This window comes from Undibacterium sp. GW821-FHT11H02 (assembly GCF_058808015.1).
The window spans coordinates 57672-115342 of sequence record NZ_JBXARG010000014.1 but is presented as its reverse complement, the minus strand read 5'-3'; the positions used below and the strand labels follow the sequence as shown (position 1 = coordinate 115342).

33 protein-coding genes (2 of these 33 cut by a window edge) are annotated in these 57671 nt (G+C 46.3%); 23 read left to right on the top strand and 10 right to left on the bottom strand.

All coding sequences use genetic code 11. The features are described 5' to 3' along the window. A protein-coding gene (locus AC1RR2_RS14690; RefSeq protein WP_493223014.1) for a DUF4347 domain-containing protein crosses the window boundary here: on the bottom strand, window positions 1-9100 show its 5' portion. The gene continues 1400 nt to the left of window position 1, outside the view; 9100 of the gene's 10500 nt are visible here — the first part of the coding sequence; it begins with the start codon at window positions 9098-9100; its stop codon lies off the left edge, out of view. A 397-nt stretch (window positions 9101-9497) separates the two neighbouring features. On the opposite strand from AC1RR2_RS14690, the gene AC1RR2_RS14685 reads away from it, so the two are divergent. After that, window positions 9498-10853 (top strand): hypothetical protein, encoded by a 1356-nt coding sequence (locus AC1RR2_RS14685; protein WP_493223013.1) that lies wholly within the window; start codon window positions 9498-9500, stop codon window positions 10851-10853. Window positions 10854-11335: 482 nt separating this feature from the next. Continuing rightward, window positions 11336-11881 (top strand): c-type cytochrome, encoded by a 546-nt coding sequence (locus tag AC1RR2_RS14680; RefSeq protein WP_493223012.1) that lies wholly within the window; start codon window positions 11336-11338, stop codon window positions 11879-11881. Between the two features lie 145 nt (window positions 11882-12026). On the opposite strand, the gene AC1RR2_RS14675 is transcribed toward AC1RR2_RS14680, so the two are convergent. From AC1RR2_RS14675 to AC1RR2_RS14665, 3 genes are all read right to left on the bottom strand, one after another. Continuing rightward, a complete protein-coding gene (locus AC1RR2_RS14675) occupies window positions 12027-14060 on the bottom strand; it encodes an oxidoreductase (protein ID WP_493223011.1) in 2034 nt (677 codons plus the stop codon). A gap of 295 nt (window positions 14061-14355) precedes the next feature. Next, window positions 14356-14757, bottom strand: coding sequence for a BLUF domain-containing protein (locus AC1RR2_RS14670; RefSeq protein ID WP_493223010.1), 402 nt, complete (start codon window positions 14755-14757; stop codon window positions 14356-14358). A gap of 197 nt (window positions 14758-14954) precedes the next feature. Continuing rightward, the gene (locus AC1RR2_RS14665; RefSeq protein ID WP_493223009.1) at window positions 14955-17465 is read right to left on the bottom strand and encodes a zinc-dependent metalloprotease; all 2511 of its coding nucleotides are present in this window, start codon (window positions 17463-17465) and stop codon (window positions 14955-14957) included. A 391-nt stretch (window positions 17466-17856) separates the two neighbouring features. On the opposite strand from AC1RR2_RS14665, the gene AC1RR2_RS14660 reads away from it, so the two are divergent. After that, window positions 17857-18645, top strand: coding sequence for a substrate-binding periplasmic protein (locus AC1RR2_RS14660; protein ID WP_493223008.1), 789 nt, complete (start codon window positions 17857-17859; stop codon window positions 18643-18645). A 54-nt stretch (window positions 18646-18699) separates the two neighbouring features. Further along, window positions 18700-20070, top strand: coding sequence for an MATE family efflux transporter (locus tag AC1RR2_RS14655; protein ID WP_493223007.1), 1371 nt, complete (start codon window positions 18700-18702; stop codon window positions 20068-20070). A 6-nt stretch (window positions 20071-20076) separates the two neighbouring features. Here AC1RR2_RS14655 and AC1RR2_RS14650 read toward each other — a convergent pair whose 3' ends face one another. Next, a complete protein-coding gene (locus tag AC1RR2_RS14650) occupies window positions 20077-22107 on the bottom strand; it encodes a UvrD-helicase domain-containing protein (protein ID WP_493223006.1) in 2031 nt (676 codons plus the stop codon). 175 nt (window positions 22108-22282) lie between these two features. Here AC1RR2_RS14650 and AC1RR2_RS14645 point away from each other — a divergent pair, with 175 nt between their 5' ends. The 18 genes from AC1RR2_RS14645 (at window position 22283) to AC1RR2_RS14560 (ending at window position 52064) form a co-directional block, all read left to right on the top strand. Then, window positions 22283-22879, top strand: a complete 597-nt coding sequence (locus AC1RR2_RS14645) for a class I SAM-dependent methyltransferase (RefSeq protein ID WP_493223005.1) — start codon at window positions 22283-22285, stop codon at window positions 22877-22879. An 814-nt stretch (window positions 22880-23693) separates the two neighbouring features. Then, a complete protein-coding gene (locus AC1RR2_RS14640) occupies window positions 23694-24269 on the top strand; it encodes a Pvc16 family protein (RefSeq protein ID WP_493223004.1) in 576 nt (191 codons plus the stop codon). 8 nt (window positions 24270-24277) lie between these two features. Further along, window positions 24278-25132, top strand: a complete 855-nt coding sequence (locus AC1RR2_RS14635; RefSeq protein WP_493223003.1) for a hypothetical protein — start codon at window positions 24278-24280, stop codon at window positions 25130-25132. A gap of 17 nt (window positions 25133-25149) precedes the next feature. Continuing rightward, the gene (locus AC1RR2_RS14630; RefSeq protein WP_493223002.1) at window positions 25150-26700 is read left to right on the top strand and encodes a phage tail sheath family protein; all 1551 of its coding nucleotides are present in this window, start codon (window positions 25150-25152) and stop codon (window positions 26698-26700) included. Between the two features lie 86 nt (window positions 26701-26786). Continuing rightward, on the top strand, window positions 26787-27245 hold the full coding sequence (locus AC1RR2_RS14625) for a phage tail protein (protein ID WP_390213954.1): 459 nt from the start codon (window positions 26787-26789) through the stop codon (window positions 27243-27245). An 8-nt stretch (window positions 27246-27253) separates the two neighbouring features. Beyond that, window positions 27254-27721, top strand: a complete 468-nt coding sequence (locus AC1RR2_RS14620; RefSeq protein WP_493223001.1) for a phage tail protein — start codon at window positions 27254-27256, stop codon at window positions 27719-27721. 284 nt (window positions 27722-28005) lie between these two features. Next, complete coding sequence (locus AC1RR2_RS14615; RefSeq protein WP_493223000.1) at window positions 28006-28170, top strand: DUF5908 family protein; 165 nt, start codon at window positions 28006-28008, stop codon at window positions 28168-28170. Window positions 28171-28172: 2 nt separating this feature from the next. Further along, a complete protein-coding gene (locus AC1RR2_RS14610) occupies window positions 28173-28850 on the top strand; it encodes a CIS tube protein (RefSeq protein ID WP_493222999.1) in 678 nt (225 codons plus the stop codon). Window positions 28851-28911: 61 nt separating this feature from the next. Next, a complete protein-coding gene (gene vgrG / locus AC1RR2_RS14605) occupies window positions 28912-30702 on the top strand; it encodes a type VI secretion system tip protein VgrG (RefSeq protein ID WP_493222998.1) in 1791 nt (596 codons plus the stop codon). A gap of 45 nt (window positions 30703-30747) precedes the next feature. Continuing rightward, window positions 30748-31047, top strand: a complete 300-nt coding sequence (locus tag AC1RR2_RS14600) for a PAAR domain-containing protein (RefSeq protein ID WP_493222997.1) — start codon at window positions 30748-30750, stop codon at window positions 31045-31047. A 42-nt stretch (window positions 31048-31089) separates the two neighbouring features. After that, complete coding sequence (locus tag AC1RR2_RS14595) at window positions 31090-31503, top strand: GPW/gp25 family protein (RefSeq protein WP_493222996.1); 414 nt, start codon at window positions 31090-31092, stop codon at window positions 31501-31503. A gap of 15 nt (window positions 31504-31518) precedes the next feature. Then, entirely contained in the window at window positions 31519-35289 is a 3771-nt protein-coding gene (locus tag AC1RR2_RS14590; protein ID WP_493222995.1) for a baseplate J/gp47 family protein, read from the top strand. Continuing rightward, complete coding sequence (locus AC1RR2_RS14585) at window positions 35286-36104, top strand: hypothetical protein (RefSeq protein WP_493222994.1); 819 nt, start codon at window positions 35286-35288, stop codon at window positions 36102-36104. The genes AC1RR2_RS14590 and AC1RR2_RS14585 overlap by 4 nt, the downstream gene beginning before the upstream one ends. 4 nt (window positions 36105-36108) lie before the next feature. Further along, on the top strand, window positions 36109-36402 hold the full coding sequence (locus tag AC1RR2_RS14580) for a hypothetical protein (RefSeq protein ID WP_493222993.1): 294 nt from the start codon (window positions 36109-36111) through the stop codon (window positions 36400-36402). Window positions 36403-36415: 13 nt separating this feature from the next. Beyond that, window positions 36416-38950: a baseplate wedge protein gene (locus tag AC1RR2_RS14575; RefSeq protein WP_493222992.1), complete on the top strand. Its 2535-nt coding sequence runs from the start codon at window positions 36416-36418 to the stop codon at window positions 38948-38950. Window positions 38951-38955: 5 nt separating this feature from the next. Further along, window positions 38956-47283, top strand: coding sequence for a contractile injection system tape measure protein (locus AC1RR2_RS14570; RefSeq protein WP_493222991.1), 8328 nt, complete (start codon window positions 38956-38958; stop codon window positions 47281-47283). 57 nt (window positions 47284-47340) lie between these two features. After that, the gene (locus tag AC1RR2_RS14565; protein ID WP_493222990.1) at window positions 47341-48696 is read left to right on the top strand and encodes an ATP-binding protein; all 1356 of its coding nucleotides are present in this window, start codon (window positions 47341-47343) and stop codon (window positions 48694-48696) included. Then, entirely contained in the window at window positions 48693-52064 is a 3372-nt protein-coding gene (locus tag AC1RR2_RS14560) for a hypothetical protein (protein ID WP_493222989.1), read from the top strand. The genes AC1RR2_RS14565 and AC1RR2_RS14560 overlap by 4 nt, the downstream gene beginning before the upstream one ends. 865 nt (window positions 52065-52929) lie before the next feature. On the opposite strand, the gene AC1RR2_RS14555 is transcribed toward AC1RR2_RS14560, so the two are convergent. Together AC1RR2_RS14555 and AC1RR2_RS14550 are read right to left on the bottom strand one after the other, a co-directional pair. Next, a complete protein-coding gene (locus AC1RR2_RS14555) occupies window positions 52930-53310 on the bottom strand; it encodes a hypothetical protein (RefSeq protein ID WP_493222988.1) in 381 nt (126 codons plus the stop codon). Window positions 53311-53367: 57 nt separating this feature from the next. Beyond that, window positions 53368-53577: a hypothetical protein gene (locus AC1RR2_RS14550; protein WP_493222987.1), complete on the bottom strand. Its 210-nt coding sequence runs from the start codon at window positions 53575-53577 to the stop codon at window positions 53368-53370. Window positions 53578-53613: 36 nt separating this feature from the next. Between AC1RR2_RS14550 and AC1RR2_RS14545 the strand changes: the two genes are divergently transcribed. Then, window positions 53614-53970, top strand: coding sequence for a transposase (locus AC1RR2_RS14545; RefSeq protein WP_493222986.1), 357 nt, complete (start codon window positions 53614-53616; stop codon window positions 53968-53970). Window positions 53971-54608: 638 nt separating this feature from the next. Here AC1RR2_RS14545 and AC1RR2_RS14540 read toward each other — a convergent pair. The 3 genes from AC1RR2_RS14540 to AC1RR2_RS14530 form a co-directional block, all read right to left on the bottom strand. Beyond that, window positions 54609-55250, bottom strand: a complete 642-nt coding sequence (locus tag AC1RR2_RS14540; RefSeq protein WP_493222985.1) for a hypothetical protein — start codon at window positions 55248-55250, stop codon at window positions 54609-54611. 900 nt (window positions 55251-56150) lie between these two features. Beyond that, window positions 56151-57035 carry a pirin family protein gene (locus AC1RR2_RS14535; RefSeq protein ID WP_493222984.1) on the bottom strand — a complete coding sequence of 295 codons (885 nt, stop codon included), beginning with the start codon at window positions 57033-57035 and terminating at the stop codon, window positions 56151-56153. Between the two features lie 55 nt (window positions 57036-57090). Then, a protein-coding gene (locus tag AC1RR2_RS14530) for an FMN-dependent NADH-azoreductase (protein WP_493222983.1) crosses the window boundary here: on the bottom strand, window positions 57091-57671 show its 3' portion. Its footprint extends 19 nt past the window's final position; the window shows 581 of its 600 coding nt (coding positions 20-600); its start codon lies off the right edge, out of view — the gene reads right to left on this strand; it ends in the stop codon at window positions 57091-57093.

Genomic DNA, 57671 nt, shown 5'->3' with positions numbered 1-57671 from the left:
CATCCCCGCCCAAGAGATAACGACCTGACGCCTCAAATTGATTCACGGCATTCTTAAACATATCGATAAATTTTCCCGCTTCGTCGATGAATCCGGAAGGAGATTTCTTGAAAACTTCAACAGCCGTTTTCAACAATTGCACCCCTAGTCGATACACGGTCGCGTAAGCGATATCGTCATCGCCACCACCCGCACTTTTGACATTACGAATATTATCGATTTCCAATTTAAGTGTTAATTGCGCGGATCCGAACACTGTTTTGTTAAACCAGCCAGAAAGAGATTCAGCTAACCCCTCGAAGCGAACACCCTCTGAATCCACAAGATTGGCAACCTGAGCGACGACGTTTAATGGATGGTACATAAAGGCTCTGGCAGCATCCAAGTAAATACTTCCAGTAGCGAGCGACAACGCTCTCGAATAATCCTCAACTGATACGACAAATCCAGAATTAACTCCTAAATCAGGTACCACATCTCCATTAAATTCAAACTGAATCAATCGCGAATCGAGCTGACCAGATACAAAATTGTAGGGGGCACCCTCGAATGTGACGCCGTGATACTTCGTTCCCGGATGACTCGCCATAAATGCTTCGACCATCGCACCGCCTAAGCTATGACCAGTTAGGTATACATCTTTAATGTTGTTTGCTGGATTCGCTATATAGGCTTCGATCGCACTGATCAGAGGTTTGTAGCGTAAATAATGTGCTTCCATTGAAACGAAGTCATCTTTCCAATCTTCACTGCCATTTGTGCCTCGAAATGCGATAAATAGTGCGTCGGCAGAACGTCCGACAATCGCATAGGAATTATCGCCCTCATACCGTCCATCAACTGCGTGTCCTGTTCTCGCGTCTGAGAACCCCCATTCTACGGAGTCATCCAGTTCATTCGGTAGATCTATATCGTTCATAACGCCGGTAAATAGCTTAAGTTCTGCAGCTGACATCAAACTAAAACCCGTCAAGTTCATCAAAGTTGAATAAACATCCTTTTCCCATTGCGAATTTCCACCAGAAGCTTGGTAGCGATCTCCTTCTTGAAAATAACTCGCTGCACTTAAATTTGCGAAAGTCGAATAATATCCAAAGGTATCGAAAAGAAATGTTGCGTTCTTTAGTGGTGCTTTGTTTAGATCTTCGATTTTGATCTGTTGATCAGGGAAGCTCAGCCGCTCAACGCCATATAGTGTGTCTGTTCCTTCTTTGCCGAAAAGGTCTCTAACTACTATCTGTCCCCCATTCTGCTTGATTTCATATTGAACTATTCCGCCGACTTTATACGGACGACTATAGATGGCCGTATCTACGCCTTCTCCACCAATCAAAACATCGTTCCCAACGCCGCCCATCAAAAGATCATTTCCTGCACGACCCTCGATACGATTATCCAGACCATTTCCGGTCAACGTGTCGCCTTTTCCAGTTACAGGGTCGGCGAAATTGGTACCGATGAGATTTTCGACAAAATCAAGCTTTGCGGAAGCCAATAAGTCGGCACCAAGATTTTGTGTATCGACTGTAACCGTCGCCGGGATCTCACCTGGCGCATGACTATCTGTTGACAGCTTTACTTTAGTACCATCAAATGCAATCGGTTCAAGGTAAGTGGTACTAGTGATCCCACCAAATCCAATCGCACGCGAAGTGATCTTGTTTGCGATTAAGAAGTTCTCCCACGCTACTTGGTCATTTGGATCAATCTCAGTTCCCCAACCGGGTTCACCATCAGAAAGGAAATACAATACATTTGTGCCAGTCGAAAAATAGTTTTGACCTCTTCCGATTAAAAAGGCTTTATTTGCTCCCTCCAACGCTGAATCATAATTTGTACCACCACCAGCCACCAAAGCTGCTATATCGATCTTCGCCTGACTCACATCACTCCATCCCTTATCCTGCGAGTTGCCAGCTTGTTGACCATTTATGACCAAGTAGTAGTCAGCGAATTCAATAACACGCACTGCAACATCACCCAACTTGTCATACGCATCAAGTAGATCAATTGCGGCTTTCTTAGCAAGTGATAAGCGTGTCGGAGAGTCCCAGCCCATACTTCCAGAAGTATCAAGCACCAAGATCACATTTGTCTTTGGAGCATCTTGTTGCGTCGCACCAGACTGCGTTCCAGAACCAAGCTGAATGGTCGTGGCAGTACCCACAGTGCCACCATCGGTCAAGTTCACGACTGCCGCACCATTCGCCTTCGATAAATCGACTGTTTCTACATCGCCGGTGTTGACACTGGCAATGATTGTTTTCTTACCAGTCCCGGCGATGACAAAAGTATCGTTACCTTTCTTTCCGGAGAAAACATCATTGCCATTTTTTCCTTCGAAAACATCGTTTCCTTCTGTGCCGATTAAATAGTCGTTTCCGTCACTGCCAGTTATTGGGCTACCTTTGGTTCCGATCACTACTTGCTCAAGAACATCAGCGCTGCCCCGTGCATTACTGCCATCGGCATTTTTTATTTGCAGTGTGGACTGTACGGAGTAATTTGAAGGAAGTGTAATGCTGCCACTCGCGCCAGTTATAGTGCCATTACCCGTCAAAATGTGTGCGCCGCCAAGTTGCGCGAGCGATGCAACTTTCAAGACAACATGTTCGCCCAATGAAATTTGCCCAATTTTCGCCAGAGCAACAGAGTTGGCCTGTGTCAAATCAAGTACCAGCGGATCACTTGCACTACCGCCTTCAATGCGAATCACACTTGACCCATCGCCCGTTAAACTGACCTTACCTGATGCCAAAAGAGAAGATAAAACACTCTGACTAAACGTGACGTTGGAGCGAATCTCAATATGTTCTATTCCCGAGATATCGTACTTAGACAAATCCGCCGTACCATACACATACAAAGTATCGTCACCTGCCCCGCCGCGTATGATCTCTGCGGCACCATCTGCATCTTCATTGAGATCTTTACCGTTCAACTGAGTGAGCGGAAATCCTAGCGCGATGGTATCGGCAGTCGTATCAACTTTACCGCCGCCAGAGATATCACCAACGATCACAAAAGTGTCGTTACCAGCGCCACCATCCATGCTGTCTATGCCAGCACCACCACGCAATACGTCGTCACCATCGCCACCTACTAGGCTGTCATTGCCAGCACCGCCATCGATACGATCGCCTAGTGTGCCACCGGTTAATGTGTCATTGGTTTCGGCACCGATCAACAATTTTCCAGCGACGATAATGCCGCCGCCACGTGTGGTGTCGATGATGCCGTCTTTATTCTGTATTGTGAGATTGACGAATTTGTTGCTTAGTGTAAGCGTACTACTCGCCGCCGATGCCTTTAAGCTGCCTTCACCGGTCAGGTATTGCAAGCTGTCGACATCGGCCTGGTCTAGTACTACCGTGACCCCCGCACCCACATTCAGCGTGCGGAAACTAGTCAAGCTCACAGTTGACAAATTCAATGTGACTGGTGCGGCGCCGCTATTGGTAATATTCAAGATGGAATTACCATCACCAAAGATCATGCTGGTGTTGAGACTTGCTAGTTGTTGTGCACTAAGAGTGACGCTGGAGTTAACCTGAATTTGACCGATGTTTGTTAGTGTCGTACCCGTAAAGTCGACATTGCCATAGGCAATCAAGCGATTGATTCCAGTGCCACCGTCGATACTTTCTCCAGCGACGACCTCACTGATCGCACGACCATTGAGATCTGTGAGCGTTAGTACACTCGATAAATCAATGCCGCTACCACCGACATTTGTGATGTTATTCTGAGTGTATTGCCCAGTTGCCGTCTTCCCTAATACGACAATGATGTCATTGCCGCTGCCTGCATTCACGGTATCGGCACCTTCACCAGCTCGAATGATGTCCCTGCCTTTTCCCGTCAAAATAACATCATTTCCAGTGAGCGAATTAATGATGAAATCATCCAAACCATTATCTTGATTGAGATTGTCCGCGACAGAAGTTCCATTTAAGACCGTAGTTTCAGTCAAATCATCAACCACGATAGTGAAGACTTGCGTCTTCGCCAGCCCCCCATCATCAGTCGCGGTGATGGTTAGATTGACGGTGGGCGCTTTCTCATGATCTAGGCTGGTATCTGCTTTAAGTTTGAGTTGCCCTGAGACGACTTCGAAGCGTGCATCGTCAAGCGCGAAAGTGTGAGTACTGCCTGCATCTGGATCAGTCGCCGAGAGTTGACCAATGACGCCACCAACGACATTTTCACTCACCTTATTTGACGAGAGCGCAATATTAGTGGGCGGGTTATTACTGTCAATAACCTCTATCGTGAAGAGCTGTATGGTCGACAAACCACCACTATCGGTAACGGTAACTACTAAATCTATGAGTGAGGCTGTTTCTAGACTTAGATTGATGCCCGCCTTTAATTTGAGTTGCCCTGCAACGACTTCAAAGCGGGGATCGTTTACCTTGAAATCATGAATATCGTTCGCGTCTTGATCTATCACGACCAGGTTGCCAATCACAGCACCCGAAATTTTCTTGGCAATGGTGTAGTCCGAAATGCTTAAACCGGTCGGCGCATCGTTGACGTTGACCACCGCCGTTGTTGCCGAACTGGTGATAGTTTCTGCGGTGCTTTGACCATCGGTATAACTTGCAACAACCGTGATTGTTTTACCTACCTGCGCCTGTGTCAAAACCAGCGTTGAGCTCGTCGCACCAGCAATAGGATTGCCACCCGCTTTCCATTGATAGCCGATCGCACCCAAGCCATCCAAATCGGCAATCGTGTTGCTAGCTGTGAGCGTTTGACCCTGCGTCGCAGTGCCACTAATCGTAACGAAACCGGTCGGTGCATCGTTGACGTTTGTCACTGCCACCGTTGCCGCACTAGTAACCGTTTCTGCGGTGCTTTGACCATCGGTATAACTTGCAACAACCGTGATTGTTTTACCTACCTGCTCCTGTGTCAAAACCAGCGTTGAGCTAGTGGCACCAGCAATAACATTGCCACCCGCTTTCCATTGATAGCTGATCGCACCCAAGCCATCCACATCGGCAATCGTGTTGCTGGCTGTGAGTGTTTGACCCTGCGTCGCCGTGCCACTAATCGTGACCAAACCGGTCGGCGCATCGTTGACTGCACCTATCTTTACGTTGACTACTTTTGTTGCTGTTGCCCCCGCCTTATCCGTCACAATGACGGTGAAACTATCAGTACCATTAAAGTCCTTTTTTCCCAGATAGGTATAGCTACCATCAACTGCTACAACGGCAAGTCCATTTTGCGCATTCGCCCCGATCGCGTAGGTCAAAACGTCATTCAGATCGACATCGGTCGCCGCTACTTTGCCCGTTAAACCACTTTCTTCCGTTCCAAACACGAGCAGAGGTTCACTAGCAAACACGGGAGCATCATTAACCCCAACCACGACCACATCAACTTTTTGTGTCGCGGTAGCACCAAATTTATCCTTCACTGAGATAACAAAGCTATCCTTACCTTCGAAGTCTTTTCGACCCACGTAACTGAAATGGCCTTCAGAATTCACCGAAACAACGCCGTTCGTGGAGGCGCTATTTATCGAGTAATTCAACACATCACCGTTATCGGAATCACTGGCAAACACCCTGCCCGCAATCACCGTATCCTCCGCCCCCGTAACGAGCGTCGAATTGGAAGAAAAGAATGGGGCCTTATTAAAAAAAGCCGCAATTTGTGCATTGGCAGCGTCTTGACCATTCACTCCCGCGGTCACAAGGGATAATAAAGTAGAAGTTTGTGAGACATCATTGCCGTTGAACTCAAATGCATATTTCAAACCCACGGCCACTTTGTTCAAGAACAGTGATTGTGACTGTAAGGCTGATGCTATGGATCCGTTGTACGATACAATGGCTGTCAACATTTCGGCGATAACAGTACCTTTAGCAATGGCTTTGGATGCCGCAGAACCGGTGCTCGTCTCTGTGTTCAATCTCGATGTCCAATAGTTCAAGCCATCAACATCTGCTGTGCGTCCAAGAACATTCACGTAGAAGATTGCGACAATTTCTTGGTTGGTTAAAGAAATGGGGTACCAAGCCCGCGAAGGTTCGACATTAAACATGTCTTGCGCGGCCTGTTGGAATGATTTTCCTTTGCTCAATTCAGAGCACCAATAATTGAAACCATCCGCTTCAGGTGCTCGGCCAAATAGAGATACGTATAACTGAGCAACTTGCGTCCGCATTTCATGCGTAATATTGCCCGCGCCCAGAGGGGCGACTATTTTTGACTCACTTGCGATGGATTCTTTAGCGCCAAATCCATCGATATAACTTGCAACAACCTTGATCGATTTACCGACGTCTGCTTGCGTTAAACGATAAGTCGCTGAAGAAGCAGAAGCGATGTTAATACCGTCTCGTTGCCATTGGTAATTTACAGTGCCCATACCATCGGCATCGGTCAAGGTATGGCTTGCCGTTAAAACTTGATCTTGTGTTGTTGTACCAGTGAGGATCACCTTACCGCTTGGAGCGTCATTCACATTTAATACGGCCAATGTAGCGGGCGAGGTCTTGCTTTCAAAGGTGCCAAATCCGTCTGTATAGCTCGTAACAACTGATATCGCCTTTCCGACATCGGCTTGCGTTAGACTGTAAGTGATTGAAGTCGCAGAGTCGATACTCACCCCATTGCGTTGCCACTGATAGCTGACTGTGCCCATGCCATAAGTCGTGCTTGCAGTTAGCGTTTGACTTTGCGTTGCCGTACCTGTGATGTTCACGGTTCCACTGGGTACAGCGTAAACCATATCTAAATTGGAAGGTGTCAAATTGCTTTTGACCACATTATTTAAGATAGCGACCGTTTGAAATCCAATTGGACCAGAACCATCGCGATCTACTTCGACCAGCGTATTTCCACCCACTTGTGTTAGACGCGCATGACCGGTGGTATAAGGATTAGTACCGACAGCGAAGTTGGTTAGGAAAGAGATGGGGAATAATAATTTGTCGCCATTATTACCGGTAGCGAAATCAGTAATGGTATCTGTTGAGTAGTCACTCGATCCGCCCCACATCACGTAAAAAAAGTCAGAACCTGCACCACCAGTAATGGTGTCATTCCCCTCACGCGCCATAAAGAATTCGTTCGCTGCACTTCCTATAATGCTGTCGGCATAAATACTTCCACGCACATTCTCGATTGAGATCAGAGTATCCAATCCAATTCCAGCACCACTTGCGCTACCCAACGTCAAATTGACAATAACCGGACCGGTGGCGCCAAAATAGCTCGCATAATCGATGCCATCGCCGCCATCGAGTGTGTCATTTCCAGCGCCACCGATGAGATAGTCATCGCCAAGTTCCCCGAAAATTCTGTCATCACCGTCGTCACCCGATAAAAAATCACTGCCGCCGGCACCGGAAAGAATGTCATCCCCTCCTTGTCCAAAGATGTCATTTGCACCATCGTCGCCCCAGATGCTGTCGGCGTAATTACCGCCCCAGACGTGCTCTATTGAAATAAGGGTATCAAGTCCCATCTCTGGTGCATAAGCTGCCCCTTGTACTAGAAAGATTGTAAGCGCGCCATTTGAGTCAGAATAATCTGCAGTATCGTCACCTTCACCACCGTCGAGTGTATCGTCACCAATACCGCCTGTGAGCGAATCATAGCCTTCATCGCCCTGCAAACGATCATCACCATCTCCGCCGAACAATACATCGTTTCCAGCGCGACCTTCAATAACGTCATTACCCGCAAATCCTAAAATTGTGTCGTCGGTAAACGTTCCGAATAAATGATCATCGAACGATGAAGGATCGTTGATTCTGGGAATAAAACCAGCTAAGTTGAAAGCGGTTAAGCTATTCTTATTAACATTGTTCAACACTGCGACTGTTTGGAATACACCACTGCCAGTTCCATCCATGTCGATTTCAAGTAAAGTATCCGTGCCCGACTGTATCAACCGTGCATGACCAGTAGCAAAAGGATTTTCCCCAAAAGCGTAGTTCGTCAGACGCCAAGTCGGTATGTGAAAGACATCACCGTTATCGCCAACAGAAAAATCAGTAATGGTGTCGATGGAAGTATCGCTGGAGTAATTCCAGACATAAAAGCTGTCTTGTCCACCGCCACCAGTAATCGTGTCATGTCCAGGTGCGCCGAGGAAGACTTCGTTCGCCGTACTACCCACGATCCTGTCGGCATAGAACCCACCCCAAACTGTTTCTATCGAAATAAGCGTATCGACGCCTACTCCAACCCCGCTCGCTGTGCCAGTGGCAAGGTTGATCGTCATTGGGCCATCAGCGGTGTAATAGTCAACTTCATCATAGCCATCGCCGCCATTTAGCGTATCATTTCCAGCACCACCTTCAAGGGTATCATCGCCAGCGCCGCCTTCTAATCTGTCATCGCCAGCGTAGCCGTTTAACCAATCGTTACCCGCTAGTCCATCCATTATGTCGTTGCCGAGTGTTCCTGTTAACGTGTCATTGCTAGAAGTACCGGTGATAATTGAAGCATTGCCTGACGATGAACTGACCGCAACCGGTGGACCTGCAAAATTTGAGGTAGCAACGAGACCGTATGCCGCTAGCGCCGAAGGCGGAATGCTTGGAACCAAGCTGCCCATATCCACAACATTTGGATCAAATGATGTACTTCCAAATTGGCCTGTTGCGACTCCGAATACTCCATTTCCTCCGTTAAAAATAGCAGCAGTTGCATCATTCGATCGGACAACATTTGCCCCAGTCGCTACCGAAATCTGCTCGATTAACGCAGCACCCGCGGTTCCTTGACCAATATTGCTGCCATATAAAAAAAGCTCGCCATTCTGGCTCAGCGAACCACCAATAGAACTTAAAGCAGTTTGATATTGATTTAGGTTTTCTATATTGAGTTCCGCGTTTCCTAAATAGAGCTGCCTCGCACTACCATGAGAAAAAATGTGAATGGCATCAAGATCAGAACGCTCATGTAGAAGACTAGCCATTTGCAGCACGCCATCCGTGTCGACGTCTAAATAGAGAGTCTCAACGCCTTGCGGAAGTCCCAGTGCCAAGTTATTCCAATCTAGGGTTGATTTATCAATGATGGCAATTTGGCGGACAAAATTGGAGTTCGTGTTTTGATTTAGCGGGGACATTTTTTTCTCAATTGATGAATATCGATAAAAATAGTGACTAAACGTCACTTCACATTAAAAAGGCAAATCTATTTATTCATATCAACCACAGGTCTTTGGGAAAAGCCTTGTGCGTATCATTCAAAATAATCAAATTAGACTAGCCGTAACGTTGATGTCGATGTTCCAGTGCTATTCGGAGATGAAAGATGATTGCGCGTTAATAGACATTGCGTCTCCTTGAAGTCATGGCTGCACAGACACTTAATTTAGGCCTACTAGGCGCTGGATCATCAACAATGTCATTCGTTTAATAGAAACAGCTAAAAAGCTAACTATATAGAGAACTAATTATTTACACAAAATGACACTTATGACACTATCAGAACTTACTTGACAAGCCCTGACGGTAGATTTGATGTCCATCAATTATCTCGGAAGCACTTATACTTTTCGCAGCCAAGGTCTGCTTACCTTCCTTCGTTTTCTGGTGGAAAGACATCCTGCTCCGGTTTGCTACGCGGATTTGCAGTTACGGTTTCCTAGCCTGACACCACGCCAGATTGCCCGTTACATTGATGCAATAGAAGCGCATGAAGGATTGCATGGCGTAGTGACTTATCGCACCAAAACACGTGGGCCGTTTTATCTGAACGTGGCGAGCGCCGCATTAGAATTTGAGCACACTGGCTTACAAATTCCGGCGGCGGTAGCGACATCTAGCGTTCAGCCTCAAGCAGATCTAGGCAGGCTTGCGCAATGTTTATTGCCGGCCTGGGTAGACTGGGTACATGGATTATTACTGGCTACGCTGAGCTTGAGTCGTCTACACAATTCTGACCAGGTCGATGCCTATGATTTTTTAGATGCGGCCGCCATCGCCGCTGAACAATTACCGCCATGGGCCGGACTCATCGTTATGACTTGTCGTGCGCATCACCTTGAACGAGAGTCGCGCTACCGCGAAGCCCATTATATTTTGCGCAAAATTGCCAGCGCTGCTTCTGACGGCTATGTAAAACCAAGCGTACTGTCACGAGCACATTTGTGTCGTGCAAAAATACAATATGACCAGGGACGTTATCAGGAGTCGGAAAAAACATTGCAATCAATTGCAAATCATAACTACTCAGCACCACCGGCCTGGTTGAACGTACACGCCTTAAATCTCGGTCAGAAATTTAATTTATCAAAAGCCACTCGCGCGGAACAAGAAGCACTTTTATTAGAAACGCTATCGACCTTTCTCGAAGCGATCGGCGATATTTTCATGCTGTATGGGGATAGCAAATCCTTAGATGCACTCAGTTTTAATTTTGGGAATAATTTGCTACGCGCGATAAGAAAAAAACTTCTGCCAGAATCACATGTGCAAACGGTATTGGATTGGTTTGCATTGAATCTGCTTATCTGTAAACAAATGGCGACCGGCAATGATTCTGTTTACACGCATTTATTAGTGGTCGATGTACTTGAAGAATTTCCGATCGAAGTAGAACAATTGCCGGTCGAATTACGTGAGATCGCACTAAGCCGGGTGAAGCGCGAAAACTATTTAAAGAAAAATTTAACCCTGGCCAGGGTATCGGGCAATCGCCCAGAGGTTGCCGAATGTTTGCTACGCATAGGAAAAATCACATTAAATGCCGATTTCGCCCATCATTGTTTCAAAGAGGCGAGCGAAATTGCAAGCGAATTAGCCCATAAGAATCTGACGAGAGAGATTCTTACGGCTATCAGACTGCGTACAGATCAAGCCCCATTCCATTTCTAAATATATAAAAAAAAGCACCACGAAATCTTAATCATCGTTAAATCTTTAACAGCCAATTCGCTGCCAAGGCTTGATATTAAGAAAACAGAGATTTCTTATGGATTCTTTACTGTTAGATTTAAGCTTGTAGAAATACTAGTTTCTTGAAGCACATTCCCAACCATAATTAAACCGATGAAAATACCATCGCATTCTCTAAGGCATCACAAAAACCAAGACGCTATCGTTCTAATTCACACCAGTGGAAAGCCTGAATGTTAGGCAGCAGACCTCATAGAAGTGCTGCAAATCACGTAATGTACTCTTTAATAATTCTTTGCTAATTTGTGGATTTCTTAGGCATTTGAACCGCTTCAGCTGTCTCAAAAGCCGATTTTTCATTCCAAAACACAAGCTTTAGCTCTATAATCTGATGTTTTACGCTTTGCCTGAAGTATTGTGCGGCGAGCAAACCTGACATTATTTTTTGCATTGAGGAAACCATGAGCGACGCCCACGACGAACACGAATCAGCGATTAAAACGCCTAAGCAACTTATCGTTGCCGTTCTTGCTGGATTTATTGTCCCTATTATCATTATTGTGTTGTTAGTGAAATATGTTGCCAGCGACACAACGGCTGGTGCGGGTTCCAATAGCCAGTCACCTGAAGCGATTGCGGCACGTATTAGTCCTGTGGCGAACGAAGGCTATACTTTGATTGATGCGAATGCACCTAAAGTCTTGCAAACTGGCGAAGCAGTCTATAAGGCAGCTTGCGCTGCCTGTCACGGCACGGGCGCAGCAGGTGCACCAAAATTTGGCGATGCAGGTGCTTGGGGTCCAAGAATTGCACAAGGCTATGACACTGTTTTAAAACACGCAGTTGAAGGTTTGCGCGGTATGCCAGCCAAAGGTGGCAATGCGGATCTGGACGACGTGGAAGTTGCACGTGCCGTAGTTCACATGGCAAATGCCAGCGGTGGTAAATTTAAAGAGCCAGAAGTCAAGGCGGCAGCGTCTGCTTCAGCGGAAGCATCAGCAAAATAATCTACGCTGATAGGTGTAGCAAAAAAAGCCAGTCGATTGACTGGCTTTTTTATTGTCCCAATTTACTTCGTAATGTGGAGGAAAGTAAATCAGAAACTAATGTTCTGGCCTTACCCTAATTTTGATCTGTACCTATTAATACAAATTATAGCGACGCAGCGAGTTCAGCACCTTCTTTAATCGCCCGTTTTGCGTCGAGTTCGGATGCCAGGGCGGCACCGCCTATCTTATGAAAACGAGGCCCCGATTCACTTGGCTGTGCTGGCATTAACTCGGTTAAGGACTCTTGTCCCGCACACAGTATGACGTGATCGACATCTAATATTTGTGTTTTGCCGCCTATGCTTACATGCAAACCCTGATCATCGATTTTTTGATAATCAACGCCGGCCAGCATCTGTACTTTATTCCGTTGCAAAGTCGCTCTATGCACCCAGCCCGAAGTTTTACCCAATCCAGCGCCGACCTTGCTCGCTTTACGTTGCAATAGATAAATCGCACGCATAGGATGAGCTACTTCTGGTTTCACCAGACCGCCATTTTGCTTAGCGTGTAGATCAATGCCCCATTCGCCTAACCAAGTCGATAATGGAATTGGCAGAGGACTACTTGTGTCATGCAAAAGATACTCCGCCACGTCAAAACCGATACCACCGGCACCGATAATCGCGACTTTTTTACCTACTGGTTTTTTATGCAAAAGCACATCCAGATATGACATCACTTTAGGATGATTGACACCTTCTATTTTTGGCGTGCGCGGCGTGATGCCCGTCGCAACAATAATGTGATCAAATCCTTGCGCAATTAATTCTTCGCGCGTTACACGCTTCCCCAAATGCACTTTGACGCCAGTGATCTCAAGACGCTTACTGAAATAGCGTAAGGTTTCCTTAAACTCTTCTTTACCCGGAATTTGCATCGCAATCTTAAATTGGCCGCCGACGCTATCGGAGCTATCAAACAAGCTGACATCGTGACCACAGGCCGCCGCCACGGTCGCGGCAGATAATCCTGCTGGCCCTGCACCCACCACCGCGACACGTTTGACGATGGCTTTTTTCAAATACAATAATTCGGTTTCGTGCGCCGCGCGCGGATTGACTAAGCAACTGGCTCTTTGATTTGAGAAAGTATGGTCGAGGCATGCCTGATTACAGGCGATGCAAGTATTAATTTCATCGACCCGGCCTTCGGCTGCTTTATTAACAAATTCGGGGTCGGCCAAGAAAGGACGCGCCATCGACACCATGTCGGCGATGCCTTTGGCAATAATTTCTTCTGCCTGAGCAGGCATATTAATGCGATTCGACGCAATAACCGGGATAGATACGGCTTCTTTTAAACGTCCGGAAACCGCGGCAAAGGCTGCGCGTGGCACCGAGGTGACGATAGTCGGTACCCGCGCTTCGTGCCAACCTATACCGGTATTGAATAGCGTCACTCCGGCTTTTTCTAAGGCCTGTGCGACTGCCACTACTTCATCCCAACTATTGCCACCCTCAACCAAATCCAAAATCGAATGGCGATACATGATGATGAAATTTGGCCCCACAGCGGCACGCACGCGTTGCACAATTTCGACCGGCAAACGCATACGGTTTTCGATAGAACCGCCCCAACGATCAGTACGTTGATTGGTACGCACACATAAAAATTGATTCAGCAGATAGCCTTCACTGCCCATGATTTCTACGCCATCATAGCCGGATTTTTGTGCCAATTTTGCGCAGCGCACGTAGTCACGAATCGTGCTTTCAATACCAGACTCCGTTAAGGCTTTCGGCTTAAATTTAGAGATCGGTGCTTTTTTATCCGATGCCGATACGATAAATGGTTGATAGCCATAACGACCTGAATGCAAAATCTGCATGACGATCTTGCCGCCTTCTTCATGCACGGCACGCGTCACTTTACGATGGTTGAAAATATCACCCAAGCTATTCATGGTACCGCCAAATGGCAGCAGCCAGCCGCGACGATTGGGTGAAATGCCACCTGTGACGATCAAGCCCACACCACCTCGTGCGCGCTCTCTAAAATACGCAGCCAACTTACCGTAGTTATAAAAACGATCCTCCAAACCGGTATGCATAGACCCCATCATCACGCGATTGCGCAGTTGAGTGAATCCCAAATCCAAAGGTTCTAATAAGTGAGGAAAATGTGCGTTCTGCATGGACAGCCCTAGTCAAAAACGAGATTAGCTAAGAATACACAAGCTGCTCAAAAATAGCGAAATTTTGCCTAGTTGTTTTTCTCTAAAATGCACAAAAGCAAGTAATGCAAAAAGCTTAAGTAAGAGAAGTGATAATGCGCTTGAAAATTCGGGACAGACCGATCGCGCCAGGCTGTGCGCCAAGCTTTTGATGCAAGGGCTAAAGTCTATTACTAGACAAATAAAGTTTAGTGCTTACAAATTAGCAAGCCCAATTTTGCCGGTCTGAATCCTGACCAAACCTTGAGAACAGAAGCTAAGCCAAGGTTTTTAGAATTTCCAAAGCCATCTGTGGCTGAGTTTTGAAGTGACTAAAGTCGTCCTCGAAATAAGCCGCATAAGCGGGAAACTGCGCCAACTCTTCATCTCGCAGATGGCGAAAACCCATATTCCAGTGCTGGAAATAATGCGCTTCTATTTTTTGTTCCAATAACAAAGTTACATGCTCGTGGCGTGGATCAGCCTTAATGTGGTCAAAAGTGGCATGTACCGCTTTACTATCGCCTTCTAAAACTTGCAAGAAGCGACGATTTGCATATAACAACATACCAGTAATCGTGTGCGCCGTATTATTTCTCACAGCGTGACTGTGTATCGCATTCAATACCGACTCGTCACCTAGCAAACGACTTGCATACACCAATTGAATCAGACTCATCATGACCTCGTGTTAAGTACCTTATGTCGAATTCATTCTAAACCTAAACCAGCCATCTGCAAGCACGCTCGCGCTTATCTCAATATTAAACACAAGAGAGTTGCGAAATATCGAAAGAGTTGAGCATGCTTTACGAGCACTGAGAGATGCGGATACGAATTCTGTATCCGCTTGCTTCGAGGCCAGATCATTCAAACTTAAATTGGCGCACCCGGCGGTATCGGAGGTAAAGGGCGCAATTTCACACTAGCTGGATCTCGCAGGTATGAAAAAATCAACTCTGCTGCTTGCTTACGACTGCTGGCACTACTGCCTTTCGCAGGGTTCTTCTGTAACCACCCGCCCAGTTCAGCTACCACTTGACGTACCTCGGCCTGAACTTGGGGATGCAAACGAGCGCTGTCTAACAAATTCAAAGTCGCATCGAGTACCACCCAATTCGCTGCCAACTGCACCGCTTCACCAGCGACTAAATGACTAGCAATCGCTTCGCGTTTCCAAGTCTGATCAAACACTTGTTTGAACAATTCAGCAACGCCAAGTTGTTGCGTATCGTTCGCCTGCTGCCACGCTAAACGATTGATTCGGGCAGAATCAAACAAAAACATACTGGTTTGCGCAGCGCCTGCTTCTACCGCTGACAAGGCATCAAACACCACATTCATACGACCCGAAAAATACTCAGGGGTACGATTAAATCCCTCCGATTGTGGCGTCAAAATATCGAGTACATTTTTTGGCAAAGCCAAGTTTTCGGCACGCAAACTGCTCACCATCTTTTGCAATGCCTGTCTTTGTAGGGCGGCAGGTACTGTTTTAATGCCTGCTTGCACGCGGCCTGCATTCAAGTCTTGCGCCGTACCATATTCATATTCGCCACCCGCAATCAAACGCGCGACAGCTTCGGTCTGATAACGATGCAATAAATAGACAGGCACCAAACGTGCCTCCAACTCGCCAATTTGGCGCTGTGGTGGCAATACTGCGGCCGAAAAATTACTCAAAGCACGTTGACGTACTGCCATTAAATGATCATAGGATTTCACCGAATCGGCACCGGTATCCCACAGCAGGCCATTGGGATGTGCCGCACCGGGCGAGCGGGAATCGGTATCCGATACATATTGCAGGCCAGCGGCTTTAGCGGCGACACGCAATTTGGCTAAAGCTTCGTCTTCATTCTGGCCAGGAAAGTTGGAGTACAAATGTTGAATCACAAAATCATCCCAAGGACCGACGCCGACGCCATAGGCCTCTTTCAGCTCAAGCTCGCCCTTGCTATTTAGGCCCAACAAGGGATGCGGATAATCCATCACGGAACCATTGCCCTGACGGCTAGGCGCAAAATTATGCGCAATCCCTAAGGTATGACCGACTTCATGCGCCGCCAATTGACGCAGACGCGCTAAGGCCATTTGCTCAGCTGCGTTTTTCTTTTCGGTATTGGTACTCTTGCCATAAGGCGCTAATAAACTCTCGGCAATCAAAATATCCTGACGCACGCGCTGCGATCCCAAAGTGACCGCACCTTTAATGATTTCACCTGTGCGCGGATCACTAACGGCATTGCCATACGACCAGCCGCGTGTGGCTCTGTGTACCCACATAATGGTGTTATAGCGGATATCCATAGGATCAACGCCTTCAGGTAATAATTCAACCTTATACGCATCTTTGAAACCGGCTTTTTCAAACGCACTACTCCACCAACGCGCACCATCTAATAGTGCCGAACGTACGGGTTCTGGCGTACCGCGATCCAGGTAATACATGATAGGTTTTTTGACTGTACTCAGCGCAGCATTAGGATCGATCTTTTCTAAACGATGCCTTAACTGCCAACGTACTTGTATGCTATCGGCCAATGGGGTTGCGAAATCCATTTTTTCACTATCAATGCCGCCAGAGCCAGGATGATAGGCGCGAGGTACATAGCCTTCGGGAAGACGGATCAAGCTGATATGCTGATGTACGCGCAAGCTCTTAGCATCCGCCGCGACCTGACGTACATACTGACCTTCGCCAGCACCGGCCAAAGTTAATACCGCTTCCAGTTCAGTATTATCAGGAAAAGATTTGGCTTGCTGGCTCAGCACTGCGCTGCGTTTTTCATCGAGCGCATAGTTACCTTGGCGACTACGATTCAAACTATCTGCCACACCATGTCGGTCGGCCAGTAAGAAAGATGAGAAATCAATCAGATAACGTTGATTCCCACTTACTGTCTCATTCGCCAAAATATCGCCGGCCCACAATACCGCCCCGGCAAAAGCTTCGCGCACCGATGCTCGTTCATCCGCATTGGGTGAGTCTGCCACAAAACGGGTATTTTCCTGTACCAAAAACAAACGTTTCCCGTGCCGTTCAAAGCGCACTAATTTACTACTACCAACCTGACCACGATCCAACCCGACATCATTTGATCCCAAACCAAATGGCAATGAGGTCACCAACAAAAACGGCTTATCTAATTCTGTCACAGCCAGAAAAACCTTAGCCTGCTCCGCACTACTCCAAATATCGAATAAGCCAGTCTGCTTTTTCATACCCATTGTGAGGGTAGCAAAATCGCCAACCTTAGCATTGACACTCACAGTTGCCGGCGTCTGACGTGCTTCGGTCACCGTCGTACTAAACGCCAGCACAAGACTAGACGCCAAAATGCTTAACATCAATTTTGACTGCGGCACAGATATAGACACGGACATAGTATTTCCTCGATTGAATGAATTGAAAGTGCTAAAACTTTTAAAGATATGAACAAGGGCTTGGACTAGGCAACCCAAGAATTAGTTGCGTTTGTATACCAACTATGAAAAGAATAATCCTATATTTAAGGTAAAACTATCTTTACTTTAACGCAGGTTTTGACCAGTCGTTTGAGGTCTGCGATTTATATAAATAATTAGGAATGAAGAAAACTATGCTTTACAAGTTGAAAATGATTTAAACGATATGAACTTAAATGCCGCGAACTTGTCCGATTAAGTTCAAAATACGCCACGTCTTTGCCTTAGTTTTTGTGTCACGTGATCAGAAAAACGCAACGGCGTCCCAGACTCTTGCTACAATCAAAGACAACGCCGAGCGAGATACAGCATGAAATTACTTAGTATTTTTATTCTGGTTCTGACTTTTAATGTGGGCTTATGCACCACGTTGGTATCTGCACAAGAACGGCTTAAATTACAGACCATAGAAGAATTTGATCGCGAAGGCAAACCCATACCTTTAGCAAAACCGACTGCAGAACTCCTCAGCTACATAGAGCGGACCTTACATATACACTTTCAAATCCAGCGCGTCCCTTGGAAGCGCGCCATGAGCAATGCACTGAAAGAAGATTTGGTATTGTTAGGCATGTCCATCAACAAAGAGCGCCTCGAAAAATACCTATTTTCAGATGCAATCAACGCCAACGGCAATTGGTTAGTGACGCGCTGCGACTCTCAATTCGAATTCAATCATGTCCAGGATCTAAAAGGAAAATTAATCGGGGTGGTCGCAGCGACCAGTGCTGGCGAGGCATTCGATGAACAAGTCGGCAAACTATTTAAGGTTGAAAACGATATAGGTGCAGGTATCTCACGTCTGCAAAAATTGATGGCAAAACGCATGGATGCCTTAGTTTGGTATGACAATATCGATGCCCCACATATTGTGGAACACAACATCAATCTTAACTATGCACAACGCCGCCTACCCAACACGACTGCAGATCCAAAACCATTTTGTGTATTACCAAAACCGATTTCTATTGTCAGCAATCATTTTGCCATGCGCATTTCGCCGGCCAACCGACAACTATTAGATCGCATCAATCAAGCGATGGCAAAAGGGCGAAAAGAAGGTGCAATTCCGCCCGTTGCCGCAACTATTTTGAATTAATCCGCTACACTGCCTGCTTTATTCAAAAAATTCTCTCCAACAGGCAATAGCGTCATGGCAACTGCACCAGGCTCCCCCCAGATCAATCGTAAATTTTTAGAAGGTTCGACCATGCGCCATGTCATTAATATGACAGCGACAGGCTCGGTCGGACTGATAGCTGTTTTTTTAGTTGATGTATTAAATCTGATTTATGTGTCGCAACTCGGCAAACACGAAATCACTGCTGCCATCGGTTATGCCAGTACCTTACTTTTCTTTCACACCTCGATAGGCATAGGCTTATCAATCGCTACCACTGCGGTAGTATCACGCGCGGTCGGTGCGGGAGAAATGCAGATCGCGAAACAATTGGCTGGCAGTGCGCTCTTTCTAATCGCCGGCATTAGCACTGTTCTGGTTTTGCTCACCTATCCACTGTTGTCGAGTTTCTTAAATTTATTGGGTGCGCAGGGCGAAGCTGCCGCATTAGCAAAACGCTTCTGCGCCATCGTTCTGCCCTCACTGCCTTTACTGTCATTGGGAATGGGTTTAAGCGGGCTGCTGCGCGCAGTCGGCGATGGTAAGCGTGCGATGTATGTGACACTGGGCGCCGCAGCCGCGACAGCGATACTCGATCCGCTGTTTATTTTTAGTCTAAAACTGGGCTTAGATGGTGCCGCCTATGCCAACATTATTGCCCGTTTGGTCTTGGCCGGTGTTGGCTTTTATGGTGTATTCAAAATTCACCATTTGTTCGCACAACCAACACCAGACATTTTTCGCCGTAGCGTTAAGGCCTTTGCCAATATTGGTATCCCAGCGATCATGACGAATGTCGCGACCCCATTTGGCAACGCAGCGGTCACCACTGCCATCGCAAAATATGGAGATTCGGCGGTGGCAGGTTGGGCGGTGATTTCACGTTTGATTCCTATGGCCTTTGCCGGACTATTCGCCTTATCCGGTGCGATCGGTCCGATCTTAGGGCAGAATCTCGGTGCCAAACGCTTTGATCGCCTGCGCTCTACTATGCGCGACAGTTTGAAACTCACTTTGATCTATGTATTGGTGGTGTGGTTCTTTCTGGCTGTCTTCAGTTCACTGATCGCCGCGGCTTTTGACGCCCATGATCTGGGGCGCGATGTGATCGTTTTCTTTTGTATTTTTGTTGCCGGCAGTTTTCTTTTTAACGGTAGCCTGTTCGTTGCCAATGCGGCGTTCAACAATTTGGGCTACCCACTCTATTCCACTGCGCTTAATTGGGGACGTGCCACGATAGGCGTGATTCCCTTTGTCTATTTTGGCGGCCTGTGGTTTGGTGCACGCGGCGTCATGGCTGGTTATGGACTGGGCGTGGTTTTCTTTGGTGCCATAAGCGTATGGCTGTGTTTCCGTGTCTTGGATAAATTAGAGAATCAAACACATATGGCGCCGACAGCCTGAAGTAAATTATTCCTTAGGCCGGCTTAATAAGGCCTTTAGGTTAGCCAAACGATTCTGCGGCGTAATGATTTCTTCCTCGGTAGGCAGGGCGTCACCTTCATCGAGTTTCATCTCTTTGATAAAGCGCGATGGATCGCAATGGACAGATTCACCAGCACGTTTGCGTTTTTTGCACCAGGTGACGTGCAAACTACGTTGGGCACGAGTGATGCCGACATACATCAAACGCCGCTCTTCTTCGATGCGTGCAGCTATGGTTTCGACTGGCGCATCGGGATCACCCTTATGCGGCAAGATGCCTTCTTCGACGCCGACTAAAAATACATGGGGATATTCCAATCCCTTTGACGCATGCAGTGTCGACATGCGCACCGCATCCGGGTCTTCATCTTTGCCTTCCATCATGGTCATTAAAGCCACCATTTGGGTCAAATCGAGCAGGCTACGATGCTCGTCGGTACCTTCTTTGCCGCCATTGCCTTTTTGTTTTAACCATTGCGTGAAATCGAGCACGTTTTGCCATTTGCTTTGCGCAGCTCTGTCATCGAAGCTATCGTATAAATAAGCTTCATAGTTGATCTCCTTCATCAAATCGTCCAGCAATTGTTCGGCATGACCTTCTCTGTGCGCATGCGCTTCGACGTTATTGATAAAGTTGCAGAATTCACGCAAAGGGCGCAATTGCCTGTCGGTCAAAATCGCTTCAATTCCGCCTTTGAACACAGCTTCAAACAAGGAACATTGCCATTGTCCGGCGTAAGAACCGAGCGCCTCAAGAGTCGCTTGTCCAACGCCACGTTTAGGTGTCGTAATAGCGCGAATGAAGGCAGGATCGTCTTCTTCATTCGCAATCAAACGCAGGTAAGCAATAATGTCTTTAATCTCGGCGCGATCAAAGAAACTCTGCCCACCAGAAATCGTGTAGGGAATACGCTCTTTACGCAGCGATTGTTCAATCACACGCGCTTGGTGATTGCCCCGATACAAAATGGCATAGTCAGCCCAAGCGGCACGACGCTCAAAGCGGTGAGCGGAAATCATGATTGCGACTTGTTGTGCTTCTTGCTCATCGTCTTGCATGCCCATCACTTTCACCGGATCACCTAAGCCATGTTCCGACCACAAGGCTTTTTCAAACAATTTGGGATTGTTGCCGATCACGGAATTGGCCGCCTGCAAAATGCGGGTGCTAGAACGATAGTTTTGCTCCAGCTTAATGATACGCAAGTTCGGAAAGTCGACCTGCAAGGTTTTCAAGTTTTCTATTGTCGCGCCGCGCCACGCGTAGATCGCCTGATCATCGTCACCTACCGCAGTGAACATCGGCTTCTTGCCTATACCGGTCACCAGCAATTTCACTAACTCATACTGGCAGGTATTGGTATCCTGATACTCGTCTACCAGCAAATAACGCAAACGACGTTGCCATTTGTCACGCACCTCTTCATTTTGTCGAAACAGCTCTACCGGCAATCGAATCAAATCATCAAAATCAACCGCCTGATACGCCGATAGCGTCGCCACATAACTGCGATACACGCGCGCCGCCTGCGCTTCGTCTTCATCCTGCGCTTGTTGCAGTGCTTGTTCAGGATCAACCAGACCATTTTTCCACAAAGACATGGCAGTTTGTATCCGACGTATCAACTGCTTGTCTGTGGTAATTGCGAGGTCTTGAACCAAAGAGAAGCAATCATCACTGTCCATAATCGAGAAGCGATCTTTCAAACCTAGAGCACGCGCTTCTTGCCGTAAGATTTTTACACCCAGAGAATGAAAAGTGGACACCGTTAGCTTGTTCGCCTGTTTTGGTTCCTTGAGCAATTTTGCAATCCGTTCTTGCATTTCCAAGGCGGCTTTATTTGTAAAAGTCAGCGCCGCAATATGCTTAGGGTCGTAGCCATGCAGTTCGATCAGATTGCAAATTTTTTGGGTAATGACCCGCGTTTTACCCGAACCAGCGCCTGCCAAAACCAGGCATGGGCCATCCATATAATTGACTGCATCGCGTTGGGGTTGATTTAGACCGTGGGACATGAGAACTACCGGAATGCTATTAAGGCGCTATTGTAACCGCTGACGAGGTAAAACTTGGCATTGAGGGCTGAACAAGGCTTGGCATTTTTTAAATTGCAAATGAAAATAATTCGTTAAAATAAATAGTAATTCCTTCGTCTCAGCGACTATAACTCTATGCGAACAGGCCGACACCATGAATCTGATTGAAAAAGCGACCGTGCAAGCCTTTCACCGGGACCGACTCGGCAAAGACGACCTGCGCGCATTAGGTTATCGGAATAATGACAGCCAACAAAAACGCTTTCAGGCACTGACACAATGGGGCGATATGAGTCATTGTTCAATCTTAGATCTAGGCTGCGGCTACGGCGACTTAAGACCTTTCCTCGATCTGCATTACCAAGACTTCATCTATCTCGGCGTCGACTTCCTTAGGGAGTTCATAGACGGTGCAACGCAACGTTATGGCACGCTACCCAGCACCCAATTTTTTCAATCCGATTTTTTGACCTCAGGTTTGCCCGAAGTCGATATCGTGATTGCTTGCGGTAGTCTGAACTATCGCTCAGACAACTCCCTGCATCCTTGGCAAACGATCAGCCGCATGTGGGAGGTGGCGAATAAAGGGGTGGTATTTAATATGCTTGATGCAAGCCAATTTGCGGAGGATCAGGTTTTATGTGGCTATGAGGCGACGCAAGTACTTAAGTTTTGCCGTCAACTTGATCCCCAGGCGGAGATTTATACGGCTTATTTGGCGGATGATTTCAGCATCTTTATGCGCAAATAGTCTTACCTGATCACACTGCCCTTCCAAGGGCTTCCATGCTAAGAATAGCGAACTGCTAGACAGATAGTAAGCTGTCCATTTCTATGTTCTGCTAAGCACAAAGAAGCATTTTCAATACCTATCTTCAATTCGAGCAGAACGATTTTGCGCTCCACTATTCGCTGGCCGGGCAGTCTTTAAAGCTGAAAGTTAGTCCTCCTCATACTTGCACCGGGTCGCCCGTTTTGTACAAAGCGTTTTGTCCTGTTCAAGACACCCCATACGCACGCTCCACCAAGTTAAACATATTTATGCTGGCACACCTTTTGCTGTGCCTAGCTGAGTATGGCTGGGCGAGATTAGCAAATTGACGGATCCAGACAGGTGGCACAAATCTGAAAAAGTGGTCTTATTAAAAAATAATAGATGAGCAAGCCATTGCAGATCAAAAAATAAATTATCGGCTCGCTTAAGTTGTAAATACAAATTTCTCTTATTGCTTTACATGGATAAAAGTAAATTTACATGCACGCTTCTTATTTTTACGTGTAATTTTTTATCAAAACAGAAAGTATTTTTTCATTCAACACAAAATGCAGGTATTTTTCTCTCATTTAAGCAAGAAAAAGAGAACTTAATGTTCTTGTCATTGTAAGAGGTGACAATAAAAATAGAACTTCTGTTGCATATTGATCAAAGATCTATTTGTGCAAACATCAAGTCACATGCTACTGTAGTAAACTAATTTTGCAAGCTTTAAAACAAAGAGTAAATATCTACTTTTTTATAAACTGGTCTTATCAATTTTTGTTCAATTATTCAAGGAAAGCCAGCCATGATTAACGCTGCTATCAGTCATCTGGCTCAGCAATTGAATCAACAATTCAAGAATAATTTTCATGTATTGGAAGACGTGGTGGTGGTGTCAAATCTGATGGAATTGGACGGCACGGTCGCACCCAATGCCAACAATAAGCTGGTGTTGACCTTGGTGAATATTGAAAAAGACAGTATGCCGTATCGTCCCAATCTGCCGACACGCGGGATGGACGACAGACAGTTGGTACACAGCAGTCCGCTTTACTTGAATTTGTATTTGATGATGTCAGCCAATTTTGGCGCTGGCAATTATGGCGAGGCTTTAAAAACGATTTCTCAGGCCATCAGTTTTTTTCAACAGCAAGCCGTGTTTGATCGTCAAAACAGTCCGGGTTTGGATAACAGAATAGAAAAGTTAATTTTGGATATGGAGAACTTGAAGATACCGGATTTGAATAATTTGTGGAGCCTGATGGGAGGGAAATACTTACCTTCCGCGTTCTACAAAGTGCGGATGATTACCGTCGATGCAGGTGCCATTGTGCAACAGGTACCTGTCATCACGGATCCGCGCCAGAGTCTTCAGCGCTAGTCTTAAAAATGGCACGTTATTTGCCTTTGTTCGCAATACAAGTCGAACATGAATTCTTTGCAGAGAGCTTAGGATCAGAGAGTTTGTCTTTGGAATTTGCACCAGACAAGGCCAGTGCAGAGATGATGCAAAGAGCAAATTTATTGTTGCGTCGGTGCGGCACTGGCATAGAGATTTGGCGCGAGGATCGCGAAGCTGGGTCGATGGGGATAGCAAATAAGCTTGAAGTAGAGACGACATTAGATTTTGTATTTTTGGTGTCTTCATCTGATCCCATGTTCGATTTTTATACTGCATGGGAAATGAATAAACCTGTCGTTTTTTCTGGTGTAAATGCTGATACCAGTAAGGTCGACAAAACAAATACGCAAAGTCTGCAAATGCAGACGGCAAAAGCATCTGACTATGATTTAAGTAGTTTTGAGCGCCAAAGAGCGTCCATCGTTTTTAGTGTGAAGTTACAGCACAAATTGCAGCACAGATTACCAACTGGCGCCGACGCAGAAATGACGCGCTATATGATTCATTTAAAGGCCAGACCTCTGCATTGGAAATATTATTTCTGCGGCGCTCTGGCAAAAAAACAGTTACAGATCGTTGATTTAGATCGTGAGAACGATGGTGGTGGTACAGAGTTTCGTCCATCACCAAATGTCGCTGGCAGTAATGGTCAGGCGTTTGTGTCTGATGCGGCGCTGCCGATGAGAAGTATCCCGTCACAGCGTTTTCAGTTACGTGAAGCAGATGCGACCGGGCGAGTATTAATGCGGCGATTGCCAAACGCCAGTATTCAAAAAATTGGCAAAGAAGGAGCTCCGGACGGTCAATCACTGCTCGTTGCGGAAATTTATATTCATCAATAATCTTCAAAGGAACACATATGGCTGGCGCGTATAAAACACCTGGTGTCTATATCGTAGAAAAAAATGCCTTTCCCAACTCGGTGGTCGAAGTGGCGACTGCGGTGCCGGCATTTGTTGGATACACCAAATTTGCTGACAATAAAGGCAGTTCGCTCAAAAACAAACCTTGGCGCATTACCTCTTTATCTGAGTTTGAGAGTTACTACGGTAAAGAACCTAATGACCAATTCAACATCGTAGAAAATACCGACAAAAATATCGCCGGTGATTTCAAGTCTGGTGGTAAATCCTACATATTGAAGCGACCAAACGACAAGAAAGATACTGAGCGTTTCTATCTGTATCGTTCTATGCAATTGTTCTTCCAAAATGGTGGCGGCCCATGCTACATCGTATCAGTCGGCAATTACACTAAGACTGAAGATGATGGCAGCGTCAAAGAAGAGACCGTACTTAGAAAAGCATTGGAAGACGGTATTGACCTGCTCTTGAAAGAGCAAGAACCGACGATGGTGGTGATACCTGATGCGCAAGCGCTTGATTTTGATAATTGCATCGGTGTTCAACAATATAGTTTGAAGCATTGCTTCAGCCAAAAAAATCGTTTTGCGATTCTCGATGTCTATGAGGGCTACAAGGAACGCAAAGATCCCAAGGGCGATTGCATTGTGAATTTCCGGGGCGATTTGGGAATTAACTATTTAAATTATTCCGCGGCTTACTATCCATGGCTGAACACATCCATTGTTCAAACCACGGATCTGGAGTTCTCCAGCTTTGTTGATATCACCGAAGTCAAAACCTTATTGCTCGCAGAAGCAGGTGGTGCCAATGCACCAAAAGAATTCGCCGATATTCTGAATCAAATCGGTGATGCGGGTCGCGATCAAAAATTAAAAACCTATTTGTCAGACGACGAATTGCACAAGATTTTGTTCTCGGTTAGCCCAACTTACAAAAACATCTTGTTGGCGATCAAAAACAAATTAAACGTACTGCCACCTGCAGCGGCAATGGCAGGCGTATATACCATGGTAGACAATTCACGCGGCGTGTGGAAAGCCCCTGCCAATGTCAGTTTGGCGAGTGTGGTCTCTCCTACCGTAAATATCTCTCACGATGAGCAAGAGGATTTGAACGTCTCGACAGCGGGTAAATCCATCAACGCAATTCGCTCGTTCATCGGTGAAGGCACTTTGGTATGGGGTGCCCGTACACTAGACGGTAACAGTCTGGATTGGCGTTACATCAATGTACGCCGCACTATGATCATGATAGAAGAATCCCTGCGTCTGGCGACCAAAGCCTATGTCTTCGAACCGAATGTCAGCGGCACCTGGATCAATATCAAGAGCATGGCAAGCAACTTCCTAACCAGTATCTGGAAACGCGGTGGTTTGGCAGGTGCTAGTCCAGAAGACGCGTTCAGCGTGCATGTTGGTCTGGGTGAAACCATGACGCCAGAAGATATTTTGGAAGGCTATTTGCGCGTGACTATCTTAGTGGCATTGAGCCGCCCTGCTGAATTCATCGAGATCACGTTCCAACAGCAAATGCAAAAATCATAGGTCGCCGATTTTCAATCGCGTTCCCCATTTGGGTGCGCTAAAGAGAAACCGCATTTTATTTAAGTCAATTTATTAAGAGGTTTGTTATGGCAGATGATGGATCAAAACAATCGGCAAATGTATGGCCTTTACCGAAGTTCTATTTCAAAGTGGAATGGGATAAAAATGAAATGTCTTTCCAGGAGGTATCTGGACTCGACGTACAGTCAGAAGAAATTAAATATCGTCACGGCAATAGCCCAGTCTTCTCTGTGATCAAGATGCCGGGTATGAAAAAATACGGCAATATCACGATGAAAAAAGGCGTATTCAAAGGCGATAATAAATTTTGGGATTGGCTCAATCAAATCAAACTCAATACGATCAAACGGGTTCCCGTCACGATCAGCCTGTTGGACGAAACAGGGAAAGCCACTATGGTTTGGACTTTAACCAATGCCTGGCCAACCAAAATTTCCAGCACGGATCTGAAATCAGAAGGCAATGAAGTGGCGATCGAATCTATCGAAATCGTGCACGAAGGCCTGACGATCGCGAATAAATAAACACCAGCATGAGTGGTGAATATTTTGAGGAGGGTTATCCTCCTCCCGCGTTTTATTTCACCGTGACTTTTGGTAACGGTGGACAGATTCCTGATGCGTCGTTTAGCGAAGTGTCAGGGATCAGTATCGAGATGGAAACCGAAGCGGTGGTCGAAGGCGGTGAAAATCGTTTTATCCATCAGCTTCCCAAGAGTATTAAGCATCCCAATCTGGAGCTCAAGCGCGGCATATCTATGCTGAACTCGCCTTTGGTGAAATGGTGCAAGGACACGCTGGAGGGTGCATTTATCAAATCCATTGTGCCACAGACCATCATCGTTAAGCTCAATGGTGCGGATGCACAGGTACTGCGCGCATGGGCATTTATCGATGCCTATCCGATTAAATGGGAAGTGGAAGGATTCAATGCAACCAAGAATGAGGTGGCGATAGAAAAAATGACTTTCGCTTATACCTATTCGAAACGCAGTAAGTAATCTGTTCGCAATAAGTTGACCTAAATAAGTTGACCTAAGGTGATTGTTCAGTCTCATTGATAAGAGTAAAAAACCAAACCCCTCAACGCCGAGACGTAGAGACGCTGAGGAGCGCAGAAAAAAGTGAAGATTTCACTGGTTTTCCCCGCGTATCTCCGCGCCTCTGCGTCTCGGCGTTAAGGGTTTTGATCTTTTTTATGGCGACTGAATAATGACAAACTAAGTAAGCTCGCCGTACTAAGTCAACCCGATTTTTTCATTCACTTAGAGAAGTGCTGCATATCATGGCTATCGAAATTAAAGAATTGATTATCAAAACGACGATCATCAATCGACCTGTCGATAGAGAAGATGAAGCGGAATTCGATAAGCAAGTGATGAAAGAAGAAATTCTGTCTGAATGCCGCAAATTGCTACAGAATTTACTACGTGAACGCCGGGAGCGTTAATCGTGTCTGGTCAAAAAACACTATTAAAAATCTCAGGCTGCAGCGTCGCAAAAAACGGCAGCATCAGCGTTGATAGCTCACGCCCAGTTTTTGAAGCGCTGATTAATCCGGCTGGTTATGGACATGATTTCTCGATTAAATACGCTAAAAATCAGGCTTTAGGTCAAGCAGGTAATGAAGCAAAATTTCACGCCAGTCAACCTGAGAAACTGAGCCTCAAAGAACTAGTCTTAGACGGTACAGGGGTCGTACCCGGTACAAAAAAAACCGTAAAAGAGCAAGTCGAGTCATTACGCAATACCGTCTACACCTATGTCGGTACCAAGCATGAAGCACCGATCGTGCAAGTCGTTTGGGGCAGCCTGATTTTCTACGGTCGTGCCGAAGGTTTGAAGTTTGATTACACCTTATTTAAACCCAACGGTGAACCGCTGCGAGCCAGGATATCTTTGCAGTTTGTCGAATACACCAGTGCCGCCGAGATCGTCAAAGAAGAGGCGCGTAGCTCACCTGATTTAACCCATCTGGTCGTCGTGAAAGCAGGCGACACCTTGCCTCTCTTGTGCGAAAGAATTTATCGCGACAGTGCTTATTGTACGGAGGTAGCGAGAATCAATGGTCTGAGTTCTTTTCGTCAATTACGCCCTGGCACCAATCTGCGTTTTCCACCGTTGGCATAGTTAGCATAATTGACATCCATGATTTTGAATATAAGTAGTCTTAGACAAGAAAAGATGCACGATGGCCAACTCCCCACTTACTGATAGCACCGGCGTACTCAGTTTCACTATCACTTGCGATGGTGCGCCTATGCCAGATATTGTCCAGCTTGTCTCGATTGAAACCGATCACAGCACGAATCGCGTTCCAAGCGCCATCATCACCGTGATAGATGGCGATATGCCGAATGGGACGTTTCCAGTTGCGGATGCGGGCAATTTCAAACCTGGCGTCGAGGTCGTGATCAGCGCTGGCTATGATAACGTGACCAAAGTTATCTTCACCGGCATCGTCATTAAACACTCGGTCAAGATTAATGGCGACAACTATGCACGCCTGATCATTGAATGTCGCGATAAGGCACTCGCCATGACCATAGGCAGAAAAAATGCCAACTTCGTCAACAAAACTGATAATCAAATCATCTCCAGCCTGATCAGCAATCACAGCGGTTTAACAGCAAGTGTGGACAGCACTAGCGTCAGCTATAAAGAGTTGGTGCAGTACTATTCCACCGACTGGGACTACATGATGGCGCGAGCTGAAGTGAATGGTTTTCTGGTTACTGTCGATGCAGGTACGGTCAACGTCAAAGCACCGCTGGCCAGCGCCAGTCCTGTGCTGACCTTGACTTACGGTATGGATTTATTGGATTTCCAGGCGGAACTCGATTCGCGCACGCAACTGAGTTCAGTGACTAGCACCAGCTGGGATTTAGCGCAGCTAGCGATCGTGCAACAAACCGCGCAGCCAGCCAGCTTGACCGGACAAGGTGATCTCGATTCCAAAACTTTAGCGAAAGTCTTGGGTGCTGGCGACTTCGGATTGCAAACCGCGGCCCCGTTAGAAAGCGCCACACTGACTGCCTGGAGCAAAGCACAGCAGACCAAAGCAGCGCTATCCCGCATTCGCGGTCATATGCAATTTCAAGGTAGTGCGCTAGCAAAACCCGGCGTCGTGCTGGAATTAAAAGGCGTGGGTACCCATTTCAACGGCAATGTCATCGCTAGCAATGTGTTCCATCGTCTGAACGACGGTAACTGGATTACCGAAGTGGAATTCGGCATGCCAACTTATTGGTTCACTGAAGAGCATCAGGTACAAGCGCCGGAGGCAGCAGGATGGACGGCTGGCATTTGTGGCTTGCATGTAGGCATAGTCATGAAGCTAGATGCCGATCCAGAAGGCCAATACAAAATTCAAGTCTCTCTGCCTTTAATGAACGCCAGCACGCCCGGCGTCTGGGCTCGTTTTGCCAGCTTTTATGGGTCGTCCGGTTTCGGGGCTTTCATCATTCCAGAAATTGGCGATGAGGTGGTGCTAGGTTTTTTTAATAATGATCCATCCTGTCCTGTGATTTTGGGCAGCTTGTATAGCAGCAAACATGTGCCCCCTTACGAATTGACAGCAGAAAATAATTTCAAAGCGCTGGTCACGCGTAGTAAGTTGAAAATGGAATTTGATGACGGCAGTAAGGTCATCACCTTCATCACACCAGCAAACAATAAAATCGTCATCAGCGATCAAGACAAATCGATACTCTTGCAAGACCAAAATAACAATAAAGTCGAACTAAGCCCAACCGGTATTTTATTAGATAGTCCCAAGGACATCACCATCAAAGCTTTAGGCAAAATATCGCTGTCGGCAGTACAAAATATAGAAATGGCAGCACAAATGGATGTCACTACGACCGGTCTCAATATCACCAGCACCGCCAATCTCAGCCTCACCGCAAAAGGTACTGCCAGCGCAGAACTATCCGCCGCAGGACAAACTACGGTCAAAGGTGCCTTGGTGATGATTAATTAGTGACGAAGCACACCGAAAAAGAATACGAAGAAAGCGACAAGAAACATGCCTCCAGCCTCACGAATTACTGATATGCACGTCTGCCCCATGGTGACACCAGGTCTGCCACCAATACCGCATGTCGGTGGTCCGATTTCCGGCCCTTGCGTGCCGAATGTGTTAATCGGCAGCTTACCGGCCGCGGTGCTGGGTGATATGTGCGTCTGCGTTGGACCACCCGATACGATAGTCAAAGGTAGTGCGACAGTTTTGATTAGTGGACGTCCGGCGGCACGCATAGGCGATACCACGGCGCATGGCGGGAGTATTGTTTTAGGTTTTCCTACGGTCATCATCGGTGGTTAGCTTTGTCGATAAAAGTATCATTCAATCAGGTAGATAAACACTGTGGATAAAGATAACGCATTTCTTGGTACAGGCTGGAGTTTCCCACCCACGTTTTCAAAACGCGGCAATGTCCATTTGGTCAGTGCCGAAGAAGATATACGTCAGAGCCTGTTGATATTATTGGGAACCAACCCGGGTGAGCGCGTCATGCAGGCGAGTTTTGGCTGCGGCATAAAGAGTCAGGTTTACGAAAATATCAATGAAAGTACCCTGACCGTCCTCAAAGATTTGATGCAACGCGCCATACTTTTTTATGAACCGCGCGTGATTGTCGAAGGCATACAAACCGACACTTCCGCCGCCTACGACGGCAAACTCGTATTCCTGATTGAGTACCGCGTCATCAGCACTAATACCCGACACAATATCGTGTACCCCTTCTACTTACGCGAAGGTACCGATGTGCAATTGTAATTATCAGGTGGCGGTATGAAACATCGCTTAAACGTCAGCGATGGGCGCAGTCAGGCCCAGCGTCTACTACCGGCATTAAGTGGGGACTACTTTCGCCTGTACGAGATGCGTTTTGAGCAGGTACTGGCGATAGCCAATGAATATGCGCGCATGGTGCATTTTTATAAGTTGGACTTACATGTGGACGGTGATTGGCAACAATTTTTCAATGCCGATGAAACCATACTGATGGCGAGCATACTCGCAGTGAAATCCGACCAACTTGGACAACAATTTGAACAAAGGTTAGCGCAGCACCCGCAATACCGTAACTGGTTCCGTGAAGACATCGTTGCCACCGTCCACGCCAGCTACCGGGAGCCACTCAACTCACCGCTATTAATTGTGCGCGCTCTGAATCAATGGCTAAACAGTATCAGTACGATACAAAGCGACATCGCACACGAAGTCAGAAAGCTGCTAGAAGGCATATTGCGCGGCCTGAAATGGGAAATCAAAACCTTATGCGACAGTACGCCAAGAGTCTTGATGCCGCACACAAAAAACCTGATGAGCCTGCGATTTCAAGAACTGGTCGACTGGCCGTTGCCAGAAATTCGCGCCCATAACGGTACGGAGAAAGTGTCGGAAAAAGCGCCCTCCATCAGCGAGATACAACATAATTTTCATACCCTCAATCAAGCGATACGTATCTTACAAAATGGCATTAAAGCGCTGATGCCAGCATCGCTACTGAGTGGCGATCATGATCCGGCTGCCAGCCTATTAATAGGATTTATCCGTCTGTTTGAACAATTGCAATTGCGCCTGAATCGCTTCGGTGACAAGCATATCGACTTCTACTACCAAGACGTACTCGGCATGCGGGCACAAGAACAAACGCCGGACAACAGTTTCTTGCTGATACGGCCCAGCGCCAGCGCACGCCAGATTTTGATAGAAAAAGCTACGGAGTTTGTCGCAGGACTCGATGCAGAACAAAATGAAATTATCTATACCGCAGACGAAACAACACAGCTCAATGACGCCAAAGTTACCGCGATCAGTACGGTCTATTTTGACCGTAAGCCACGTCATGACAAAGTCTTACTAACGCAATCGAGCTATCACAAGACCATCACGTTACCTGCGAGCGATGCCAGTGAACTCGATCACACTAAATTGCCTCCCTGGCCTTTATTTGGTGCGCCCAAACCCGGTGAGCACTTAGCCGGTGTAGCCCCGTCTGGTTTTGGATTTATGATAGCCAGCGACACTCTGCTGATGAACGAAGGTGATCGCACAGTCCGGCTGCTATTTCAATTTAAAAAGAACGAGCAAAGCAGCATAGAAGCGATATTGAAACGTATCATCGACAAAGCACACCAAAACCGCCCTCAAAGCAATCTGCGCTTAAGTGATGTCTTCGTCAAATTATTGCGTAGTATGTTCACGATCTCGCTCACGACGAAAGAGGGGTGGCACAAGGTGTCTGAGTACAGGCCAGAATATCGCGGCCTGAATGCCGATTTGTCCGAAAATTGCTTAGCGATCAGCTTTACCTTGCCAGCCAGCGCCCCCGCAATTACTGCATATCAAGCCAAGGTACACGGTGACGCCTATCCGACCTGCCTGCCCCTACTGCGTTTCGACATGACGCAGAATGAATATGCCTACCCCTATGATTTACTCACCCGATGGCTGATCGAAGACATCACGATAGAAGTTAAAGTCCAGGCTTGTCGCCAGTTACTTTTGCACAATCAAATTGGGCAATTAAGCGCATTAGCTCCCTTCCTACCATTTGGCCCTATACCCGCACTAGGTTCCTATCTGGTGGTTGGCTGTCAGGAGATTTTAGGTAAGCACTTAACCGATGTGTCACTCGACATAGAATGGACCGGGCTGCCCGCCAAACTCGGTGGGTTTGTTGCGCATTATCGTGCTTATGAAGTACCTTTAAAACCTGATGCAGTAGAAGTCAAAGTGTCGACTTTAGCCGACGGCAAATGGGTCAAAGCGAGCGCGAATAGCTCGCTGTTTGAATATGCAACCAGAACCGACGGTAGTCTCAGCAATCAAGTCAATCCAGAAAATCGCTTAAGTCTGAAATCGGTATTAGCCTTCTATAAACCTAGTTTGCCGTCACCAACTAATGCGCCTACCAGTCGTTTTAGCTACACGTCTGCGACCATGAATGGTCTGTTCAAAATCAGCCTGGAAGGACCCGAGGCCGCTTTTGGGCATCAGGAATATCCACAATTATTATCCAGAATTTTGACCCAAAATGCGCAGAAGAAAAAACTAGCACTGAGTCAGGCGCTGCCAAATCCGCCCTACACACCGCAAATCAGCCGCATGGTACTCAATTATTCGGCGCAGACCACACTCAGTTTTGAACAGCACTATGAAGGTAAGGAGCGGCTCATCAATAACCAGTTCCTGCATTTGCATCCTATGGGCTGGGAAACTATTTCTGCCGATCACTCCAAACAACCTGCTCTGATTCCTTATTATTCGGCAGCAGGCAATTTATACATAGGAGTAGAAGCCAAATATCTGCAAGACACGCTATCACTATATTTTTATCTGCGTGAAGATTCACTGCCTATGACCAAGATCAAGAAAACCGGCTTGAGCTGGTGTTACCTGGCAGAGAATCGCTGGCATCCGTTTAGCCAGTCACAAATTTTAGATGATTCGACTCATGGTTTTATGACCAGCGGGATCGTACAACTGCAAGTGCCGGAACAGATTGATCAAAACAATAGCATACTGCCACCAGGAAAATTTTGGTTCAGAGTCAGCGCCGATGCCGGTCTTGAACGATTTTGTAGTTTGTACTCCATCTACGCTCAGGCAATTCGCCTCAGTTACTCAAATCAACACGGAAAAAAAACCACCCCTAATCTGCCGGCATTTAGTATCAAACGGAGCCGCAAGCAAATTGCGGGTATCGACAGCGTATTGCAAATCCGCCCCGGCTTTAATGGCAAAGAAAAAGAAAATGCTCACCAATTCCGGACTCGTGCCAGTGAACGATTACGCCATAAAAACCGTGCCGTCACAGCGGCCGATTATGAATTATTGATCTTAGAAAATTTCCCTCAGGTGCACAAAGTGAAATGCTTTGCGAATTTGCGCTCAGAACAAGATCCTGCACAAAGAATTCGCGCTGGTCATATTTTGATTGTGGTTTTACCGCATTTACATCAAGGTGGACATGCCAATCAAAAGCCCAGCTTGAGCGGTCATCTGATTCATGAGATTCAGGAATTTATCCGTGACTTTAGCGCCTCGGATGTCACTATTAGTGTTGAAAATCCTGTCTACGAAGAAGTACAAGTTCGCTGCACGATCAAGCTCAAAACGCATTTGAATGGTAATCGACACAGCGGTCGTTACATAGAACAAATTAACCAGGCATTGTGTGCCTTTCTGTCTCCATGGAACCCACAAGGTCAGCATCAACACTTTGGCTGGACACTACAGCAGCACAATATTATTTCCTTCTTACACGACCTCGACTACGTCGATGAAGTCACCGCAGTATCGATGTTGCAAATCTCTCCAATTGGTGACGCCCGTGACCTGCTATATCACCTCAAGGACAATGCCAAGTTACAGCGTAGCGATAAAGATTTGATCCCCGCATATCCCTGGAGCGTGGCGGTACCGATGAATGAACATTGGATAGTATTGGTCGATCAATATCAACATCAAGACGCGAAAGCGGTCGGCATCAATGAACTAAAAATTGGCTCCACATTTATTATTCCTGCAAAAACACCGAGGACAGAAACATGACCACAAGAACGCGTGACATGCTCAAAAAGCAGTTCCAGCAAGGCAAAATGCCAACCGAGGAAGATTTTTCGGATGTGATCGAATCCATGTTGAATATGCTGGATGAAGGCTTTGATAAGACACCGGAAGATGGCTTCAAGGTCGCCCAGCTACGCGATGGAAAATTGATGAGCTTCTACAAAGATATCAACATAGGCAATGCTTTGTGGTCTTTTGGCTTAGAAAAATCCGGTGACAATCTCAGTATTCAAGATGCACAAAATCGATCTTTGCTAACGCTTTCCAGCGTCACCGATATCAATGACATCCGTCGTGCCGCAGTCGGTATTCTTCAAAGCCAGCCACAACATGAACTCGATGTCGCTGGCTGCATTGCATCGTATGGCAGAGTGGGCCGTAGTGGCGATCTCGCAGCGCCTGCCGATGGCAATTGGTACGACATCACAGAAAATATGACCGGCTGCCAGGCTTGGGAAATCGTCGCGGGTGTGGGTGCGAAGGACAGCGAAGGGCGTTACGCCTTAATGCATGCCTTTGCCATGAACACCTTTAATGCGAATAGCAGTATCACCTATCACCAAAGTCATTTTGGCAATAAATGTAGCCGTATCGAATTACGTTGGATCGCGGAAGATAGCGATAAGCCTTTCGAATTTAAATTACAGATGCGAGTTGGCTGCGGCTACGGCGAAGATGTCTGGATCAAATACCACATGAATCAATTATGGCTGGATACCCTGATGTTAGAGAGCGATCAAAAGCCTTTGCGCCAACCATCGCCACAATATGATGCCAAAGGCAAGGTAAAAAAATAAAGCCATGAGCACACGAGATATCCATTTACAACTCAGCCTGGCACAGGGAAATTTGATACTGGAAGCTTTGGCCGAACGTCCGTTCAAGCAAGTATTTGAACTGATAGGGGCATTAAATTCCCAGGCTGCGCAGATATTCCCGGCTGCGGCAGAGGAACATGATTTAGGCAATTTTATTTTGAATGCGCAGCAATTACGTTTGATTTTAGAGGTCTTGGGCGAAATGCCATACAACCGCGTCAATCGCCTGCTGCACAGCATGCATCAACAATTACAGAAAGCCACAGCGGGTGATTAGTCAACATCACATCATGCGACGCCAAGCCGATCCTGAGCAACTCGACTTCGAGGGGCTCAGAAGGCAAGGCATCGCTTTGCTGCAAGATTTATCAAAAGGAAAATGGACCGATTACAATTTACACGACCCTGGTGTGACGCTATTAGAATTGCTGTGCTATGGCTTAACGGATTTACTGTATCGCACAGAATTTAGTGTTGCCGATTTCCTGACCGATGAAGAAGGTCAAATCCGGTATAAGGAACAAGCCCTATTCGCCCCTCAGGATATCTTCCCGAATCAAGCTTTAACTGATCTGGATTTCTGCAAATTAATCTATGACAGTTTGCCAGCGGTCGATGACGTATGGATTACTCAAGGCAAAACCGACGACCAGATTGCCGGTTTATTTTCGGTTTTTATCAAACCGCATGAATCCCTGTTTGCACATAATGAAAGCGATGAAGATGCCAACCGGGAGCAACTAAGATTAGATGTGCTCGGTCTGCTAGCGCAACATCGAAATCTGTGTCGAGATGTGGCACAAGTACAAATTGTAATTCCACAAGCCTACAGCCTGGCTGGTGAAATTGAAATTGATGACAGCCGCCTGCGCAGTGAAATCTACGCCGACATTTATTTTCAATGTGCCAAATTGATCTCTTGTGGTAGCCGCATTACGCGCTTTGAAGAAGCGCTCCAACAAGGTATGTCTTGGGAACAAATCTTTGATGGCCCGCTTACCGAACACGGGTACATAGACGGCAGCTATTTTTCACAAGACAATTACGATATTGAAGCGATCAAACTGATCACGCTAGTGCGCCATATTCCTGGAGTAAAAAACGTTAAATCGCTCTATTTGCTTGATGAGCAAGGCCATGGCAGAGAGCATTTACGTTTCACACATCATGACACGACTTGTCCGGTACTACATTTTCCTAAAGATCATCAAAAAATACGGGCACTACGTTTAGTACATGGTCGAAGTGCGGCTTTAGAAGCAAATGAGGCACCAAGCACAAAGCTCGCGCCACGCCAAAGCACACGTGAGATTGATGCATTTGCAGAGCAAGTCAGTCTCTATCTGAAGAAGTATGAATTTGAGCACGAAGCATTTCGCCGCAATCTCGTTCATCTCGACAAAGTCGTACCGCTGCCACTAGGTCAGGCCAGACAGTTTTCCGAGTACACCTCGCTAGGAGAGGATACTCCTGCCATCTACGGCATCAATCGCTATGGTGTACCAAAATCAGAACCGGCAGAGACACACGCACGGGCACGCCAGTTGAAAGCCTACTTGTATCCGTTTGAACAAATCATGGCGAACTATCTGGCATCACTACAACACGTTCGTCAGGTGTACTCCCTCGATGAAAATTTGCAGCGTAGCTATTTTGCACAGTTCTTAGGCAACACCGAAATTCCCGATATAGAACGCTTGTATACCAAACAGGCGAATAGCCAGCAGGTCGATCAGATTTTGCGTGAGCAGGATAATTTTCATGACAGAAGAAATCGTGTGCTCGATACCTTGCTGGCAATTTATGGCGAACAGTTTCCTGAAGAGGACTTGCGTCGTTATGCTTACTATCATCGCAGCAATGTTGAGCAACACATCATCACTTGCAAGATCCACTTATTACAGCATCTTTGCGAACTCAGTAGTCAACGTGGACAAGCTATCAATCTGATGCGCGAATACCGTGATGGTAGTAACTGCGCTGCCCTTCAACGGCGACTGACTATTTTGATTGGCAATTATCAGCATAGTAATGATCCGAATAATAATGCTGGCCATATCAGTCAGAGTTTGCAAGACGCCGTGCAATACCTGAGCCATTCGCGCTATAAAGAAAAACTCACCAAGCAAATTAACTTTCCAGCGAGCTTGAAAGTCGAGCAAACAATTGCCGTTCCCAGAAACCATAGCAATGGAGAAGGCGCGCGCACCGAAAAAGCCGACTTTGAACTACCGCATGGCATGCTAAGCGATAGCGTGCTACGCAGCGGCGTCTTTTTTGAAAATTATCATTACTATCCAGAGGGTGAACATCATGCCTGGTTGTGCCTCATCAATGAACATGAAGAAGTACTGCCGGTTTGCCTATTGCCTATCGCAGAATTGAGTTCTTACGCAGTAGCCATGCAAGAAAAAATAGTGGCTATCAATCAGCTTTGCGAAGGCTTTCATATCCTCGAACATGTGTTGCTGCGCCCGAGAGTGACTAACTCTGAAGACAAAGAAGCGGAGGAATTCTATGCCCATCGCATCAGTATTATTTTGCCTGGATTCACCGCTCGTTTCGCAGATAAAAAGTGCCGCCGCTGGATAGAAAATCTCATCGCACAAAACCTGCCAGCGCATGTGTTGCCCGAGTTCTACTGGTTAGATTTTGCCTTTTTTGCGCAATTCGAAATGCGCTATCTGCAATGGTTAGGGCACCTGCGTGCCAGCAGCCTGACAGGTTTTTCTGGGGAGCAGAAGACTTTAGATGAAAGTGCCCAACAACTGGTCGCGTTCTTAAAAAAGAACCGACCTCAACATGAACTTCATTACTGGATATGAACAGCATGAAGATCATGAACCGCATCCATCAACTGACATTCGACGTCAACTTTGTCGCGACACCCGCCGACGAACAGGCTTTGCCCGTATGGATACAAGAAAATCTGCTACCTATCATTGATCAGCTTATGCAACAGGTCGATGAACAAACAGAGCTGGGTTCGACTAAAGTAAAACGAATCAAACGCATAGAAAAACTGGAGATTGATCTCGGCACCGTGAGCCAAGCGGAATCGGCGACTGAGTTGCAGCGCCGCTTACACAGCCAGCTTCTCAATGCATTGAGGTTTGAACTCGCAGAAAAAAACGAAACCAGCTTAGAAGCACAAAAGGCGCTCGCTCAAAAGACTCAGTTACTCGATTTTCTGCGCACAGGGCAATTAAGCTGGCGCCTTGAACAGCATGGGAAGCATGCCCACAAACACTTATTAAATCAGGTATTGAATCAACTATTTAGGCCGCCAACAACTTCAATTAAGGCTAACACGAGATTCGAAGAGAGCCTGTCTCAAATAACGCAAAATGATCTGCAATTAACTCGTTTAGTTCGTCAATTTGATACACCTGAACTATTTCAAATTATCAAAGGCCAATTACAAAACTGGCCGATTCGAGAACAAGAACTGATACTAGACTGGCTCAGTCTAGAACTCCTAAGCCTGTCGAATTCATCGGCGGTTTCTACCTCGCCAGCTGCCATTGAGCTGAGCTCAAAAAGCCAACGACAAGAACAATTTTGGAAGCATGTACTATTAGCGATCCAGCACGCCCAATCATGGCAATCGCTAATCATGTCTTGGCTGAGGCAGCGACACCCAACACCTGAGCATGCGCTGAATTACTATCGTCAGGCGATAGAGAGAGACACCACGCTGACGACTAGCACAAGAGCGGCCTTGCATCTTGTTTTAGAAAACTTTCAGCAGCAACTGAACAAAGCGCATACTCAGGCTGCAACCTATGAAGTCACGACAAATAAAGACTTAGCATGGTCTGATGCTGAGGTCGATGCCTTACGCACATTAATTATTGCAAGTAGAACAGACCAGCATCGCTTAGGTATTGAAGACTCGATACCTAAGTCAAATCGACATAAACGATTCAATACGGACCTAGAGAACACGAACGCCAGCGCGCCAGAGGCCATCGTTCATGCCTTAAAAATAGCTGACTTTGATGCGCTTGCTGAGCAATGGTCGCATTTACTATTTAATCAAACAGAGCTCATACGCACACTCAGAAAATCTGCATGGCAATTGTGGCTGCGCAAGTTTGAACCAGTTCACTGTCTGGAAATAGCTTGCGTGTTACAGACTAACTGCGCCTGGTTTTTATCGCGTCATCAGCAAGACATATTGAATCTCGCTGCTGCCGAGCGCGATCACTTGTTGGCACAATTATTAGTAGCAACGCCAGATGCTTTGAATGTCAGTGACTTATTTAAATCAGCACGCTTAGTAAGTCGATTTGAGATTCAAGATACACAGAAACACACTGAGGGGCGAGCCGACCTGCAAGCTAAGAATAGCGAAACGCTAAATCTATCATCATCGAATGATCTGCATCGTGTACTCAAAGCATGGTCTGCGCTGAAACAAAAACCTGAGGCTTTACTCACCCTGTTTTATCGTCATAAGCAAGAATACTTACACAAGCTGCCGCTCAGTCATTTGTTAGAGTTAGCGCAAATCGCTTACCCGGCTATTTTTCAAATATGGCAAGCAGATTTATATCTAATCTCAACAATAGAACAACACCCACAACGAGAATCTAGTTTGCGCAATTTATTGCAGAAGCTATTTTCGACTAAGCGAGATGCAATCAGCTCGCATGACTTCATTGCGCTACTCGCTACACAGCTTGCGAAGGACGCTCACGCGGGCTTTATGCTGCAATGGATTAAGGAAAAAACACCATCGCAATCCCCATCAGAAAACGCCGATGAACAGAATCTGGCGAGCTCTGTTCAGGCCAGCCTGGATGTGGCGATAGAAAATTGTTTGCAGGCCAAGCTAGCTGCCTTGTTCACCTTGCGTCCAACACTTTGGAAACATTGGTTAGCTTATGCGAGTGAAGCGCAGCAACTGAAACTGGCACGCCAATTTCAAGCACAAGTAAGCGATTTTTTAACGATATTGGACCGTCTCCCTCCAACTGAAAAAAGTCTTGCACTGAGCTTCGCGCTGCCCTTGCTGCTCGCCGCCCTTCCCGGAGCAATCAAACCTGCCCAATTGATGTCTGTTCTGCATCCGGATCTACAGGTAGCGCTAAACCGCGACTTATCGCCGGCGTATAGAGGTGTTGAAGCACCGGATCCGACAATTCGCACACCCGATTACCGTCCATATTCCGGCGATGAAATGATCGATGAAGCGATCGGATTTCATAGAAAAGCCGACGCTATTTCAGAATTTTTTCTCAACAAAAATCCCGCGAATTTCGCAGAAATAGTATCGAGCTTAATGCAAGAACGAGGTCGGGAATTGGCGCAGTTCTGGCTCGAGCTACAACGGGATCAACAAGAGCAATACCTGACACATCTAGACTTTGATGGCAAAGTGGATTTACTCGCCTTACTTTATCCTGAGCTTGCACAAGGATTACATCAGACCATCAACTTATTGACGCAGGCAACATGTTTAGCTGTTGAGAATTCAAGCATAGACGAATACGCGAGCAAGCAGTCATCTGAAAACAATCGCCGATTGCAAAGCTTCCTTACCGCAATTGATGAACTACTAGTCTGCGACAAGCACAATGCAAGATCTGCCAAAGAGATAATAGAGAAGTTTCTCAAGCTCTTTCAGTTACGATCAATGAATGCTGACGATACAAAAGAACGCTCGCTGACGCAGCAACTGCCATCTCAAATAGACCACGCTGTCCTGACCTCAGAGGCACTCGTGGAGAGCGAGAAAAGTAAGTACTTAAACGCCACACTGCCATTGATGCTCACCGCACTTCCTGAGGAGCTGAAACTCGTTCTACAAATTTCTGATGCTCTGCCCAGTTTGCTCGAAGTTATAGAACACCAGCCATTGGCGACGTATGAGTCTGGCACTTTGATTGAAAATGCGGCACCACTTCTCGCGGCTCAAACTACAGAGAAGCGCCCACCATCGGACAATAAGAAACTTGATACGAAAATCGATTTTCATCATGAACAAGAGTCTAGCTCGGACATTTTCCTCAAGAAAAATGCTCATGATTTCAGGCAGGCTTTATCGAATTTAATGCGACAACGCCGCCAAGAATTGGCACAATTTTGGCGGGATCTGCAGCAAGATCAGCAAGAACAATTACTCCTACAACTAAATGTTAGCGACAAACTGGACTTGCTCGCCTTACTTTATCCTGAGCTTGCTCAAGAACTGCATCAAGCGGTCAGATTCTTGCGGAATGGCTCACTGTTACCGCTGGAAAATTCGAAGATTAATGGGCGATTGAAAAGACAATTATCCGACATCAACACTCAATCTCTAAGTGCTAGTGAGCATCTTTTAAAAAAATTCCATATTGAAATCGACAAACTACTCGTCTCAGGCGAGTACGAAACCACCTCGGTCAGTGATACTGTGCATGAATTGACCGGGAGTTTGCTGACGCAATCCATGTCGACTGAAAATTCACAAGAACTCAAAGGGCTTAGACTAGGTCAAACGCCAGTAGGCGAGAGCCTTTCGACATCAGAGGGAAACACGCAAGTCGATAAACCTAATGCCTCAAATTCTGCTCAACCACTCGTGTTCACCGCACTTACTGAGGAACTAAAGCTAATCCAAGAAATTGCGAATTCCGTGGCCAGTTTGCCTAAAGGTATAGAGCACCAGCTATCACCCACTAATGAACATGGCGTTTTAGTTGAAAACGTAGCGCCACTTTTAACTTCTTTGGCTACAGCGAGCGAGCCACGATTGGACATGAAGCCTGACATGAAGATGGCCACGACAATCGATACTCATCAACAGAGTGAGCCCAATTCAGATCATTTTTTCAGAGAAAACTCTGACGATTTCAAAAAAACTTTATCGAACTTAATACGACAACGCAGCCGGGAGTTGGCAGAATTCTGGCGAGATTTACAAGCACACCAGCAAGAACAAATGCTCACGCAATTGAACGTTGGCGGCCAAGTAGACTTGCTCGCCTTGCTTTATCCTGAGCTTGCACAAGAACTGCAAGGAACGGTCAGCCTGTTGAAACGTATCGCACCGTCGGCGTTTGAAAATTCGCAGGTCATTGAAAATTTGAAGACAAATTTGAAAAAACAGTCATCCGATATCAGTGTGCCGTCTTCAACTCTGAGTCAGGGGGCTTTGGAGAATTTTCTTATTGAAAGCGGCAAGCTGCTGATTTCCGACAAACACGATGCAACATCCGCGCAACAGATCGTAAGAAACTTCTACAACGACGTACGGGCAATATCGAGTAATGCCGAGCTGAGCCTGTCAGAGCAGTTGGACGCCATCTGGTCTGCGCGCTTGACTCGCACTGCGGGGCAAACCAAGCACCGGCGCAAAAACAGCACAAACAGCACTGACAGCACAGACAGCACCGACAGCCAGCATCTGCTCAATCCGCTGTTACAGGGTTTTCGCAGCTGGCAGAAGGCTCAGGTCGCCTTATCACAATTGAGGCTCACTGTGGATGAGCTAGAACAGTTTCTGCACTGGTGGATACTGCAACAGACGCACAGTGATTCAGAGAGCCCGCCTGAGAATTATGCTTTGATGTTGAACAGCATAAAGCAAGCTGCACAAGAGTGCGCGCATCCTGAATTGTTTATGCAATTAGTTCTCGACGCTTTACTTCATGAGCAGGCGCTTGATTTGGAGCTATTCAAAACTCAAGCCGCAACTATGCCTATGTCAACAACAAGTAATAAGCATAGTCAAGACTGGGATGCGCTTAGTAGCAGGGCAGCAGATGAAGATTTTTATTCTCGATTTGCTGAGCTTTCCTATGACAAGATCACTATTGACCAGGAATGTTCGCTCGCGTTTAACTATCGTTCAAACCAGCTTGAGAGCACGCGGCCTGAAGATCTGCGTAGTACCTTTATTCAGCATTTTTTCTTGGCATTCAGCGACCGCCAAGCTGCACTTGCTACCTTCACCCGATTGCAGCGTGACCCTGGCTTACTCAATTATTTGAATACTGCACAACTGCACCAACTCATTTTTACGCGCTTGCAAAACATAGAATGGCAAGCACGGTTTGCCAACACTGGCTCTGAAGAGAAGGTGCCTAGGCTACTTAGTCAAGTAGAACGACTAGCGTATTACAGCAATGCCAGCCGCGATTTTTTGCTAACTGTTTGGCATAGTTTGAATGGAGAAGCCGAAGTTGGTCAACCGCAATTGCAAGCCCTCGCACACAGTTTAGAAGGCGCTCACGCCGCATCTTTGTTGCAGACTCAAGATATCACCACATTATCGAGCGCTTCACATTCAGCGCCCAACAAAAAACCCTATCGCCTGAATTTGAAACACAACTTGGCGGAAATTTTTGGCCCTGTCCAAGTTACCAGATTCACCGAAAACGAAAATGCGAGCGAGGTATCGTTGAGGTCTAAGCTGGCACTAAACAATCGAGTCGCAGAGCACAAAACCACTCTCGCTCAAACAGAATTTATTGAGTGGTTTAGCCACCTAAAATCACATTTGCAAAACCAGGCTTTCGCTGCATGGACCCTAGAATGGCTAACTGCACATACTCAATCAGCATCATTACAAACGTTTGAGCACGCAATGGACGATGCGGCAAAGTCAATGCCAAGCGCAGGCATAGACGAGCACGGTCTATTGCAACCTGAGAATTTTGCACTGATCTTATGTGTGCTGCAGTCAGCGTTGCCCGATCCTGTGTACCAAAGTTGGCGGCACAGCGCGAGAGATGTATTTTCTTTGCATGATGCGTTCTGGGAAAAATTGTCGCAGCACCCTTTTCTACCTACATCCGAGCTGTATCAATCTTGTTTGAATAACTTAACAAACACGACTTGGGTCAAGGTTCAAGAAAAAAACAGTTTGCCAAATGGAAGCAGCGCTCGCGAGTCAGGATCGCGGCTTGCGCAGAAAGAGAAAATGGCCGTTTCTAGCCTGCCACCGCAACTAAGGGACGCGCTTCCGCACAAGTTGGCGCAGGCTATATTGGAGGGGAATCTACAAAGTTTGGATTTAATCTGGGACGAGATACAGGCTCATCACCTCAACTTATTAGCTCAGGCACAGCGTCGTTACCTCACCAATCTGTCTCTACGTGAAAAAATAATCAGGAACAATCCGACCACTCGATTACTAGATTTAATCGCCGCATTATCACATAGCGCTTCGGTTTGTCTGAAATCGCTATGGCAAACTTGGGATATATGTCGCCGCCATTTGAATCCAAGAATGGCGCTCGCTGATTGTCAAAAGCGAAGTATCAGGGCAGCATTTTCGTATCTGCTCACTAACCCAAACTCAGATTCAAGGCCCAGTCTCTTTCTAGAAAATGTCTTGGTACAGCTAGTGGATGCCAAGCGTAATGCTAAATATTTACCCGATTTACTAAGCGCTTGCTTGCAAGATTTGAATGCGGATCAAAGTCTACAGTCTTCGCAATTAGTTTTGGCGATGGGCGAGATAAGACAGAGGCATTTGCTGCTAGAAAATTTCTATCACATCCAAGATTGGCAAGAAGTCGAGGTATCAAGTCAGATCTGGCCTGCCAACCAGACATCAACCAGCCTAAGCGCCGTCCCTCTTGTTCCTATTTTGACCAAAGTTCAAGTTCAAGACTTGTTTTTGCAAGAAATTGGCCTGCATGCGCCGGAACTGATCGAAGATCTGATGACACCCACAGCGAATGAAATCCATACAGAAGACGCAAATGTGAGCGATGCACCAATCTCCACCGAAATAACGAGCAGCACTCAGTTCGCCAGGATCAAGGCCAGCGATTACCCATCGCTATGGAACACAATTTTGCGCAACAGTACAGATGAAACACAAGAGAAATTCTGGTATGAATATGGCGCGCAACTACAAGGATTAGCGCAGACAGACGATATCTTAAGAATCCAAGCGTCCGCTTTGAATAAGAGCTTGTTGAACTTGTTCGCTGCGAATCGAGCATCGCAAGAAGACATTTCTAGATCGACGACGAGACAAAATACCTTGGCTCAAAATGCTTTAGCAATTGAAGCAGAAAAAAACCGCAAGGATTCCTATCCTATTCAAGCCTTTGCCTTAGACAAGTTGAGTCTGCTATTACAAACTCGCCGTGAATTATCCTTACCGGAACAAAAATTCCTGACGCTGAGTTTAAGCCGCTTATATGCCACGGACAAGTTAGCGTGGACTAACTTTGTTTCTACCTTAAAAGATGAGCCCAGCCTGGAGCGCTATTTGCAACTCGCCAGCTTGCACGACCTCAGTCGTCTATTTAGTTTACTTCGCCCAGAGTTAGAAAAAAGTCTCAAGGACATCATCAAAAGGATAGAAGTTGTTTTTGATGTGTCGCTTACACTTAGCGCTACGGTGTTCACACCGACTACCTGGCGCGCAATCTATCGCGCTGAATTTATAGGCATACAGACACATCACTATCAAGATTTTTTAATCAAATTGTTTTCTGCATTAGCTCATGATTCAGCTCATGATTCAGATCGCACTTCAACTCTGCCCGATCCTGAGATTTGCTTGCAAAAATTAAATGCCTACAAACCAGAAGCACAAGCCGATTCAGACCATGCAAGTTTAGAAAACACCGATGAAGGCATAAAGAATAAAGCCATCGGATCAGATCAGAGCAAAACCAAGAACGCCGACAGCAGTACTTCTTTGAATCATGAATCGCATGTCTTAAACGCCGGCATGGTCATCGTCGCGCCTTATGCACAACGATTGTTCGGCATCTTAGAACTCACCCAGAATGGCAGCTTTGTCAGTGATGAAGCGGCACAACGCGCGGTACATCTCTTACAGTACGTGGTTACTGGCGAGACGCAGACGCCAGAATTTCAACTCAGTTTAAACAAATTACTGTGCGGCATTCACGGTGGCATTCCTATCGTCGCGGGAATAGAAATCACGGCACATGAGCAAGAAGTCATAGAGCAAATGCTGAAAGGTGTCATTAGTCACTGGAGTGCATTAGGAAACACATCGATTCAAGGCCTGCGTGAAACTTTCTTACGACGTCAAGGCTATTTGTACTTCGAAGAAGACAGTTGGAAACTAAAAATTCCGCAGGCTGGTTTTGACATGTTATTGGATCAATTGCCGTGGAGTTTTGCCATGATTAAATTTCCATGGATGCAGGACCCATTGCATGTGACTTGGCGATAGATCGTGGTTTTCAAATCAGCGAGTAAAAAAATTTAGCGAAGCGAAGAAAAGCAAAATATGAATATAGAGAAATTAAGTCAGTGTCTGGAACAAGAAATCGCCTGGTTCAGTCGGGTTTGTGACGCGCGCTTCGACGCCTATTTCAAGAATGACGAGCTCAATGCAAATCTAGAATTACTGTGCCCTGCACCCGATTTGAAAGACTATCAAACCAGCGATAGCCCCTATGCCAATCTGGTACGTGAATTTCAAATGAATTTTTCTGAGCGCATCATTTTAATGCTGGCCTTGATGCCGCATTTGCGTCCTCAAGCTTTAGATTTATTTTCTCTACAAAATTCTGCTTTGGCGCGCGGCTATAGTGAAATCGGTGGCTGGCGCGGCAAACAACATAGCGGCTTCTTACCGACCTGTGAAACGGCTGCCTTCATCCTCGCTGGCAGCGATTTGGTGAAGCGTTTTGAAGTCGCACGCATCTTCAAAGACCCGCATTTTTTTCATCAACAAGGCATACTCAAACTCGATCACCAAGGCAGCGGCGAACCTTTCTTTGGTGCTGCTTTGCTAATGAGCAATGAATACCTACAACGTTTAAGTGATGGCGAAGTCCATAAACCTGACTTTAGCACCAACTTCCCCGCCAAGCTGATGCAAACCCATTTGGAATGGGAAGATCTGGTGCTCAATCGCGAAGTGATGAACGAAGTAGACAACATCGTTGTCTGGCTGCGCCATTCACATGACATTTTACAAAAATGGGGCTTAGAAAAAAGTCTGAAACCCGGTTATCGCAGCCTATTTTATGGTCCTCCCGGTACCGGTAAAACATTGACATCCAGTTTAATTGGTAAAGCGGTCAACGCCGATGTCTATCGTATTGATCTGTCTATGGTGGTATCAAAATACATAGGTGAAACTGAGAAGAATTTAGCCAATGTTTTTGATCAGGCGGAAAACAAACGCTGGATTTTGTTCTTTGATGAGGCCGATTCACTATTTGGCAAACGGACACAAACCAGCAGTTCGAATGACCGCCACGCCAATCAGGAAATATCTTATCTCTTACAAAGGGTAGAAGATTTTCCCGGGGTCGTGATTCTTGCGACAAATTTGAAAGCAAATATTGATGCGGCATTTTCACGCCGCTTTCAAAGTGAGGTGTATTTCGCTATGCCGGATGCGAGACAGCGAGAAAGGCTATGGCATGGTCTTTTTAACCGCGAAGGCACGCTGGCATCCGACATTAATTTTCGCCAAATCGCAGAACAATACGAGCTGGCCGGCGGCGCTCTACTCAATGTGGCACGGTATGCGGCGATACGCGCCATCAGAAATAATCGAGATCTGATCAATCAAGACGACTTATTAGCAGGTATCAGCAGAGAATTAATGAAAGATGGGAAAACACTGTGAAACGATTACTTCAATTCTCCGGTCAAACAACAACGGGGGCGGCTATGTTACGACAATTGACACCAAAAATTTACCTGCTCGGCTTACTACTGAGCGTGCTGACATGGCAGAGTACAGCCTCGCACGCACAGACAGAAATCAAGAGCCTTACGGCGAGTCCCGCAGTAGCGACAAAGTCCGGCACCGCTCAGACGTTTTCCGTGGTTGGCTACAACCGCAATATTAAGCAGGAGCATTTTAAAGGCCTGAGCAAAGCGGTGGTACTGCAAATGCAAAAACAAATGGAGCAGATCTATCGTGATCTGCCCGATTGGAAACATGACTATGCGCTCAAGCATGAGCCGCTCAACGATGGCATAGTCGGCCCCATCACCCTCTCATGGCTGCAACGATTTGGCTTTCAATTTAAGGTATTAACTGAGGCTGATTACGCGCCGGCGCTGGCGAAGAACGTCGACAGAATTGCCCAATTTGCTGACAAGCATAGAGCAGAGTTGAATATTTTACTGAGCCCGGAATTTGAGACCTGGGATCAAAATCAGGCTGACAAAACCAAGAAAGAAGATTTTCAGATTCGCCGTCAAGGGAGTGATAAAGAACTGATAGACCTGGTCAATCGCTTTCGTGGCATGCGTAAGACGGCACCCAGAGCAAGTATAAGCAACAATGTGGATGACAGTGCCTATTTTACTTACAGTTTAAATCAGGCCGATCTGGATGTCTTGGGTGGTAAAGATCAAATTGTGCAAGTGCTGACCACACTCAAAGACAAAGAATTCAATTCCTTAGAAGCGCTCAAAGTAGCGACGACACAAGCCCTGGGCGGGCGTGATTTTTTGGTGAAACAACTCTGGCCTATTGTGGAAAGAAACGCTGCTGATTTTGACGGCTATTTGATTAATGAACTTGCACTGGACAAGCTAAAAAAGGATGCTCAGTTCCCTGCCGCCGTGGTGGATGAATTGAGGATACAAGGTACTATCTATTTTAAGACTAAAGAATTGTTTGACGCTTTTCTGGAAGAAAAACTCAATACCGAATCCCTTTTCCTTGCCAGCGACGAAAAGCAATTATTAGCGGACACCACCCGAGTTTTCGATAATATTCATCTGACCGATCTGGCATTGGCAACGATCAAGAATGAGCTCAAAGGAAATATTCAAAACACGGGTATACCCGCCATCATCGTTAAGTTGTTAACGGAAATTAAGGATGTGAATTATCCCGAAGTCAGCTTATTCCGCAGCGCCGCCATATCAAAGATTGCCATGGGCATAGGCGCTTGCAAACTGAACTCTCCTTCGAATAACTTATATGTCGCCAGCTTACGCATGAGTGAGGCGGAGTTTGAGCTCTTGGAGAAAGAATTAGAAGCGGTACAGGCCTATGGCATTGATGGCCGCAATTTTCTAAAAGAAAACTTGAGCAGTAGTTTTGATGAACTCGCCAAACTAAGATCACAGATCAGTTTGTGCGACGAGCTTAGCGTTAAACAAGCAAAAGAATTAGTTCAACAAATCTATCAAACTTATCTGGCAGTCGCCATTGAGAATACCGCAAAAAAACGGATTCCTGATGAGATCGCGACAATACAAGTACGTGGTGGTGACTGTGCCTGCGCCTTAGATGATATGGCCGGTATCGTGTATGGTTTTTATCCCTATTGGAGTAATAAACGGACGCCACAAATCATGAATTTTCATGTCCTCAATCGCATCGCTTATTATGGATTGACGGTTGATAATGTCGGCGAATTACGCCTCGGTGCCCGTAGTTTTGATGTACGCAATGGTAGCGCGGCAGACAATCAGTTCATACGTACCGCGCATCAATACAATTCTAAAGTAGACTGGCTAATACAAAAAAATGACTGGAATGGCGATTGGCGTAAATACTCACGAGAAAACAAACAAGCGGTATTTAAGAAACTCATCCTTAACATCAGCACTTTGTTACGCACTCCATTAACGGATACCGCTTCACGCATTAAACCCTATGCCAGCCTTGGGTTCTCCAAGCAACCTACACGCGGTGACGGGGTTACTCTGTATTTCCAAAACTATCCACAAGATGCCGACTCCGCCTTACTCTTTAATGAATTCTATCTGGCCTTGCGCAAAGAACTGGAGCAAGAACATCACTGGATTAATGTTCTGGTGTCACAAGAAGTATTGACCGGTGCCAAAGAGACTAAACAAGGTGCCTTGAGTTTAGCCAATCTGGTCAAACTACGTAAAAAATCCAGCCATACTGGCAACATACACAAACAGGGGGTGGTAGCGATAGATGAAATGATTTTGGTATTACTGGAAGAACCTAGCACGGACGCAAAAAAACGCCTACGCGCCGACATCGAAAACGAGTCGAGTTTGCACGGTGCCGAAAGGGCTGATTTTCTGCGTAGTTTATTGCCAGTGCTGCATTTTGATAATCGCAATTGGCAGCAACTCGAAGATGATATCGTCTACGCCAGTGATAATTTTGGCGGAGTAGGCATGTGGGCGCCCTCCTTCGATAATCTGGCGTTACCGATAGGCGAGCTTGAGCATTCTTGCCTCAACAGCAAACACATCGCCACATGTATCTTAAAAAATTATCGTTATCCTGAAGATGCAGAACACATCCCCAGCGCGATAGAAAAATTCGCTTGCGTTAATCGCTGGTTCTTGCAACTGGCATTGACAGCAATGTTGTTAGTCGCGCTTAGCATCGCCTTCCTGTTTTACAAATTCTGCGAAGTGCGCGTGCTGGTACAACGCTATTTCTTAGTGGTAGCGGCGGCGAATATCTTGCCATCTTTAATCATCTTTACTTTGCTTCTGCTCTACGATCCCTACATGGTTGGCCTATCCAAAGGTAATTTGCCGTTTATTATCGCGATAGGAATTATTTTCTTTGGTATGGTGTTTGGCTATCTCTACCTACGGTCACGCAGAGAAGTGCCGCAACGTCAGCATGCGATACCGCAACGGCAAGGCTTGGGTTTCCCTATCATTGTCTGGAGTATAGAAAATAATGAACATGGTTTCCGCTGGATCATACGCAATCGCGGTACCGGTTTTGCCATCATAAAAAAAATAGAAATACTGCTAGATGGGCAAACCGTGGCCGATGCGAAGACGGCATTAGAAGCGGTGTTAGGTCCCGATCAGCATTTGCAATGGAAGAGTCTGCCATTGGTAGGTCAAAAAATTATGCCGGGCGAAGCGATTATTGGCCTATCGATTAGCGATCCGCATTCTGCCGCGGCCTTTGACAAGAAACTGAAACAGCACAAATTAGAAGTCAACATTCTCTATTTCGCCGCCAATAACGAGCACTGGCTGAGCGATGGACGTGAAGTAAGCGCGGTGGGAGGCATGGCTTAAACCGATTGATAGGGTTCATGTATTGCTTATGCGATTAGAAGACTGGCTTTCACAAATGATGTGAAAGCCAGTTTTTTTGTTATGAGCATACGCATCCATACGCTAGTCTCACACATGTCTCCATAGGGGGCGTCTCAGTTAATCGAGTTCATAATTCAATTGCGGGACCTGATTTGATCTTTTCTTGCAGACTGTTTTTGATTTTTCGCTGTTGATTTTTTTATTGAGCACCAGCGCACTGACTACTGGCGAAGCATAGCGGGTGCAGCAGAAGTTTCGCGTTGCATGCAATGCGCCTGCGTAACGGTATCCGCTTGCAAGCGGATACTCCTTCCCTACAGGGACACAGGGATGCGACGCAGGAGCACGCGCCGTAACCCTGACTAAATCCTTGCGCATCGAAGCGCACACTTATAGCTTGGCAGACGTGGCGGGGCGTAAGACATAATGCCCGTTATGCGACTTTGTCACACCAAGTGTAACGACTGGGGCAATTTCGCATAGCGGGTGTTATGTGAACATCGCGCAGCGATTTCCCCCGCAACGGCTGTGTTTTTGATTTTGATTTTGCGTGGCTCTTTTCTGACTCACTGCAAGGCGCGGTGGTGAGCGGCTTTGGCGCGAACCTTGTTTTATCTGACTAGGCTTTGCTGATCGCCGAAGCCGCGAACATCGAGCACGATTAACACTAGCCTGGCGCAATGTTTGCACCGCGCGCCTGTTCATTTTGTTTGAGCTGAACGCACATCACTGTGACAGGCGGTTTGATGACGTTGGTGCTTTTCGTTTTTGCTGCTTCTGAACCACTCCATTTGGCGGAATACGCTCCGCTATTCGCGCCCTACGGATTGCACCTTACGGCCTTTCAATCATATATGAATTGTACTTTAGAGACTTTAAAAATTAATTGTTCATTCTTATCTCTTGAAATTCCAATATATTTTTGACCGTTTAATATTAAGTCTCTAGTAAATTCATGTCCATCTACTATCACTTTAATTTTTAAGAAATCTTTATCATTATTTAGAATTTCAAATGAATCAACGTATTCCAGTACATCGTCAGAAATAACATTTTTCTTACTCCAAACAACTTGATCATTTGAGAAAATTGTAATTGATTGTCCGGAGAATCCTCCTTGCAAATCCACTTTCAATTTCTCATGCGCAACTTGATCAACACATGCGTTTAAGACAGAAATAATAAAGCCGAACATTAACAATAAGAACCTATTTTTATACTTCATTAATTTCTCTCCTTATTTATTATTTTTAGAAATGTCATCAATTTGTGATTTGTTTATCTACAAGCTATTGGTAACTTGTGTTTGAGCCATCAATCCACCTGATGGAGGTAATAAACTTGCGGCATCACCATATTCATGCGCAGCCGTCCTTTCAAAACTCGCATTTCCAACTGGCTTGGACGGTGTGGACGGAATGAGAGTCTCACTAATGCTAATTTGATTTCCCCCAATTTTGTCAACTTTACCAGCAACCAAAGGTGTCAGCATCGCATTATTTCCTCATTCTAAAACTCATTTAGAAAAATGCCCCGTCGTCCACTCATTAAGTTAGCGGGAATTCTGCAACACCTAGTACAAAGAGGCGTCAATCGAGAGCAGTGCTTTTTTGCCGATGAAGATTATCAGTGTTATCTGCATTGGCTATTTAAGTCGACTGTCGATTGGCAATGCGAAGTGCATGCCTATGTATTGATGACGAATCATGCTCACCTTGATACTCGCCTGCATTCGCATGTTCAGTATTTAGCATTAGGCAGAGATGACGAAACACGACAAGCCGCTTACCGACATCTTTTTAGAATTGCATTCGAAGAAGAAACACTTGATGATATTCGGCTCGCTTTGCAGCAAAGACAGGCTGTTGGTAGCGAAAAATTCTAAGAAGCGATGAGTGTCACGAGTGGCGTAAGACGAACGCAGAGTCGGCGAGGGAGGCCGGCTAAAGTGGCAAATGATGCCATTGAAAATTTGGATCAAACGGATTTTGGATTTTAATCTTTGGGGGGAGTTGAAAATGAAATCAAACGGCTTGAAAAGTAAAGTGATGCTGACCCCTTTGGTGCTCTATTAATTCATGGATATTTCCCTTAGCTATAGCACGTTCGGCTTGCTCTAACAGACTATCAATTACTTCACTTACTTGGTTCATCAGCTTACCTCTATACGATAATTCAGACACCCATCTCAAAAAGCAACAAAAAATAGAATCGAATCCAGATTCCTTTCACCCTCACTCAGCTCTATTGGATAGGCACGAACAGCAGCACTTGGTGTCTTCTGTGCAGGTCATGATGATTGTCGAAGCCGCGAACACCGAGAACGATTAGCGTTAGCGTGGCGCACTCCTTGCTCCGTGCGCCTGTTCAACTATTTCACACGACCTGCAAAGCGTGTGACAAGCGGATTGATGCGCTTAGCTTCTTCTTATCTGCCGAGTCGTTCAACGGCTGGAGTGGTGCAATAGATGAAGCCCATTGCACCTTACGAATTCCTTATGCCTTACGGCCTTGTGTCGTTGGTTAGCTTATCCCCTGCGGCGACTCCACTTCCTTTTGGAGCTCTTCAAACATCCGCAACATCATATTCCCCTGTCCAAACCCATTTTCAGGTGCTTCGAAAAATTTTTTCGCATCGCAAATTTGAATAAGAGCTTCATCTTTCCTGTTTGCCAAGGCCAATATGAGTGCGTAGTCAAATCGTTGAGCGGAGACGTTCCCATCAGAAATAGCCTGACACACGCCATTTAAATTCGAACAAGTTTGTGCAAGGGGCACCAGTCGCTCCCTTACCACCACACTTAAAGTTTCAATAAACCTGTCGAGTTCACCCGCACAATCAAGCGACAGAGAGAATCCGTTCTCTGGCAGTGCGTATTCCGTATAAGTAGCACGCCTAATTTGATGTGAGCACGTAAAGGTTGGCTTTGCGCCTTCCCGTCCAGAGTATCTAACCCACAAGTTTGCGACAGTGCTAATTTTTACAATAAAACGTACTTCAATCCAGACACGATCAGGCAGACCGCGTTCTTCAACGCATCTAAAGTGGAGTTCGTTACGAACAAGCTCACTGGATGGTAACTGGATAGCATCCTCGCCCTTTATTACAGGGAACCCAATATCTTTCGCCAAGTGGCGTAAAAGTAATCTACAAAGCTTTTTCATGGACAATTTTGCCCCTCATCCCAAAAAGCAACAAAAAAGATTCGAATCCAGATTCCTCATCACCCTCACGCAGCTTTATTGGATAGACACGAACAGCAGCGTTGGGTGTCTTCTGTGGTTTCTGTGGTTGACGTGCACTTCAACTCTCTACACGGATTGCAAGCACTGTGACAAGCGGTTTACGTGGCGTATTTCGTCTTCAAATGTGGCATGTCAAAACCCTCCCCCCATTCTTACTGCTTGGCTGCCCCCCGTGCGCAATTTATTCCAACGGACTTTCGCCTCGAAATAAGCTCAAGATGTCTTTACGATGTGACCAGCACTGTCCAATAATTGCAATCAGCGATAAGGCTCCCATAAGTTTCGCCCCCTTGTCCCACCCATTCGCGTATCCGTAAATAGCTGACACTATCACCATAAAAAGGAGCATCTTTAGAATTGTCGATATCAAGAGATGCAGCCCATCTGGCAGTCGATTTCGGTTGCTTTTCATATAAATTGGTTACTTTTTGTTTTATCAATGACGGAAACAGATATCTCTGTCGCAATCTTACCTCCTGCGCTTGTTGTCGATGTCGTGACTGCAGCGCGCCCACCCAACTGCCGATTAATTTAGAAGATTAATTTATACACCCATCCCAAAAAGCAACAAAAAATAGCGTCAAATCCAAATTCCTTATCACCCTCACTCCGCTTTATTGGATAGACACGAACAGCAGCACTAGGTGTCTTTTGTGGTTTGTTCGCAAATAAAATAGTCTATTTTCGCTTGGGCAATGCAACCTGTCCATCTTGCATTGCTTGTTATCCGATAAAAAAAGGGCTTACACGCAATTACGTGAAAGCCCTTTTTTTCCTAAACACTAACAAAGCACTAACGAAGCACTCACTAAGCACTCACTAAGCACTCACTAAATTACCCTGACGAAAATCATCAATCGCTTTAAAAATCTCTTCTTGTGAATTCATCACAAAAGGACCGTATTGTGCGATGGTTTCACCTAGCGGCTTACCTGCAATCAAGATGAATCGCGCTGCTTCATTCGCTTGTATCTTTACGCCGTCGGCTAAGGGCCATTTTTTCAAAATCGCCATACGCTGCAAAGGCACTTGTTGTTCGCCGATTTTGACTTCGCCGCGATAGACATAAATGAAGGCATTGAAATCGGCCGCTAAGTTTTGCGAAAAACTGCTGCCTGCTGGCATAGTCACGTCTAGATAAATCGGTTCGGTGGTCGCTCTTTGCATCGCTCCCGCAACACCATGACTTTGGCCCGCAATGACGCGCACTTTGACGCCTTGCTCGGTAGTGAATTCAGGAATATCGGTGCTCTTAAAATCGCGGTACCAGGCTGGTGTCATTTTGTCTTTGGCCGCCAGATTCAACCATAGCTGAAAACCTTCCATGCGCCCATTTTCCTGCTCGGGTAATTCTGAGTGAATCACACCGCGCCCAGCCGTCATCCATTGCACCCCGCCGTTTTCCAGCAAACCCTCATTACCAGCACTATCTCGGTGGCGCATGCGGCCTTCCAACATATAGGTGATGGTCTCAAAGCCGCGATGCGGATGGTCAGGAAAACCGGCGATGTATTCGTCGGGGTTGTCACTGCCAAACGCATCTAACATCAAAAAAGGATCCAAACGATATTGATAGGGCTGAGTCAAGACTCGCGTCAATTTTACGCCCGCGCCATCGGAGGTCGCTTGTCCGACCACCAATTGCTCAACGGCGCGCGAAAGCTTAACGACTTCAGCAGCTACTGGTGTGATGACGGTGTTCATTTGGTTTTCCTTTTTTTCTTTGAGTTCAAACTATAACTAACTTGATTGATGACCACTAAGCAATGGCAGCTTCAATCTGCGCTTGTGCATCACTAATCGCACGTTGCTCACCTTCCGTACCCATTGCCAAACCTTCAGCATAAATGAATTCCACATCGGTCATGCCGAGGAAGGCAAAAAAGTTTTTCAGGTAAGGCATTTGCGTGTCGTTCGGCGTATTGCGATATAAGCCGCCACGGGTCAAGACCACATACACTTTTTTGCCTTTCAACAGACCTTCCGGGCCAGTTGCAGTGTAACGGAAAGTCACTTGAGCACGGGAGATCGCGTCTATCCAGTTTTTCAATTGCGAAGAAATACCAAAGTTATACATAGGCGCGCCTATCACCAAGATATCGGCCGCCTGCACTTCAGCGATCAAGGCATCATCTAAGGCCACCCGTGCAGCCTGCTCAGGATTACGTTGATCGGCCGGTGTGAACAAAGCCTGTAAGGCGACTTCGTCCAGCGTTGGTTGTGGCGTTACTGCCAAATCACGCACACTAAAGCTAGCACTTGCGTGCTGTTCACGTAAGCGTGCGCTCACTTGATTCGCTAAATTTGTAGAATGAGAACCGGCAACACGGGCGCTGGAAT

Bases quoted from the DNA above. Each gene is read 5' to 3' on its own strand.
- AC1RR2_RS14645 (WP_493223005.1), top strand. From the start codon at position 22,283: ATGAATCTGATTGAAAAAGCGACCGTGCAAGCCTTTCACCGGGACCGA.
- AC1RR2_RS14540 (WP_493222985.1), bottom strand. From the start codon at position 55,250: ATGAAAAAGCTTTGTAGATTACTTTTACGCCACTTGGCGAAAGATATT.
- AC1RR2_RS14545 (WP_493222986.1), top strand. From the start codon at position 53,614: ATGCCCCGTCGTCCACTCATTAAGTTAGCGGGAATTCTGCAACACCTA.
- AC1RR2_RS14585 (WP_493222994.1), top strand. From the start codon at position 35,286: ATGACCACAAGAACGCGTGACATGCTCAAAAAGCAGTTCCAGCAAGGC.
- AC1RR2_RS14615 (WP_493223000.1), top strand. From the start codon at position 28,006: ATGGCTATCGAAATTAAAGAATTGATTATCAAAACGACGATCATCAAT.
- AC1RR2_RS14675 (WP_493223011.1), bottom strand. From the start codon at position 14,060: ATGCAGAACGCACATTTTCCTCACTTATTAGAACCTTTGGATTTGGGA.
- AC1RR2_RS14600 (WP_493222997.1), top strand. From the start codon at position 30,748: ATGCCTCCAGCCTCACGAATTACTGATATGCACGTCTGCCCCATGGTG.
- AC1RR2_RS14625 (WP_390213954.1), top strand. From the start codon at position 26,787: ATGGCAGATGATGGATCAAAACAATCGGCAAATGTATGGCCTTTACCG.
- AC1RR2_RS14655 (WP_493223007.1), top strand. From the start codon at position 18,700: ATGGCAACTGCACCAGGCTCCCCCCAGATCAATCGTAAATTTTTAGAA.
- AC1RR2_RS14660 (WP_493223008.1), top strand. From the start codon at position 17,857: ATGAAATTACTTAGTATTTTTATTCTGGTTCTGACTTTTAATGTGGGC.
- AC1RR2_RS14575 (WP_493222992.1), top strand. From the start codon at position 36,416: ATGCGACGCCAAGCCGATCCTGAGCAACTCGACTTCGAGGGGCTCAGA.
- AC1RR2_RS14635 (WP_493223003.1), top strand. From the start codon at position 24,278: ATGGCACGTTATTTGCCTTTGTTCGCAATACAAGTCGAACATGAATTC.
- AC1RR2_RS14565 (WP_493222990.1), top strand. From the start codon at position 47,341: ATGAATATAGAGAAATTAAGTCAGTGTCTGGAACAAGAAATCGCCTGG.
- AC1RR2_RS14685 (WP_493223013.1), top strand. From the start codon at position 9,498: ATGTCCATCAATTATCTCGGAAGCACTTATACTTTTCGCAGCCAAGGT.
- AC1RR2_RS14665 (WP_493223009.1), bottom strand. From the start codon at position 17,465: ATGTCCGTGTCTATATCTGTGCCGCAGTCAAAATTGATGTTAAGCATT.
- AC1RR2_RS14680 (WP_493223012.1), top strand. From the start codon at position 11,336: ATGAGCGACGCCCACGACGAACACGAATCAGCGATTAAAACGCCTAAG.
- AC1RR2_RS14535 (WP_493222984.1), bottom strand. From the start codon at position 57,035: ATGAACACCGTCATCACACCAGTAGCTGCTGAAGTCGTTAAGCTTTCG.
- AC1RR2_RS14650 (WP_493223006.1), bottom strand. From the start codon at position 22,107: ATGTCCCACGGTCTAAATCAACCCCAACGCGATGCAGTCAATTATATG.
- AC1RR2_RS14670 (WP_493223010.1), bottom strand. From the start codon at position 14,757: ATGAGTCTGATTCAATTGGTGTATGCAAGTCGTTTGCTAGGTGACGAG.
- AC1RR2_RS14555 (WP_493222988.1), bottom strand. From the start codon at position 53,310: ATGAAGTATAAAAATAGGTTCTTATTGTTAATGTTCGGCTTTATTATT.
- AC1RR2_RS14580 (WP_493222993.1), top strand. From the start codon at position 36,109: ATGAGCACACGAGATATCCATTTACAACTCAGCCTGGCACAGGGAAAT.
- vgrG (WP_493222998.1), top strand. From the start codon at position 28,912: ATGGCCAACTCCCCACTTACTGATAGCACCGGCGTACTCAGTTTCACT.
- AC1RR2_RS14640 (WP_493223004.1), top strand. From the start codon at position 23,694: ATGATTAACGCTGCTATCAGTCATCTGGCTCAGCAATTGAATCAACAA.
- AC1RR2_RS14570 (WP_493222991.1), top strand. From the start codon at position 38,956: ATGAAGATCATGAACCGCATCCATCAACTGACATTCGACGTCAACTTT.
- AC1RR2_RS14630 (WP_493223002.1), top strand. From the start codon at position 25,150: ATGGCTGGCGCGTATAAAACACCTGGTGTCTATATCGTAGAAAAAAAT.
- AC1RR2_RS14590 (WP_493222995.1), top strand. From the start codon at position 31,519: ATGAAACATCGCTTAAACGTCAGCGATGGGCGCAGTCAGGCCCAGCGT.
- AC1RR2_RS14550 (WP_493222987.1), bottom strand. From the start codon at position 53,577: ATGCTGACACCTTTGGTTGCTGGTAAAGTTGACAAAATTGGGGGAAAT.
- AC1RR2_RS14620 (WP_493223001.1), top strand. From the start codon at position 27,254: ATGAGTGGTGAATATTTTGAGGAGGGTTATCCTCCTCCCGCGTTTTAT.